The sequence below is a fragment of the Streptomyces chryseus genome (assembly GCF_014650755.1).
Classification (GTDB): domain Bacteria; phylum Actinomycetota; class Actinomycetes; order Streptomycetales; family Streptomycetaceae; genus Streptomyces; species Streptomyces chryseus.
In genome coordinates, this window is sequence record NZ_BMVO01000003.1 from 1 (window position 1) to 57671 (window position 57671).

Annotated in this window: 39 protein-coding genes (1 of these 39 running past the window's edge); 19 read left to right on the top strand and 20 right to left on the bottom strand. The window is 71.9% G+C overall.

Annotated elements, in window-relative coordinates; genetic code table 11:
- Nucleotides 1-1541 precede the first annotated feature (1541 nt).
- From IE185_RS06750 to IE185_RS06760, 3 genes are all read right to left on the bottom strand, one after another.
- Nucleotides 1542-2369, bottom strand: coding sequence for a PhzF family phenazine biosynthesis protein (locus IE185_RS06750; RefSeq protein ID WP_138899632.1), 828 nt, complete (start codon nucleotides 2367-2369; stop codon nucleotides 1542-1544).
- Nucleotides 2370-2643: 274 nt separating this feature from the next.
- Nucleotides 2644-3207: a sugar O-acetyltransferase gene (locus IE185_RS06755; RefSeq protein WP_189714807.1), complete on the bottom strand. Its 564-nt coding sequence runs from the start codon at nucleotides 3205-3207 to the stop codon at nucleotides 2644-2646.
- 103 nt (nucleotides 3208-3310) lie between these two features.
- Nucleotides 3311-3976, bottom strand: coding sequence for a TetR/AcrR family transcriptional regulator (locus tag IE185_RS06760; RefSeq protein WP_138895692.1), 666 nt, complete (start codon nucleotides 3974-3976; stop codon nucleotides 3311-3313).
- A 553-nt stretch (nucleotides 3977-4529) separates the two neighbouring features.
- Here IE185_RS06760 and IE185_RS06765 point away from each other — a divergent pair.
- From IE185_RS06765 to IE185_RS06780, 4 genes are all read left to right on the top strand, one after another.
- On the top strand, nucleotides 4530-5501 hold the full coding sequence (locus IE185_RS06765) for a tetratricopeptide repeat protein (protein WP_138895691.1): 972 nt from the start codon (nucleotides 4530-4532) through the stop codon (nucleotides 5499-5501).
- A 747-nt stretch (nucleotides 5502-6248) separates the two neighbouring features.
- Nucleotides 6249-6881, top strand: a complete 633-nt coding sequence (locus tag IE185_RS06770) for a DUF6230 family protein (protein ID WP_069926869.1) — start codon at nucleotides 6249-6251, stop codon at nucleotides 6879-6881.
- 103 nt (nucleotides 6882-6984) lie between these two features.
- Entirely contained in the window at nucleotides 6985-7524 is a 540-nt protein-coding gene (locus tag IE185_RS06775; RefSeq protein ID WP_138895690.1) for a DUF6114 domain-containing protein, read from the top strand.
- Nucleotides 7514-8920, top strand: a complete 1407-nt coding sequence (locus IE185_RS06780) for an MSCRAMM family adhesin (RefSeq protein ID WP_138895695.1) — start codon at nucleotides 7514-7516, stop codon at nucleotides 8918-8920. The genes IE185_RS06775 and IE185_RS06780 overlap by 11 nt, the downstream gene beginning before the upstream one ends.
- Before the next feature lie 108 nt (nucleotides 8921-9028).
- Here the strand turns inward: IE185_RS06780 and pyk are convergent, their stop codons facing one another.
- From pyk to pta, 3 genes are all read right to left on the bottom strand, one after another.
- A complete protein-coding gene (pyk, locus tag IE185_RS06785) occupies nucleotides 9029-10465 on the bottom strand; it encodes a pyruvate kinase (RefSeq protein ID WP_138895689.1) in 1437 nt (478 codons plus the stop codon).
- Between the two features lie 74 nt (nucleotides 10466-10539).
- Nucleotides 10540-11784, bottom strand: a complete 1245-nt coding sequence (locus tag IE185_RS06790) for an acetate kinase (protein ID WP_138895688.1) — start codon at nucleotides 11782-11784, stop codon at nucleotides 10540-10542.
- Nucleotides 11781-13856: a phosphate acetyltransferase gene (pta, locus tag IE185_RS06795; protein WP_138895687.1), complete on the bottom strand. Its 2076-nt coding sequence runs from the start codon at nucleotides 13854-13856 to the stop codon at nucleotides 11781-11783. The genes IE185_RS06790 and pta overlap by 4 nt, the downstream gene beginning before the upstream one ends.
- A gap of 260 nt (nucleotides 13857-14116) precedes the next feature.
- Between pta and IE185_RS06800 the strand changes: the two genes are divergently transcribed.
- Complete coding sequence (locus tag IE185_RS06800) at nucleotides 14117-15142, top strand: ATP-dependent 6-phosphofructokinase (protein ID WP_138895686.1); 1026 nt, start codon at nucleotides 14117-14119, stop codon at nucleotides 15140-15142.
- Between the two features lie 114 nt (nucleotides 15143-15256).
- Here IE185_RS06800 and IE185_RS06805 read toward each other — a convergent pair whose 3' ends face one another.
- The 3 genes from IE185_RS06805 to IE185_RS06815 form a co-directional block, all read right to left on the bottom strand.
- The gene (locus IE185_RS06805; protein WP_229843382.1) at nucleotides 15257-15934 is read right to left on the bottom strand and encodes a helix-turn-helix domain-containing protein; all 678 of its coding nucleotides are present in this window, start codon (nucleotides 15932-15934) and stop codon (nucleotides 15257-15259) included.
- Nucleotides 15935-16141: 207 nt separating this feature from the next.
- The gene (locus tag IE185_RS06810) at nucleotides 16142-16831 is read right to left on the bottom strand and encodes a response regulator (RefSeq protein WP_138907340.1); all 690 of its coding nucleotides are present in this window, start codon (nucleotides 16829-16831) and stop codon (nucleotides 16142-16144) included.
- Between the two features lie 127 nt (nucleotides 16832-16958).
- Nucleotides 16959-18584 carry a sensor histidine kinase gene (locus IE185_RS06815; RefSeq protein WP_138896075.1) on the bottom strand — a complete coding sequence of 542 codons (1626 nt, stop codon included), beginning with the start codon at nucleotides 18582-18584 and terminating at the stop codon, nucleotides 16959-16961.
- Nucleotides 18585-18714: 130 nt separating this feature from the next.
- Between IE185_RS06815 and IE185_RS06820 the strand changes: the two genes are divergently transcribed.
- Nucleotides 18715-20079, top strand: coding sequence for a cation:dicarboxylate symporter family transporter (locus tag IE185_RS06820; RefSeq protein ID WP_138896074.1), 1365 nt, complete (start codon nucleotides 18715-18717; stop codon nucleotides 20077-20079).
- A gap of 115 nt (nucleotides 20080-20194) precedes the next feature.
- On the opposite strand, the gene IE185_RS06825 is transcribed toward IE185_RS06820, so the two are convergent.
- Nucleotides 20195-20803 carry a TetR/AcrR family transcriptional regulator gene (locus IE185_RS06825; RefSeq protein WP_138896073.1) on the bottom strand — a complete coding sequence of 203 codons (609 nt, stop codon included), beginning with the start codon at nucleotides 20801-20803 and terminating at the stop codon, nucleotides 20195-20197.
- A gap of 87 nt (nucleotides 20804-20890) precedes the next feature.
- Between IE185_RS06825 and IE185_RS06830 the strand changes: the two genes are divergently transcribed.
- The 5 genes from IE185_RS06830 (at nucleotide 20891) to IE185_RS06850 (ending at nucleotide 26858) form a co-directional block, all read left to right on the top strand.
- Entirely contained in the window at nucleotides 20891-22564 is a 1674-nt protein-coding gene (locus IE185_RS06830) for an MFS transporter (RefSeq protein WP_138896072.1), read from the top strand.
- 110 nt (nucleotides 22565-22674) lie between these two features.
- On the top strand, nucleotides 22675-23559 hold the full coding sequence (locus tag IE185_RS06835) for an NAD(P)-dependent oxidoreductase (protein ID WP_282960770.1): 885 nt from the start codon (nucleotides 22675-22677) through the stop codon (nucleotides 23557-23559).
- Nucleotides 23560-23622: 63 nt separating this feature from the next.
- Complete coding sequence (locus IE185_RS06840; protein WP_138896070.1) at nucleotides 23623-24057, top strand: MerR family transcriptional regulator; 435 nt, start codon at nucleotides 23623-23625, stop codon at nucleotides 24055-24057.
- Nucleotides 24058-24083: 26 nt separating this feature from the next.
- Nucleotides 24084-24413: a thioredoxin gene (gene trxA, locus IE185_RS06845; RefSeq protein ID WP_138896069.1), complete on the top strand. Its 330-nt coding sequence runs from the start codon at nucleotides 24084-24086 to the stop codon at nucleotides 24411-24413.
- A 150-nt stretch (nucleotides 24414-24563) separates the two neighbouring features.
- Nucleotides 24564-26858 carry a HelD family protein gene (locus IE185_RS06850; protein WP_138896068.1) on the top strand — a complete coding sequence of 765 codons (2295 nt, stop codon included), beginning with the start codon at nucleotides 24564-24566 and terminating at the stop codon, nucleotides 26856-26858.
- Here IE185_RS06850 and glgB read toward each other — a convergent pair.
- From glgB to IE185_RS06880, 6 genes are all read right to left on the bottom strand, one after another.
- Nucleotides 26845-29496 carry a 1,4-alpha-glucan branching enzyme gene (glgB, locus tag IE185_RS06855; RefSeq protein WP_373303697.1) on the bottom strand — a complete coding sequence of 884 codons (2652 nt, stop codon included), beginning with the start codon at nucleotides 29494-29496 and terminating at the stop codon, nucleotides 26845-26847. The genes IE185_RS06850 and glgB overlap by 14 nt on opposite strands.
- A gap of 139 nt (nucleotides 29497-29635) precedes the next feature.
- Nucleotides 29636-31267 (bottom strand): maltokinase N-terminal cap-like domain-containing protein, encoded by a 1632-nt coding sequence (locus IE185_RS06860; RefSeq protein ID WP_189714809.1) that lies wholly within the window; start codon nucleotides 31265-31267, stop codon nucleotides 29636-29638.
- Nucleotides 31268-31470: 203 nt separating this feature from the next.
- Complete coding sequence (gene treS, locus IE185_RS06865; RefSeq protein ID WP_138894518.1) at nucleotides 31471-33192, bottom strand: maltose alpha-D-glucosyltransferase; 1722 nt, start codon at nucleotides 33190-33192, stop codon at nucleotides 31471-31473.
- Complete coding sequence (locus tag IE185_RS06870) at nucleotides 33189-35177, bottom strand: alpha-1,4-glucan--maltose-1-phosphate maltosyltransferase (protein WP_170198270.1); 1989 nt, start codon at nucleotides 35175-35177, stop codon at nucleotides 33189-33191. The genes treS and IE185_RS06870 overlap by 4 nt, the downstream gene beginning before the upstream one ends.
- Before the next feature lie 321 nt (nucleotides 35178-35498).
- Nucleotides 35499-36707, bottom strand: coding sequence for a S8 family peptidase (locus IE185_RS06875; RefSeq protein ID WP_138894516.1), 1209 nt, complete (start codon nucleotides 36705-36707; stop codon nucleotides 35499-35501).
- 211 nt (nucleotides 36708-36918) lie between these two features.
- Nucleotides 36919-37857: an SDR family oxidoreductase gene (locus IE185_RS06880; protein ID WP_189714811.1), complete on the bottom strand. Its 939-nt coding sequence runs from the start codon at nucleotides 37855-37857 to the stop codon at nucleotides 36919-36921.
- Between the two features lie 127 nt (nucleotides 37858-37984).
- On the opposite strand from IE185_RS06880, the gene IE185_RS06885 reads away from it, so the two are divergent.
- The 6 genes from IE185_RS06885 (at nucleotide 37985) to glgP (ending at nucleotide 47568) form a co-directional block, all read left to right on the top strand.
- Nucleotides 37985-38935 carry an AraC family transcriptional regulator gene (locus IE185_RS06885; protein ID WP_373303698.1) on the top strand — a complete coding sequence of 317 codons (951 nt, stop codon included), beginning with the start codon at nucleotides 37985-37987 and terminating at the stop codon, nucleotides 38933-38935.
- 214 nt (nucleotides 38936-39149) lie between these two features.
- A complete protein-coding gene (locus IE185_RS06890) occupies nucleotides 39150-40619 on the top strand; it encodes a 4-hydroxyphenylacetate 3-hydroxylase family protein (RefSeq protein WP_229843383.1) in 1470 nt (489 codons plus the stop codon).
- A complete protein-coding gene (locus IE185_RS06895) occupies nucleotides 40616-42034 on the top strand; it encodes an MFS transporter (protein ID WP_138894514.1) in 1419 nt (472 codons plus the stop codon). Before IE185_RS06890 ends, IE185_RS06895 begins: the two co-directional genes overlap by 4 nt.
- 304 nt (nucleotides 42035-42338) lie before the next feature.
- On the top strand, nucleotides 42339-43493 hold the full coding sequence (locus IE185_RS06900) for a monodechloroaminopyrrolnitrin synthase PrnB family protein (protein ID WP_138894513.1): 1155 nt from the start codon (nucleotides 42339-42341) through the stop codon (nucleotides 43491-43493).
- Nucleotides 43494-43504: 11 nt separating this feature from the next.
- Nucleotides 43505-44791 (top strand): flavin-dependent oxidoreductase, encoded by a 1287-nt coding sequence (locus tag IE185_RS06905; RefSeq protein ID WP_138894512.1) that lies wholly within the window; start codon nucleotides 43505-43507, stop codon nucleotides 44789-44791.
- 125 nt (nucleotides 44792-44916) lie between these two features.
- Complete coding sequence (gene glgP / locus IE185_RS06910; protein WP_138894511.1) at nucleotides 44917-47568, top strand: alpha-glucan family phosphorylase; 2652 nt, start codon at nucleotides 44917-44919, stop codon at nucleotides 47566-47568.
- A gap of 78 nt (nucleotides 47569-47646) precedes the next feature.
- Here glgP and IE185_RS06915 read toward each other — a convergent pair whose 3' ends face one another.
- From IE185_RS06915 to glgX, 4 genes are all read right to left on the bottom strand, one after another.
- Nucleotides 47647-49674 (bottom strand): M4 family metallopeptidase, encoded by a 2028-nt coding sequence (locus IE185_RS06915; protein WP_138894510.1) that lies wholly within the window; start codon nucleotides 49672-49674, stop codon nucleotides 47647-47649.
- Between the two features lie 329 nt (nucleotides 49675-50003).
- Entirely contained in the window at nucleotides 50004-51908 is a 1905-nt protein-coding gene (locus IE185_RS06920; RefSeq protein WP_138894509.1) for an ABC transporter ATP-binding protein, read from the bottom strand.
- On the bottom strand, nucleotides 51905-53728 hold the full coding sequence (locus IE185_RS06925) for an ABC transporter ATP-binding protein (RefSeq protein WP_138894508.1): 1824 nt from the start codon (nucleotides 53726-53728) through the stop codon (nucleotides 51905-51907). The genes IE185_RS06920 and IE185_RS06925 overlap by 4 nt, the downstream gene beginning before the upstream one ends.
- A 34-nt stretch (nucleotides 53729-53762) precedes the next feature.
- Nucleotides 53763-56069, bottom strand: coding sequence for a glycogen debranching protein GlgX (glgX, locus tag IE185_RS06930; RefSeq protein ID WP_167518903.1), 2307 nt, complete (start codon nucleotides 56067-56069; stop codon nucleotides 53763-53765).
- Nucleotides 56070-56234: 165 nt separating this feature from the next.
- Here glgX and IE185_RS06935 point away from each other — a divergent pair, with 165 nt between their 5' ends.
- Both IE185_RS06935 and IE185_RS06940 read left to right on the top strand, forming a co-directional pair.
- A complete protein-coding gene (locus tag IE185_RS06935) occupies nucleotides 56235-57434 on the top strand; it encodes a L,D-transpeptidase (protein ID WP_229843384.1) in 1200 nt (399 codons plus the stop codon).
- 178 nt (nucleotides 57435-57612) lie between these two features.
- Nucleotides 57613-57671 carry the beginning of a L,D-transpeptidase gene (locus IE185_RS06940; protein WP_189714813.1) on the top strand. Its footprint extends 1195 nt past the window's final position, so only the first 59 of its 1254 coding nucleotides appear in the window; it begins with the start codon at nucleotides 57613-57615; the stop codon falls past the right edge of the window.

Genomic DNA, 57671 nt, shown 5'->3' on the forward strand with positions numbered 1-57671 from the left:
GCCCCCGGAAGGAAGCCCACGGGGGAGGTTCGGGGAGTGGTCGCGCGCCGTTGCCGGGTGGCGGGTGTGGGGTGGGGGCGCGGTCGGTCTAGGGGTGGTGCGGCCCCAGTCTCAGCGACTTGCGGCGACGGTTGTTGGTGCGACACCACCGTTCCGACGCACACGTGCACCCAGGCCGGTGGGTGGCCGGGCTGTCGGGGCGACCTGCGGATCGTGCTGTCTGCGGGTGGGGCGCGAGAGTGGAATGGGGTGACTCGGGCTGGTTCGGCGTCCACCCCCACCGGAAACCGCCCGGACTGCAGGCTGGTTGCTGGGGTGCGTGGGTGGTAAGCCACCGCCACCCACACCGGCGGCATCGGAGTAGTGGGCAGCGCTTGGGGGCGGCGGGCGGTGATGGGGCGTGGTCGCACGGCGGCGCGGAGGGTCATCAAACCGCCGCCCCGTGGAGCCGTCGAGCCGTTGTGTCGTGATGAACCAAAACTCACAGATGGCGAACGGAAGCCGTACGGGTGTGACTGACGAGGTGGGAGAGGCGTCGGCTTTCATCAACTGTCGGGTTGAGTCCATTTCGGCTCTCTGCGACAACCGTTGAAGCAACCACGACCACCTGCCCTGCCGTCGCGCGGCGCGACGGCAGGACGGACAACGGTCATCAACGACACCCGGGCGTCCGGTGGGACGGGTGTGGTTGATGTGGCGGCCGGAATGCCCGCCCGTCCTGTCGGGCGGGGCGGCTCACGCCCTGTCGCGGAGTGTCGAGCCGTGTTGAGGGGCTCGTGTGGAGCTAACCCGACAGTCGCCGCACACCCACCCATCCATGATGGGGGTAAGTCGGGCATAGTGGGCGTCGGGGTTCGTCTTCTGTTGGTTTCGGTTCATCACACCCGAGCAGGGGGCAGCTAACCGCCCCGCTGGCGCTGCTCGACAGGCGGCCCTCGGCCGGCTCGCCCCTCCAAGCCGTCGTCGGCAGGCCCCTCCCAACTTCTACCCCCCGGGTGCCCTTCCGCCCACTCACCCCAGCACCGTGCCTGCGCTCCGGGCGGTCTCCGGTGGGGGGTGGACGCCACACCACCCGAGTCACCCCATTCCACTACCGCGCCCCACCCGCAGGCAGCACGATCCGCAGGTCGCCCCGACAGCGCGGCCGCCCACCGGCCTGGGTGCACGTGTACGTCGGAATGGTGGTGCCGCACCAACAACCGTCGCCGCACCCGCCGAGACTGGGGCCGCACCACCCCCGGAAGCTACCGCGCCCCACCCACACACCCGACAGCCACCAAACCCACCCGCACCGACAGACCTGCTGCCGTGCTGGGCGTTTTTCTTGGGCCGTCCCTTGTTGAGCGTCAGCGGTGGGCCGGGGTGGTGGGTCAAGGGTGAAGCGAAGCGCAATCGCCGAAGGCGACGCGACGCAGGAGCGCCCTTGACGCACCACCCCGGCCCACCGACCCTGAAGCGCCAGGGACGGCCCGAGAACCACCCCGCCGAACAACCAGTGGTACACCCCAGGAACCACACCCCCAGAAGCAACACCCTGCCGGCTAGGCGTACAGGGTGCCGTCCAAGACGGTGACGGCGTTACCGGTGAGGTGGACACGGTCGCCGTGCAGCGTCGTACGGACCAGGCCGGTGCGTGGGGACGCCTGGAGGCCGGTGAGCGTGTCGCGGCCGAGTCGCGCTCCCCAGTAGGGGGCGAGCACGGTGTGGGCGCTGCCTGTGACCGGGTCTTCCGGGATGCCGTTGGCTGGTGCGAAGAAGCGCGAGACGAAGTCGTACCCCCGGGCGGGCTCGGCCGCCGGGGCCGTGACGATGACACCGCGCAGCCCCTCGCGCCGCGTCAAGGCGGCTACCGCGTTCAGGTCGGGATCCACCGCCCGGACCGTGGCCTCGTCGGGCAGCACCGTCAGCAGGTCGCCGAGCGACCCAGCGTGCAAAGTGGCCTCAGGCTCGGTCCCGAGCGCCTCGGACAGCCCCGGCGGCACGGCGACCTCAGCCCCGGGTGCGGCCGGGAAGTCCAGCGTGATGTCGCCTTCTTCGGCGGTGTCCGCCACGAGGATGCCGTGCCGCCGGCTGCTGAACCGCACCCTGCCGACGAGTCCCCGCTCGGTGCGCAGCACGTGAGCCGTGGCCAATGTGGCGTGGCCGCACAGTTCGGCCTCGACGAGTGGCGTGAACCAGCGGATGGCCCAGTCGGCCTCGGCCGAGTCCGGCAACGGGAGAGCGAACGCGGTCTCGGGGTGGTTCATCTCCGCCGCGACTTTCCCCATCCAGGTCTCGTCCGGCCATTCCCCGGCCGGCAGTAGACACACGCCTGCCGGGTTCCCGGCGAATGGAGTGTCAGTGAAGGCGTCCACCACGTGAATTCGCATGGCAGTACCGTATCGATGCCAATCAGTGGCTCGCCAAGTCCAATCCTGGATAACTGGACTGACTTCACCTCGCCGGCCCGACGCGACCGACCAGATCGAGAGGCGACCGACCGGATCGACGTGACCGACGGATTGAGACGTGACCGACCGGATCGACGTGACCGACGGATTGAGACGTGACCGACCGGACCGACGTGACCGTCCGGACCGACCGGACCACCCGCGCCCTTCCGTCCGCCCCGCCCTTCCGTCCGCCCCCACCCCCCGTTGCCCATCACCCCCCACCAAGAACCCGCACCACCCGCGCCGGGTTTCCCACCGCCAGTACGTCGGGTGGCAGGTCCCTGGTGACCACTGCGCCCGCGCCGACCACCGTGTTCGCGCCGATTGTCACGCCGGGGCAGACGATGACGCCGCCGCCCAGCCAGACGTTGTCCCCGATCGTCACGGGGTTGGCCTTCTCCCAGCCGGCCCGGCGGCGTTCGGCGTGCAGCTCGTGGGAGGGGGTGAGGAGCTGGACGTTCGGGCCGATCTGTACGTCCGTTCCGACAGTGATCGGCGCGGCGTCGAGGAAGACCGCGCCGAAGTTGACGAACGTACCCGCGCCGATGGCGATGTGGTGGCCGTAGTCGCAGTGGAACGGCGGGCGGATGCGCACGGTCTCGTCCACCCTGCCGAGCAACTGGCGGAGGATCGCGGCACGTTCCTCCGGGGTCGCGGTCGTCGCCGCGTTGTACGCCGCGCAGAGTTCGGCGCGGCGGTGGGTGTCGGCGGAGAGTTCGGGGTCGTCCGGGAGGTACCAGTCACCGGCCAGCATGCGCCGTTTGTTCTCACCCACTGGGGCCGTCCTCTCGTCGCGGAGGCGTCACGTGCCACGCCTGCCCCGAGTGCCTACCCGGTGGCTGTGCCGCTCGCGCCTGTCGTGGCGGGCGGGTTCCCCCTCATCGACGGGGAGGAGCCTCGGGCGGTGAGGACGCCTCCGCGCCCGCCGTCAGGCCGCCCACCACCAGCAGTGCGAAGTTGCGTGCCCACTCCGTGTCCACCGGTTCCGCGCTGACCAGCGCCCGGTGGACGACGGCGCCGGCGATGACGTCGAAGATCAGGTCCGCGTTACGGGCCGCCTGCGCGGGGTCGTCCTCGTACGGCAGCTCGCCGCGTGCCTGCGCGCGTTCCCGGCCGAGCAGCACCAGGCGCTTCTGGCGGTCGACGATTGCCGAGCGGATGCGCTCGCGCAGGGCCTCGTCGCGCGTGGACTCGGCGACCACCGCCATCAGGGCGGTCTTGGCCTCCGGCCGGTCGAGCAGTGCGGCGAACTGGAGCACCACTCCCTCGACGTCGGCCATCAGGCTGCCCCGGTCCGGTAGCCGCAGTTCGTCGAAGAGGACGGCCACGGCGTCCACGACGAGTTCGCTCCTGTTCGCCCAGCGTCGGTAGAGCGTCGTTTTCGCCACGCCCGCCCGGCTCGCCACATCGCCCATCGTCAGCTTGGACCAGCCCAGTTCGACCAGCGCCGCCCGGGTCGCCCGCAGGATCGCGGCATGGGCCTCGACGCTGCGGGGGCGCCCGGTGCGGGCGGGAGGAGGGAGTGGGGGGTCGCTGGGCGGCATGCCCGCGACCATACCGGCCGGTAGGTGACTCGGCGTCGTGAGCCAGATCACCGTATACAGCGGGCAGGCCGGCCGGCTTTCAAGTTACGCTACGACCAGTAGCGAAAGAGTGGAACCAGAACGGCGGCGACAGCGAAAGCTGGAGCGACAACCACAGCAATACAGCACTGGCGCGAGGGTGGGGACCCCGCGCCGACCCAGGTCCTCCTCGGGACCCTGAACCGTGTTCGTTCGTACGCCTCGCAACCGGCGGGGGGCTGCGGGCGGGCGCGGTTCGTGTATCAGGTGCGGTTCGGCGGCCGTCACGGAGCTGATCGGGCACGCTCGCGTACGCCTCAGGGGCACGTCGCGTACGTCCCAGGCGCACGTCTCGGGCACGCCCACGTACGTCCCACGCGCACGTCTCGGGCACGCCCACGTGCGTCCCACGCGCACGTCTCGGGCGCGGTCGTACACGCTTCGCGCACGTCGTGAGCACGTGCCCGGCACCGGGCAGCCACCGCACACGCACAGGTTTTTTCTTTACCGCGCGCGAAAGGGGGAGGATGTACGCATGCAGCCTAGGAACATGTCCATGAGCGGCGTCGTCGACCTCGCCGCGGTGAAGGCGGCCGGCGAAGCCCGGCAGAAGGCGGAGCAGGCGCGTGCCGAGGCCGCCCGGAACGGTGGCGGAGGCGGAACAGCCCCGTCGAGCCTGGTGATCGATGTCGACGAGGCCGGTTTTGAGCGCGATGTCCTCCAGCGCTCCGCCGAGGTCCCGGTCGTCATCGACTTCTGGGCCGAGTGGTGCGAGCCGTGCAAGCAGCTCGGCCCGCTTCTCGAGCGCCTCGCCCTCCAGTACAACGGTCGCTTCCTCCTGGCCAAGGTGGATGTCGACGCCAACCAGATGCTGATGCAGCAGTTCGGGATCCAGGGGATCCCGGCGGTCTTCGCGGTGGTCGCCGGACAGGCGCTGCCGCTCTTCCAGGGCGCGGCCCCCGAGGCGCAGATCCGCGAGACGCTGGACCAGCTGATCCAGGTCGCGGAGGAGCGCTTCGGTCTGACCGGCATCGCCGTCGACGCGGAGGCGGGCACCGGGCCGGCCGAAGCGGCCGAGGCTCCCGCCGGTCCGTACGACGCGCTGCTCGAAGCGGCGGCGCGGGCGCTGGACGCGAACGACTTCGGCGGCGCGGTCCAGGCGTACAAGAACGTGCTCGTCGACGACCCGGGCAACACCGAGGCCAAGCTGGGCCTCGCCCAGGCCGAACTCCTGGCGCGCGTCCAGGGTCTCGACCCGCAGCAGGTCCGCAAGGACGCCGCCGAGAACCCGGCCGACGTGGCCGCGCAGATCGCGGCGGCCGACCTGGACCTGGTCGGCGGCCATGTGGAGGACGCCTTCGGGCGCCTGGTCGAGACGGTGCGGCGTACGGCGGGCGACGACCGTGACGCGGCGCGGGTGCGGCTGCTGGAGCTCTTCGAGGTCATCGGCGGCGACGACCCGCGCGTGGCGCCGGCGCGAGCGGCACTGGCGAGGGTGCTGTTCTGACCGGCCGGTTCTGACCGGTCGCTCTGCCCCGGTCGCTCTGACCGGCCGCTACCGACCGGCCGCTGACAACCGGCCGCTGACAACCGGCCACCCCGACCCGTCACTCCAGACCGTGACCCCGACCCGCAACCCCAATCCGTCACCCCGACCGGTGTTTGCACCGGTGGCGCCCCTGGGCAGCCGTCGTTGATTTGGCGACACAGTGACAATGAGCGGCCGCGCTTTACCGAAACTTGGTAATCGCGGCCGCTGTTACTTGCAGTAAGTTGATCAAGGTGTTCTGCCCGTTTCTGGGCGACAATCTCTGCGTTTTTCCCGTCACTTGACGGCACCGTCCGTGGCTCGTCGATGCCGGGCGGTCGCGCTTCGGTTATCCGGCCGTTACTAGCGAGTAACGAACCCCCTTGTGCCCCGGCCGCGAATGGACCACGATCGGCCACGCTCGGTCCAATACCGCACCAGCCCGACAGCCAATCGGTGCCGCGGTCCCGTGGGTCCCCACCGAGTCGGTCGGCGGCAGTGCTCGCCGGCCGTGGACAGGGGGGTCTCTGCCGAACGGCGGGGCCTGTCCAGCAGGTTGCGCGAATGCGTGGCCAGTGGTTGTCGCTCGGGGGTGATCGCCGGTGATTCGGAAGTCGTTCGCGCCTCCGATACGGGCGCTCTCCTTCCCGAGGACGTAGCACTTCTCCCATCCCCCTGCGGGCCCTTGCCCGTACCGGAGATGTACGTCCGAGAAGGAGGAAAGTCATGGAGTCTGCAGTTCGTGGCGGGACCAGATGGAAGCGGTTCGCCGTCGTCATGGTGCCGAGTGTGGCCGCGACGGCCGCGATAGGCGTCGCCCTCGCACAGGGCGCCCTCGCGGCGTCGTTCAGCGTTTCTGGCCAGAGCTTCAAGGTCAGCGCGGAGAAGCTCGAAGGTAAGGGCTTCTTCCAGTACGGAGGAATGGCCGAAGGCACCGACCTCGAGGGCAACAAGGCTGCCCACCCGGTCGCCGTGTCGGCGTTCAAGACCGCCGAGATCACCAAGATGTGTCAGTCGGTCGTGACGCCCAACGTCCCGATCTTCGGCAACATCTCCCTCCAGCTCACCGCTGGAGGAAACGGTACGCCTGTCAAGGCGGAGAACCTGTACCTGGACGTCGAGGAGCTCGGCGCCAACGCCGAGTTCAAGAACATCGACATCGGCGTGGCGGCGGGCAAGGCCACGAAGGGACCGGGTATCCAGCCGGGCACCCGGGCCAACCCGTACGGCTTCTCGCAGCAGGCCGACTCGGCCGTGCTGACCGACGTGAAGCAGAAGGCCTGGGCCACCACGGCCGGCACCTTCAAGCTCAGTGGTCTGAGCATGAAGCTGCACAAGGGCGTCAAGGAGTGCTACTAAGCACTCCCTCCGCGGGCGGGACGCGTGACGCGTCGCGTCGTCCCGCCCGCTACCCCCTCCCTCATCTCTGCACAGCAACACCGGTTCCAGGGAGCTGTTTTCCATGAGCGCCGAGTCCTCGGGTCCGAGCCGCGATTTCCACTACTGGCGGCTGCGCTTCCGTGCCTGGCGGGGCGGCAGGCCGTTCTGGGCGGGCCTGCTCACCGTTGTGGGCGGTGTGCCGATCGCCTGGCTTCCGTACGCCGAAATCAAGATCGGCCACCTCACGATGGCCATGGCCACCACGGCGGGAGCGGGCTCGCTGATCATCGGCGTACTGCTCGTCACTCTCGGGCTGACCATGTGGTACCACCACATCGTCCGGGTCTTCGCGGGCGTCGCCTCGATTCTGCTGGCGCTCGTCTCGATCCCCGTGTCCAATCTGGGCGGCTTCGGGGTCGGCTTCCTGCTGGCGCTGACCGGCGGAGCCCTGTCCATCTCCTGGGCGCCGGCCAAGCCGGACGCACCCGCCGAGTACCCGGAGCGGACCGGTGAGGTCCCGCCCGCGGGCGACGTGCCGGCCGGTGTCCCGGACGGCACGGACCACACGTACGCAACCGACACATCTGTTGACGCCAATGGCGGGAGGAACAGTGCGGGGTGACGAGGCGGAGCTGACCGCGGCCGGAGGCGACCGGACCCGTGAAAGAAGCGGGCCGCGTCACGCGGCCCCCAGGAAGTCGCTCCTGACGAAGCTGCAGATACCCGCGGGCAAGGCGATGGCCCTGGCCGCGATGCCGACGGCGGTGTTCGTCGGCATGGGGCTCACCCCCAAGCTGGCGCTCGCCGACGACCAGGTGACGAACCCCTTCGCCCCCGGCCCGTGCGTAACCCGCTCGGACACTCCTGACCCGGACGCCTCCGAGTCCACGTCCCCCTCGGCCACGCCGACACCTTCGGCCACCCCGAGTCCGGACACCACACCGGACAAGCCGTCCGAGACGCCCGGCACCGACGGGACGCCGAAGCCCGGCGAGACCCCGGACCCGGGTGCCGACACCACCGCGCCGGCCACCGAGCCCACCAAGGAGCCGGAGGCGGGCGGGGCCGCGCCGGACGCTCCCGCGCCGGAGCCGACGGAGAGCGAGACCAAGAACCCGCTCGACCCGCTGGGCGTGGGCGACGCGATCAAGGACATCCTCGACGGGCCGGACGACAAGGAGACCGCAGCTCCGGAGCCGTCCGAGACGGACGCCGCCGACGGTGCCACCGAGCCGGACGCCACCGCCCCTGACACCGACAAGCCGGACGCCGGCGTACCGGACGCCGAGCAGCCCGCGGCCGGCAAGCCCGGCAGCGACAAGCCGGGGACGGACGAGTCCAAGAGCCCGGCCGGCGGCGTGGCCGACAAGAGCGACGCGGCCGACAAGGCCGCTGCCGCCATCAGGGACGCCGCGGACAAGGCCGGCGCCAAGGTCGAGGAGCTCGACGACGCGGCGAAGGGCACCGCGGACGACGCCGGCAAGGCGGACGGCGAGGCCGACGACCGGGCCGCCGACGCCGACGGCAAGGAGCCCTTCCCCTGCCCGACGGCGGACCCCGAGGCGCTCGCGAACGCCGAGCTCGAACAGGGCATCCCGGACCTGCCGGACGACCCGTGGATCCTGGAGAGCTCGATGCTCACTCTGCGCGGGCTCGACTACAAGGGGATCGTCGAGGTCAGGACCGGCAGCGGAAAGATCAAGAAGGTCCTGAAGTTCACCGCCGAGGAAACCGACATCAAGGACCTCCACCAGAAGGTCGTCGGCCCCAACAGCACCACGGCGCACGTACAGGCCGCGCAGGGTTCCACGTCCACCCTCCGCGACGGCACGGTGACCATGTACACGGAGGAACTGAAGGGCAATCTCTTCGGCCTCATCCCGATCACCTTCAGCCCGGAGACACCGCCCCCGCTGAACGTCCCGATCGCCATGTTCACGAAGGTCAAGGTGACCCAGGCCGGCCAGTTCGGCGGCACGCTCAAGGTCCCCGGGCTGCACAACTTCTACACCGGCTGAACCGGCTGACGGCTGACCGGCTGACAGCACGGCGGTACGGCGACGGCGGCGGCCCGCCCCCCATCCAGGGGGCGGGCCGCCGCCGTTCGAGCGTCCGCGCGGTGGGCGTCAGGCCGCGTCGTGCCCGCCGCCGCCCAGGTGGTGCACCCGGACCATGTTGGTCGTGCCGGGTACGCCGGGGGGCGAGCCGGCGGTGATGACCATGGTGTCGCCGTTGTTGTAGCGCTGGAGCTTGAGCAGCTCGGCGTCGACCAGGTCGACCATCGCGTCGGTGTTGTCGACGTGCGGGACGACGAAGGACTCGACGCCCCAGCTCAGCGCGAGCTGGTTGCGGGTGCCGACATCGGTCGTGAAGGCCAGGATCGGCTGGGCCGCGCGGTAGCGGGACAGCCGGCGGGCCGTGTCGCCGGACTTGGTGAAGGCGACCAGGGCCTTGCCGTTCAGGAAGTCGGCGATCTCGGCGGCCGCGCGGGCGACCGAACCGCCCTGCGTACGGGGCTTCTTGCCCGGCACGAGCGGCTGGAGGCCCTTGGAGAGCAGCTCCTCCTCGGCCGCGACGACGATCTTCGACATCGTCTTGACGGTCTCGATCGGGTACGCGCCGACGCTCGACTCGGCGGACAGCATGACCGCGTCCGCGCCGTCCAGGATCGCGTTGGCGACGTCGGACGCCTCGGCGCGCGTCGGGCGCGAGTTGGTGATCATCGACTCCATCATCTGGGTCGCGACGATCACCGGCTTGGCGTTGCGGCGACACAGCTCGATGAGCCGCTTCTGCACCATCGGGACCTTTTCGAGCGGGTACTCGACGGCCAGGTCGCCGCGGGCGACCATCACACCGTCGAACGCCATGACGACGCCCTCCATGTGCTCGACGGCCTGCGGCTTCTCCACCTTGGCGATGACGGGGACCCGGCGGCCCTCCTCGTCCATCACCTTGTGGACGTCCTTGACGTCGTCGGCGTCGCGCACGAAGGACAGCGCGACCATGTCGCAGCCCATACGGAGGGCGAAGCGCAGGTCGTCGACGTCCTTCTCGGACAGCGCGGGGACGTTGACCGCCGCGCCGGGCAGGTTGATGCCCTTGTGGTCGGAGACCACACCGCCCTCGATCACGATGGTGTGGACCTGCGGGCCCTCGACCGAGACGACTTTGAGCTCGACGTTGCCGTCGTTGATCAGGATCGGGTCGCCCTTGGAGACGTCGCCGGGCAGACCCTTGTAGGTCGTACCGCAGATCGACTTGTCGCCGGGGACGTCCTCGGCGGTGATGACGAACTCGTCCCCGCGGACCAGCTCGACCGGCCCCTCGGCGAACTTCGCCAGCCGGATCTTCGGGCCCTGGAGGTCGGCGAGCACGCCCACCGCGCGGCCCGTCTCCTCGGCGGCCTTGCGGACGCGGTCGTACCGGCCCTGGTGCTCGGCGTGGGTGCCGTGGCTGAAGTTGAATCGGGCCACGCTCATGCCGGCTTCGATCAAAGCCACGAGCTGGTCATGGGAGTCGACGGCGGGACCCAGTGTGCAGACGATTTTGGAACGGCGCATGAGGCGGATCCTATCGGTTTGTTTCGCTGCGGAATATTCCGTCTGGTGGAATGTACAAATGGGCGGGATGCCGCTCAGGCGTTGACCAACGCATACGTCTGCCGGGCGATTTCCAGCTCTTCGTCGGTCGGCACCACGGCGACCGCGACCCGGGCGTACCCGGGCGAGATCAGCCGCGCCGCGTCCGACCGTACGGCGTTCAGATCCGCGTCCACCACCAGGCCGAGCTCCTCCAGGCCCTCGACCGCGGCCGCGCGCACGGGCGCCGCGTTCTCGCCGACTCCCGCAGTGAACACCACGGCGTCGACCCGGCCGAGAACGGCGTAGTAAGCGCCGATGTATTTCTTCAGCCGGTGGATGTAGATCTCGAAAGCCAGCAATGCGCGCTGATCACCCTCGTCGATACGACGGCGTATCTCCCGCATGTCGTTGTCACCGCAAAGGCCGACAAGCCCGCTCTTCTTGTTCAGCAATACGTCGATCTCGTCCGAACTCATCCCGGCGACCCGCTCCAGGTGGAACGTCACCGCGGGATCGATGTCACCGGAGCGCGTACCCATGACCAGCCCCTCCAAGGGGGTCAGTCCCATGGAGGTGTCGACGCAGGCCCCGCCCCGCACGGCGGTCGCCGAAGCGCCGTTGCCCAGGTGCAGCACGATGACGTTGACCTCGGACGGGTCCTTGCCGAGCAGCTTCGCCGTCTCGCGCGAGACGAACGCGTGCGAGGTGCCGTGGAAGCCGTACCGGCGGATGCGGTGGGCGTCCGCCGTCTCGACGTCGATGGCGTAGCGGGCCGCCGACTCCGGCATCGTCGTGTGGAAGGCGGTGTCGAAGACGGCGACCTGCGGCAGGTCGGGGCGCAGCGCCTGCGCCGTGCGGATACCGGTGATGTTCGCCGGGTTGTGCAGCGGGGCGACCGGGACGAGCCGCTCGATCTCCGCCATCACCTCGTCGGTGATCACGGTCGGCGCGCTGAACTTCAGGCCGCCGTGCACGACGCGGTGGCCGATGGCGGCCAGCTCGGGGGAGTCCAGGCCCAGCCCGTCGCGCGCGAGTTCCTCGGCGACGGCCTTCAGCGCGGCCTCGTGGTCCGCGATCGGCCCGGTGTGCTCGCGCTTCTCGCCGCCGTCGGTGAGCGGGCTGTGCACCAGGCGCGAGGTCTGCTCGCCGATCCGCTCGACCAGCCCGACGGCCAGGCGCGAGCTGTCGCGCATGTCGAGGAGCTGGTACTTCACCGACGAGGAGCCGGAGTTGAGGACGAGGATGCGCTGGGCTGACGTCACGGGTGCGGTGCCTTCTCGGTTCGGGATGGAGGTCATGCGCTCGCGTCCTGGGCCTGGATCGCGGTGATGGCGACCGTCTGGACGATGTCCTGGACCAGCGCGCCGCGCGACAGGTCGTTGACCGGCTTGTTCAGGCCCTGGAGGACCGGGCCGACGGCGACGGCGCCGGCCGAGCGCTGGACGGCCTTGTAGGTGTTGTTGCCGGTGTTCAGGTCGGGGAAGATCAGCACCGTGGCCTGGCCGGCGACCTCCGAGCCGGGCAGCTTGGTGGCGGCCACCGACGGCTCGACCGCCGCGTCGTACTGGATCGGCCCCTCGACGAGCAGATCCGGCCGGCTGACGCGCAGCAGTTCGGTGGCGTCGCGCACCTTGTCGACGTCCGCGCCGCTGCCGGAGCTGCCCGTCGAGTACGACAGCATCGCGATCCGGGCGTCCACGCCGAACTTCTCGGCCGTGACCGCCGACTGGACGGCGATGTCCGCGAGCTGGACGGCGTTCGGGTCCGGGTTGACCGCGCAGTCGCCGTAGACGAGCACCTTGTCGGCGAGGAGCATGAAGAAGACGGACGAGACGATCTTGGCGTCCGGCTTGGTCTTGATGATCTCGAAGGCGGGGCGGATGGTCGCGGCGGTGGAGTGCACCGAGCCCGAGACCATGCCGTCGGCCAGGCCCTCGTGGACCATCAGCGTGCCGAAGTAGTTGACGTCGGCCACCACGTCGTACGCCAGCTCCACGCTGACGCCCCTGTGCGCGCGCAGCTTGGCGTACGTCTCGGCGAAGCGGCTGCGCAGCTCGGAGGTCTGCGGGTCGATGAGCTGGGTCTTGGTGAGGTCGATGCCCAGGTCGGCGGCCTTCTTGCGCAGGACGTCGACGTCGCCGAGCAGCGTCAGGTCGCACACGTCGCGGCGCAGCAGCACGTCGGCGGCGCGCAGCACCCGCTCCTCGGTGCCCTCGGGCAGCACCACGCGGCGGCGGTTGGCGCGGGCCCGCTCCAGCAGGTCGTGCTCGAACATCATCGGCGTGACGTGGCCGCTGCGGGCCACCGACATCCGGGTCAGCAGGTCGGCGGTGTCGACGTACCGCTCGAACAGGCCGAGCGCGGTTTCCGCCTTGCGGGGCGTCGCGGCGTTGAGCTTGCCCTCCAGGGCGAAGAGCTCGGCGGCGGTGGGGAAGGAGCCGCCCGCCACCGAGACCACAGGGGTGCCGGGCGCGAGGCGCGAGGCCAGGGTGAGGACCTCGTCGCCGGGCCGCTCGTCGAGGGTCAGGAGTACGCCCGCTATGGGCGGGGTCCCGGCGCTGTGCGCGGCGAGCGCACCCACGACCAGGTCGGCGCGGTCGCCAGGGGTCACGACGAGGCAGCCGGGGGTCAGCGCGTTGAGGAAGTTCGGCAGCATCGCGCCGCCGAAGACGAAGTCCAGGGCGTCGCGCGCCAGCCCCGCGGGGTCGCCGAGCACCACCTTGCCGCCGAGGGCGTGGGTGATCTGGGCGACCGTGGGGGCGGCCAGCGCGGGCTCGTCGGGCAGCACGTAGCAGGGCACCGGCAGCCGGGCCCCCAGGCGCTCGGCGACCTCCGCGCGGTCCGCCGGGGCGACCCGGTTGGCGACCATGGCGAGGACCTGGCAGCCGAGGGCCTCGTACGCGCGGTACGCGTTGCGGGTCTCGGCGCGCACCGCGTCGGCGGGCTGGTTCTTGCCGCCGACCACCGGGATGACCGAGGCGCCGAACTCGTTGGCCAGGCGCGCGTTGAGGGCCAGTTCCTCCGGCAGCTGGGTGTCGGCGAAGTCCGTGCCGAGGACGAGGACGACCTCGTAGTCGCGCGCCACCGTGTGGAAGCGGTCGACGACCCGGGCGACCAGTTCGTCGGTGCCCTTCTCGGCCTGGAGCGCCGCCGCCTCCTGGTAGTACATGCCGTACCCGGTCTCCGGGTCCTGCGACAGCCTGTAGCGGGCGCGCAGCAGGTCGAAGAGCCGGTCCGGCCCGTCGTGCACCAGGGGGCGGAACACGCCCACCCGGTCCACCTGGCGCGTCAGGAGCTCCATGACTCCCAGCTCGATGACCTGCCGGCCGTCTCCCCGGTCGATCCCGGTCACGTACACGCTGCGCGTCACGCGTGCTCTCCGTCCAGATAGGGTGGTCTTGCCCTCTTGACAATACCTGTGTGGGTGGATAGGGCGCCCGCCGGGCAGAGGGCCTGTGAGGCCGCGACCGAAGGTCTCGTACGGGCGAATCCGACGGTGCGCGCGACCCCTCCGTACAGTCCGGCGCGGGCCCTTATGGAGGAGTAGCCGTAAGCGCCGAGCCCATGCGAGCCGTGAAACAATCAAATTCTGGCTCACATGTACCACTAGCGAGCAGGAGACACAGCACGATGCGTATCGGAGTCCTCACCGCAGGCGGAGACTGCCCCGGGCTGAACGCAGTGATCCGGTCGGTCGTGCACCGGGCCGTCGCTGGGCACGGCGACGAAGTCATCGGCTTCGAGGACGGTTTCAAGGGCCTGCTCGACGGCCACTTCCGCCCTCTCGACCTGGACGCCGTCAGCGGCATCCTGGCCCGCGGCGGTACGATCCTCGGCTCCGCCCGCCTGGAGCGCGACCGGCTGCGCGAAGCGGCCGAGAACTGGCACGAGTTGGCCGAGCGCTCCGGCATCGACGCGCTCATCCCCATCGGCGGCGAGGGCACGCTCACCGCGTCCCGGATGCTGGCGGACGCGGGAATGCCGGTCGTCGGCGTACCGAAGACCATCGACAACGACATCAACGGCACCGACCGCACCTTCGGCTTCGACACGGCCGTGGGCGTCGCGACCGAGGCCATAGACCGTCTGAAGACCACCGCCGAGTCGCACCAGCGCGTGATGGTCGTCGAGGTCATGGGCCGGCACGCCGGGTGGATCGCGCTGGAGTCCGGCATGGCGGGCGGCGCGCACGGCATCTGCCTGCCGGAGCGGCCCTTCGAGGTCGACGACCTGGTGAAGATGGTCGAGGAACGCTTCTCGCGCGGCAAGAAGTTCGCGGTCGTCTGCATCGCGGAGGGCGCGCGTCCGGCCGAGGGGTCCATGCCGTACGAGAAGGGCGCCATCGACCAGTTCGGACACGAGCGGTTCACCGGCATCGGCAACCGGCTCGCCAGCGAGCTGGAGAAGCGCCTCGGCAAGGAGGCGCGGCCGGTCATCCTCGGCCACGTCCAGCGCGGCGGCACCCCGACGGCGTACGACCGTGTCCTCGCCACCCGCTTCGGCTGGCACGCGGTGGAGGCGGTGCACCGCGGCGACTTCGGCAACATGACGGCGCTGACCGGCACCGAGATCACGATGGTGCCGCTGGCGGCGGGCGTCGAGGAGCTGAAGACGGTTCCGCGCGAGCGGATGTACGAGGCCGAGTCCGTCTTCTGACCCGCGCCGGCGCCCGCGCCGTGTCACGCACCGAGCGGCCCGCCGCTCCCGACGGGGTGGCCGGGCCGCTCGGGCGCGTCCGGGCTCGCTCGGTGAGGGGGTCGAGGCCGCGGGTCAGGAGGGGGCCAGCCGCCAGAAGTGGCCGACGATCTCGTCCAGATACTCCCGGCCCTTCGCCCCGTCGCCCGAGTCGCTCCCGCCCCAGCTCAGCGTCGCCACCATCCGGGACTGGTAGTCGGCGTGCAGGCGCTGCAGGACGTCCTCCAGCTGGCGCCGGGGCACCGGAACCAGCTTGGCCGTCGGCCGTACGTACGCCTGCCAGCGCGTCGTCACCGCGCTGCACAGCACCTCGGCCAGGTCCTCGTCGCGGCCCGTCGCCGTGACGAACTCCCGGGGCGACAGACCGAGCACCTCGGAGAGCGCCGCGGACTGCCGCTCGTTGCCGCGCCACCGCCCGGAGTCCTCCATCCGCTGGTACGAGGCCGGGTCCACGCCCACCATCCGCGCCAGGTCGGGCGCGCCCAGACCCCGCGCCATCCGGTGCTCGCGCAGCGTCCCGGGGGCCGCGATCAGGTCGCCCACCGCGCACCACAGGACACCGGCGAGCGCCGTGATCTCCTGCATGTCGGGCGCGCGCTGGCCGCGCTCCCACGCGACGACGAGGTCGGGGCCGATGTTCAGGCCGTACTGCGCACGGAGCCCGTAGGCGACGTGGCCGGGGGCCATGCCCAGGCCCTCGCGCAGACGGCGTGCGGCGAGGGCGTTGAAAGGCGGAGAGGGGTGCACGGGCACACCGTACGGAGGGAAGGGCTCCGATGACTACGGTGCGTTCACCCAAGATCACAACTCGTAGGAACGTCCTACCTTCGCACCATCACTCCCGCACTGCTCACGTTACCCTCCGGTCACCCCTGCACCGCCCCGGCCGGCGCGAAACGGCCGCCCTGGCGGCCTGGGACCGGTGGCGTCGGGAAGGCCGTGCCGCTGGTCAACTCCCGCTCAGCGTACGGCGATCCACCGGTAGTGCAGCTCCGGGCGGCCGACCTGTCCGTACTGCGGGGCGCGCTCGGCGCGGCCCGCCGTGACCAGGTGCTCCAGGTACCGGCGGGCGGTGATCCGCGAGATCCCGAGCGCGGCGGCGGCCGCGGCCGCGGTGGTGCCGTCCGGTGCTCCGCGCAGGGCCCGGGTCACCGCTTCCAGCGTCGGCGCGCTGAGCCCCTTGGGGAGGGCGGCGGGCTGGGGCGAGCGCAGGGCGGCCAGCGCCCGGTCCACCTCGTCCTGCCCGCTGGCCTCGCCGGCGGTGGCGCGGAACTCGGCGTAACGGGTGAGACGGTCGCGCAGGGTGGCGAAGGTGAAGGGCTTCAGCACGTACTGGACGACGCCGAGGGACACCCCTTCGCGTACGACGGCGAGATCGCGGGCCGAGGTGACGGCGATGACGTCGGCGGTGTGCCCCGCCCCGCGGAGCGAGCGTACGAGCTGCAGGCCGTGGCCGTCGGGCAGGTACAGGTCGAGGAGCAGCAGGTCGACGGGCCCCCGGTCGAGCGCCCGCACCGCCGCCGCGCGCGAGTGCGCCACCCCGGCGACGGCGAAGCCGCGCACGCGGCCGACGTACAGGGCGTGGGCGTCGGCTGCGACGGGGTCGTCCTCGACGACGAGCACGCGGATCGGGGGCGGGGCGGCGCTCACGCGGCGGCCTCCGGGCGCGGCGGACGGGCCGCCGACGCGGCTTTCGCGGCGTTCGGGGAGCCGGGTCTGCGGCGACGCGGCCCCGGTGCGCGAGGGGGCCGGTGGGAGAGAGGTGACGCCTGCCGGGTCATGCCCGCACCTCCGTCGTCTCCGGCGCCGCTCGGGCGAGCAGCGGCAGCCGCACGGTGAACTGCGCACCGCCGCCCGGCGCATCGCTCAGCGCTATCGCGCCGCCTCCCCGGTGCACCGTCTGGCGGACCAGCGCGAGTCCGAGCCCGCGCCCCGCGCTCTTCGTCGACCAGCCGCGGGCGAAGACCGCGTCCGCCGCGCCCGGGTCGATGCCCGGCCCGGTGTCCGCGACGCGCAGCAGCAGCTCGCGGCCCCGGTCGGTGCGGGCCGTCACCGTGACCCGGGCGCCGTCACTGCCCTGCGCCGCGTCCACCGCGTTGTCGATCAGGTTGCCGAGGATCGTCACCAGGTCACGGGCGGGCAGCGTGCCCGGCAGGAGGCCGTCGTCGATCCGGCTGTCCTCGTCGAGCACGAGCGCCACGCCCCTCTCGTTCGCCTGCGCCGCCTTGCCGAGCAGCAGCGCCGCCAGGACCGGCTCGCCCACCGCGCTGACGACCTGGTCGGTCAGCGCCTGGGCCAGCTCCAGTTCGGCCGTGGCGAACTCCACCGCCTCGTCCGCGCGGCCGAGTTCGATGAGGGAGACGACGGTGTGCAGGCGGTTCGCCGCCTCGTGGGCCTGCGAGCGCAGCGCCTGCGTGAAGCCGCGCTCCGAATCCAGTTCGCCGGAGAGCGCCTGGAGTTCGGTGTGGTCCCGCAGGGTCACGACCGTACCGCGCTTCTCCCCGCCGCTCACCGGGCGGCTGTTGACGACGACCACCCGGTCCGCCGTCAGGTGCACCTCGTCCACCCGCGGCTCGGGGGCGAGCAGCGCCGCCGTCAGCGGGCCCGGCAGGTCCATTTCGGCCACCGGGCGGCCGACCGCGTCCGGCCCGAGTCCGAGCAGCTCGCGCCCGCCGTCGTTGATCAGCGCGATGCGCTGCCGCCCGTCCAGCATCAGCAGTCCCTCGCGCACCGCGTGCAGCGCCGCCTCGTGGTAGTCGTGCATGCGGCTCAGCTCCCGGGCGTTCATGCCGTGGGTGTGCCGCCGCAGCCGGGCGTTGATGACGTACGTACCGAGACCGCCCAGGGCCAGCGCGCCCGACGCCACGCCGAGCAGCGCCGCGACCTGCTGCCGTACCTGTGCGCTGATGGCCTCGATGGTGATGCCCGCGCTGACGAGGCCGATGATCCGCCCGCCCCGGGCTTCGGTGTCCCGTACCGGCGCCACCACGCGCACCGACCGCCCCAGCACGCCCACGTACGTCTCGTCGAAGGTGCGGCCCGCCAGGGCGGGACCCGTGTGCCCCAGGTACGTCCGGCCGATCTCCTGCGCCTCCGGATGCGTCCAGCGGGTGCCGTCCGGCGCCATGATCGTGACGAAGGTGACCCCGGCCTCCTTGCGCAGCGCCTCGGTGTACGGCTGGAGGCGCCCGGTGGGGTGGCCGGACCGGGCGGCCTCGATCACCGCGGGGGACTTGGCGACGGCGATGGCGGTCGCGTAGGCCTGCCGGCGGGCGGTCTCCTCGGCTTGGGACCTGTCCGAGACGTACGCGAACACCGAGCATCCCGCGACGATGGCCGCCACCAGGACGACCTGCATCGCGAAGAGCTGGCCGGCCAGGCTGCGGGGGCGGGGTAGGCGCATGCGGCCAGTGTGCCTGGCCGAAATCCCGTGAACGAAATGCACGTAACGGTGACGGGGGTCACAGCGTGATGGATAGTCGCCGGGACCCAACGGGACGTGGGTATCGCAGGACAATTCCGAGGAGGCCTCCGTGGCAGGCACAGCAGCCGCAAGGCGGGACCGCACGCACTACTTGTACATCGCCGTCATAGTCGCCGTGGTCTTGGGCGTCGCGGTGGGCTTCGCCGCCCCCGGTGTGGCCGTCGAGCTCAAGCCGCTCGGCACCGGCTTCGTCAACCTGATCAAGATGATGATCTCGCCGATCATCTTCTGCACGATCGTGCTGGGCATCGGCTCCGTCCGCAAGGCCGCCAAGGTCGGCGCGGTCGGCGGCATCGCGCTCGGCTACTTCACCGCCATGTCGCTGGTCGCCCTCACCATCGGCCTCGTCGTCGGCAACGTGCTGCACCCCGGCGACAGCCTGGCGGTGACCGACGCGATCAAGGAGGCGGGCCAGGGCCAGGTCGCGCCGGAGGCCAAGGACACCGTCGAGTTCCTGCTCGGGATCATCCCGACCACGTTCGTGTCGGCCTTCACCACGGGTGAGGTCCTCCAGACCCTCCTGGTGGCCCTGCTCGCCGGATTCGCCCTGCAGGCCATGGGCGCTGCGGGCCGGCCCGTCCTGCGCGGGGTCGAGCACATCCAGCGGCTCGTGTTCCGCATCCTGGCCATGGTGATGTGGGCGGCGCCGATCGGTGCCTTCGGCGCGATCGCGGCCGTCACGGGATCGGCCGGCCTGGACGCGCTCAAGAGCCTCGCCGTGCTGATGCTGGGCTTCTACGTCACGTGCTTCCTCTTCGTCTTCATCGTGCTCGCCGCGCTGCTGCGCCTCGTCGCGGGCCTCAACATCCTCACGTTCTTCAAGTACCTGGGCCGTGAGTTCCTGCTGATCCTGTCCACGTCGTCGTCCGAGTCCGCCCTGCCGCGGCTCATCGCGAAGATGGAGCACCTGGGCATCAGCAAGCCGGTGGTCGGCATCACGGTTCCGACCGGCTACTCCTTCAACCTCGACGGCACCATGATCTACATGACCATGGCCTCGCTGTTCATCTCCGACGCCATGGGCTCCCCGATGTCGATCGGGGAGCAGATCCCGCTGCTGCTCTTCCTCCTCGTGGCATCGAAGGGCGCGGCGGGCGTCAGCGGGGCGGGCCTGGCCACCCTGGCCGGCGGCCTCCAGTCGCACCGCCCGGATCTGGTCGACGGCGTCGGCCTGATCGTCGGCATCGACCGCTTCATGAGCGAGGCGCGCGCCCTGACGAACTTCGCGGGCAACGCGGTGGCGACCGTGCTGGTCGGCACGTGGACGAAGGAGATCGACAAGGAGCGGGTCGACCAGGTGCTGGCGGGGCTGGCCCCCTTCGACGAGAAGACCCTGCTCGACGACGCGCCCGCCGAAGCGGACGACGCGAGGCCGCAGGCGCGGGAGGACGACAAGGCCGTGGCCAAGGTGTAGGCACGGCGCGTGCGGGACCCCGCACGGGGGAAGGGGCGCGACCGGTGACGGCCGCGCCCCTTCCGCGTGTCCCGAACCACCGCTGCGTCTCCGGGCCCCACGTGTTCCGGGCCCGCTACTCGATCGACGCCAGCAGCGCCGCCACCCGCTCCGCCGGCACGCCCGCCGTGAGCAGGACCGTCGAGGCCGCCGCGCGGCCGCCGTCAGCCGCGTCCAGCGCACCGTCGTTGACCGCTTCCATCAGACCGAAGAGCGTCTGCTCGTGTACGTAGCCGAGCGCGGCCGGCGGCAGCGTGGAGGTGAACACCCCGGCGTCCGCGCCGCGCCGCAGCAGGTCGACGCACTCCTTGCGGACCGGGGCCAGCCGCTGCTTGATGCCCTCCATCGTGACGCTGCGCTGGGCGAGCGCGACGAGCAGCCGGTAGCGGTCGGCGATCCGCCAGACCGCCAGCGTCGCCCGGGCGAGCGCCTCGGCGGGGTCGGCGACACCGTCACGGCCCGCCGCGTGCGCCTCCCAGACGGCGGCCACCGCGCTGTCGACCAGTGCCGCCACGAGGGCCTCCCGGCTCGGGAAGTGCCCGTACACCGTCCTGCGGACGACGCCGGCCGCCCGCGCGATCTGGTCCATGGGGGCGTCCGGGTCGCGCAGCAGTTCGGCGAGCGCGACGTCCAGGATGCGGCGGCGGTTGGCGTCGGCCCTGATACCGGAGGTCATGCTCCCCATTTTGCACATCGCTGTGCAGCCCGCTAAATTGCACAGTGTTGTGCAGTTGCACAGTTATGTGCAAAATCGTGGGAAGGGTGTGGAGCCATGCGCCTGGTCGTGAACCAGCCGGTGGAGGAGATGGAGCAGCCGTACCGGCGGCGCTGGTGGGCGCTGCTCGTCCTGTGCCTGAGCCTGCTGATCATCGTGATGGCGAACACCGCCCTGACGGTGGCCGCCCCCGACATGACCCAGGACCTCGGGCTCAGCAGCGCGGACCTCCAGTGGGTCATCGACGGCTACACCGTCCCGTACGCGGCGCTGATGCTGCTGCTCGGCGCGATCGGCGACAAGTACAGCCGGCGCGGGGCGCTCGTGCTCGGGCTCGTCGTCTTCGGCGGGGGAGCGGTCGTCGGCTCGCTGGTGGACAGCTCCGAGGGCGTGATCGCCGCCCGCGCGGTGATGGGCGCCGGCGCGGCGATGATCATGCCCGCCACGCTCTCGCTCCTCGCCGCGACGTTCCCGCGCGCCGAGCGGGCCAAGGCCATCGTGCTGTGGACGGCCACCGCCGGACTCGCGATCGCGGCCGGCCCGCTGGTCGCCGGCGCGCTGCTGGAGAGCCACGGCTGGGCGTCGACGTTCCTGATCAACGTGCCGGTCGCGGCTCTGGCGATCGTCGGTGCGTTCGTGCTGATCCCGCCGTCGAAGGCCGCCCGCCACGGGCGCATCGACTACGTCGGAGGGCTGCTGTCCGTCGTCTGGGTCGCCGCCCTCGTCTACATGATCATCCAGGGCCCGCACTTCGGCTGGGGCACCCAGGCGATCACAGCCGCCGTCGTCGCGGGGGCCGGACTCGTGCTCTTCGTCGTCTGGGAGCTGCGCCACCCCCGGCCCGTCCTGGACGTACGCCGCTTCCTCGACCGGGGCTTCGCCGGCTCGAACCTCGCCGTCGCCCTGTTCTTCCTCGCGGTCTTCGGCGCGTTCTACTTCCTCACCCAGCACCTCCAGTTCGTGCTCGGCTACAACGCCTTCGAGACGGGCGTACGGATGCTGCCGCTGGCCGGCGCCGTCTTCGTCGGCTCCGCGCTGACCGGCTTCCTCACCCCGCGCCTCGGCATGAAGATCACGGTCACGGCGGGCATGGCCGGAGGCACGGCCGCCCTGGCCCTGCTCACCCGCGTCGACGCGGCCTCCGCGTACGGCGACTTCGTACTGCCGCTGGTCGTCCTGGGCCTGGCCATCGGGCTGTCCCTCTCCCCGTGCACCGACGCGATCATGGGCGCCTTCCCCGAGTCCGAACTGGGCGTCGGCGGCGCCGTCAACGACACCTCGCTCGAACTCGGAGGCTCACTGGGCATCGCCATCCTCGGTTCGGTGCTGGCCGGTTCGTACTCCTCGCACCTCGCCGACGCCACCGCCGGCACGAAGCTTCCGGCGGACGCGCTGACCACCGCCCAGGACTCGGTCGGCGCCGGTTACGCCGTCGCCCAGGGCATCGGCGACCAGTCCAAGCAGCTCGCGGGCCAGGCCGCGAAGGCCGGTACGCCGGAGCAGGCGGACCAGCTCAAGGGCCAGTCCGGGCAACTCGCCGAAGGAGCACGGCAGATGGCCGACGCGGTCGGCGCGGCCTTCTCCGACGCGGTCGCGCACACCAGCCTGGTCGGCGCGGCGGTCCTCGGCGCCGGCACGGTCCTCGTCGCCGTACTCCTGCCGCGCCGGACCCGGGCAACCGTGGACGACGCGCCGCAGCCCGCCCGCGAGCCGGCACGCACCGGCGCCTGACGCCGCGCGCGGGCCACGTGTTCGCGTCCGTCACCGACCTGGATGTGTACGGGTACTGACAAAAAAGTGGGTACTTGTCCGACCGGCGGCGGCACCGAAGCATGGTGGTCATGACTTCTTCCGACCACCTTGCTCCTGTCACCGTTCTCGGCCTCGGCGCCATGGGCCGCGCACTCGCCGGCGCCTTCCTGGACGCCGGGCACCCCACCACCGTCTGGAACCGCTCCGGGGGAAAGGGCGAGGACCTCGTCGCGCGCGGCGCGGTCCTCGCCCGGACTGCCGAAGAGGCCGTCCGTTCCGCCGAGCTGACCGTCGTCTGCGTGGTGGACTACGACGCCTCGCAGGCGATCGTCGAACCGCTGGCCGACGCTCTGGCCGGCCGTGTGCTGGTCAATCTGACGTCCGACTCCCCGGAGCGCGCCCGTACGGCGGCGGCCTGGGCGGACGCGCGCGGCATCGCATATCTGGACGGCGCGGTGATGGTGCCGACCCCGCTCGTCGGCGGGCCGGAGGCGCTGATCCTGTTCGCCGGCGCGCGGCCGGTCTTCGAGAAGTACGAGAGCACCCTCAAGGCCCTGGCCGGGCAGGCCGCCCACCTGGGCGAGGACCACGGGCTCGCCGCCGTCTACGACCTGTCGATGCTGGACCTGTTCTACGCGAGCATGTCCGGCCTGGTGCACGCCTTCGCCGTGGCCCGGGAGGACAAGGTCGCCGCCACGGCTCTCGCCCCGTACCTGAACTCCATCGTCGCGATCCTGCCGGACATCGCGACCGGCATGGCGACCGCGATCGACACGGGCCAGTACGACGGTCAGCAGGCCAACCTGGCCATGATGACCGCGAGCGTCGACCACCTTCTGCACATGTCGCGGGACCGGGGCCTGGACACGGGCCACCTGGAGGCGATCAAGGCCGTGGCCGATCGTGCGATCGCCCGGGGGCACGGCGCCGACGACTGGGCGAGCACGATCGAGGCGCTCAAGCCGAAGGGCTGAGCACCGCCCGGCCTCGAACTCCTTCCTTGCCTTGACGCCGACGTCAAGGACTACCGTCGGGGCATGCGAATCGGCGAGCTGGCGGAGCGCGCGGGGACGACCACCCGGGCGCTGCGTTACTACGAGTCCCGCGGTCTTCTCCCCGCCCGGCGCGCGGTCAACGGGTACCGCACGTACGACGAGGACGACCTGCGGCTCCTCCAGCAGATCCGGACCCTTCAGGACTTCGGATTCGAGCTGGAGGAGACCCGCCCCTTCGTGGACTGCCTGCGGGCAGGCCACCCGGCGGGGGACTCCTGTCCGGCCTCGCTGGACGTGTACCGGCGCAAGCTCGCCGAACTCGACGCTCTGATCGGGCAGTTGGACGCCGTACGCACACAGGTGGGCGCCCAGCTGGCCCGCGCCGAGCTGGAAGCCGGAGCGGCGCTGCCGGGCGGCCCCGAGCCGCGCTGCGAACTGACGCAGGGCGCGCTGACGCACGACGGACTGACGGACTGACGGACTGACGGACTGAGGAGACAGAAATGGTGCGAGCAGTGGGAGTGGACGCGGTCACGGACGCGACCTTCGAGGCCGAGGTCCTCAGGTCCGGCAGGCCCGTTCTGGTGGAGTTCACGGCCGACTGGTGCGGCCCCTGCCGTCAGCTCGCGCCCGTACTGAGTGAGGTGGCTCGCGAGGAGGCCGACCGCCTCAAGGTCGTCCAGCTCGACGTGGACGCCAATCCCGGGACCACGCTCACCTACGGCGTGCTGTCGATGCCGACGCTCATCGTCTTCCGTGACGGCGAGCCCGTGCGGCAGATGGTCGGCGCGCGCCCGAAGCGCAAGCTCCTGGCGGAGCTGGCGGACGTGTAACCGGCCGGAGCGCCGACGCGGGCAAAAGAAATACCCCGGGGAATTGACACCCGGGGTATTTCTCTGCGTATATTGAGCGTTTCTGCGACCTGATTTAGATTGGGTTGCAGAGGTGCCGTATGAACACAGCGTAGCTTGTGGGGAGCTGAATTGTCAACCGAGGAATTTCAGAAAGAGCAGGAATTCATCACCGGTCTCTACGCGCGCCTCGACGACCTGCGTGCGGAGGCCGAGGTCACCGTGCAGTCGGCGTTGACGCAGGTGGCGTCCGGCCAACAGGCGAAGCTGGAACGCGATGTGCTGGTGGCCGAGCAGTCCGGGCTGCTCGCCGCATTCAACGCGGGGGAGAGCGGGCTGTGCTTCGGGCGGCTCGACTTCCAGGACGGACGCCAGTACCACATGGGCCGTATCGGAATCCGGCAGAACGACGCCGACCGGACCCCTCTTGTCGTCGACTGGCGGGCCGACATCGCCCGCCCCTTCTATCTCGCGACCGGTTATTCCCCGATGGGCCTGCGCCGCCGCCGGCACATCACCACCGAGGGCCGCACCGTCACCGCGCTGCACGACGAGATCCTGGATCTCACCGACACCACCCGCACCGGCCACGAGGGCTCCGCCGCCGACACCGTGCTGCTCGCCGCGCTCGACGCGGCGCGCTCCGGCCGCATGCACGACATCGTGCAGACCATCCAGGCCGAGCAGGACCGCATCATCCGCGCCTCGCACCAGGGCGTCCTGGTCGTCGAGGGCGGCCCCGGCACCGGCAAGACCGTCGTCGCGCTGCACCGGGCGGCGTACCTGCTGTACGCGTACCGGGACCTGCTCGCCCGCCGCGGCGTGCTGATCGTCGGACCCAACCCGGCCTTCCTCGCCTACATCGGCGAAGTGCTTCCCTCGCTCGGCGAGACCGGCGTGCTGCTGGCGACCGTCGGCGAGCTCTTCCCGGGCGTCACCGCCACCGGCACCGACACCGCGGCCGCCGCCGAGGTCAAGGGCCGCTCCGCCATGGCGGACGCGCTCGCCCGGTACGTACGGGACCGCCAGACCGTGCCCGACCCGGGCATCGAGATCGAGCACGACGACGGCACGCTCGTGCTGGACCGGGCGATGGCCGAGGACGCCCGGGCCGCCGCCCGCCAGACCGGGCTGCCGCACAACCTCGCCCGCCCCCACTTCGCCTTCCGGATCATCGACGCGCTCACCGAACAGCTCGCCGACCGCATCGGCGCCGACCCGTACGGCGGCCCGAACTTCCTCGGCCCCGACGACATCGCCCAGCTCGGCAAGGCCGTCGCGCTCAGCGGTGACGTGCACGCGGTGATCGACACGCTGTGGCCGATGCTCACCCCGCAGCAGCTCGTCACCGAGTTCCTCGCCGAACCGGCCCACCTCGCGCACATCGACGCCGAGCTGATCCGACGCACCGGCGGCCCGTGGACCCCCGCCGACGTGCCGCTGCTCGACGAGGCCGCCGAGCTGCTCGGCGAGGACGACTCGGCCGCCCGGGCCGCCGAGGAGGCCGAGCGCCAGCAGCGCATCGCCTACGCGCAGGGCGTGCTGGACGTGGCGTACGCCTCCCGTACCTACGAGTTCGAGGACAAGGAGGAGCTCGACAAGGACGCGTCCGAGGTCCTGGGCGCGCACGACATCGTCGACGCCGAGCGGATGGCCGAGCGCCACGAGGAGGCCGACCACCGCAGCGCCGCCGAACGCGCCGCCGCCGACCGCACCTGGGCCTTCGGCCACATCATCGTCGACGAGGCGCAGGAGCTGTCCGCCATGACCTGGCGGCTGCTGATGCGCCGCTGCCCCACCCGCTCCATGACGCTGGTCGGCGACCCGGCGCAGACCGGTGACCCGGCGGGCTGCGACTCCTGGCGGCAGATCCTCGACCCGTACGTCGGCGACCGCTGGGAGCACACCCGCCTCGGCGTCAACTACCGCACCCCCGCCGAGATCATGCGGGTGGCCGCCGGGGTACGCCGGGCCGAGGACCCCGCGTTCGAACCGCCGGGCTCCGTCCGCTCCACCGGAGTACGGCCCCGGGCGCGCGCGGCGCGTGCGGACGACCTCGCCCGTACCGTCGCCGGCACGGTCGCGGACGAGGCACCCCAGGAGGGCCGGCTGGCCGTCGTCGCACCCGCCGCCCTGCACCCGGAACTCGCCGCCGCACTGCCCGGCGCGTCGTACGGCCCCACGCCCGACCTCACCCGTGACGTCGTGCTCCTCGACCCGCGCCAGGCGAAGGGACTGGAGTTCGACACCGTGGTCGTCGTCGAGCCCGGACAGATCCTGGCCGGGTCGCCGCGCGGAGCCAACGACCTGTACGTGGCGCTGACCCGCGCCACGCAGCGGCTCGCCGTCGTCCACACGGGAGCCCTTCCCGAATGCCTCCGGGAAGGGCTCGCGCGGGAGAGCGCCCAGACGGTCAGGCCGGCTTGAACCACACCGTCGCCAGCGGCGGCAGCGTCAGTTCCAGATGCGGCCGGCCGCCGTTCGCCCCGGCCGGCTCCGGCTTGAGCGGCTCGGCGTTGCGTACGTCGCTGCCGCCGTACCGGGCCGCGTCCGTGTTCAGGACTTCGGTCCAGGCCGGGATCAGGTCCGGTACGCACAGCCGGTAGCCCTGGCGCACCACCGGCGAGAAGTTGGAGACGGCCAGCAGCGGGCCGCTCTTCGCGTCGAAGCGCAGGAACGCGAAGACGTTGTCCTCGGCGGCGTCGCCCAGCACCCAGGCGAAACCGTCGGGGACGGTGTCCAGCTCCCACAGCGCGGGCGTGCCGGCGTACACCTGGTTGAGGTCGCGGACCAGGTCACGTACGCCCCGGTGGTCCGGCTCCGCCGAGTACGACGGGTCGAGCAGCCACCAGTCGGGTCCGTGCCCCTCCGACCACTCCGCTCCCTGGGCGAACTCCTGCCCCATGAAAAGGAGCTGCTTGCCGGGGTGCGCCCACATGTAGCCGAGGTACGCGCGGTGGTTGGCACGCTGCTGCCACCAGTCGCCCGGCATCTTGCTGACCAGGGCCTGCTTGCCGTGCACCACCTCGTCGTGGGAGATCGGCAGGACGTAGTTCTCGCTGTACGCGTACACCATCGAGAACGTCATCTCGTTGTGGTGGTACTTGCGGTGCACCGGCTCCTTGCTGACGTACACCAGCGAGTCGTGCATCCACCCCATGTTCCACTTGAGGCCGAAGCCGAGGCCGCCGCTGTCCGTGGGGCGGGTGACGCCGTCCCATGCGGTGGACTCCTCGGCGATCGTCACGACGCCCGGGTTGCGGCGGTAGACGGTCGCGTTCATCTCCTGGAGGAAGGCGACGGCGTCCGGGTTGTCACGGCCGCCGAACTCGTTGGGCGCCCACTGGCCCTCCTCGCGCGAGTAGTCGAGGTAGAGCATCGAGGCGACCGCGTCGACGCGCAGGCCGTCGATGTGGAACTCCTCGCACCAGTACGTGGCGTTGGCGACCAGGAAGTTGCGCACCTCGGGACGCCCGTAGTCGAATTCGAGCGTGCCCCAGTCGGGGTGTTCCGAGCGCCGCCAGTCCTCGTGCTCATAGAGGTTCGGGCCGTCGAACCGGGCCAGCGCCCAGTCGTCCTTCGGGAAGTGCGCCGGCACCCAGTCCATGATGACGCCGATGCCCGCCCGGTGCAGCGACTCGACCAGGTACCGGAAGTCGTCCGGCGTACCCATGCGGGCCGTCGGCGCGTACAGGCCGGTGACCTGGTAGCCCCACGAGCCGCCGAAGGGGTGCTCGGCGACCGGCATCAGCTCCACGTGGGTGAAGCCGAGGTCGGCGACGTACGCCGGAAGCTGCTCCGCCAGCTCGCGGTACGACAGCCCCGGCCGCCAGGACGCGAGGTGCACCTCGTAGACCGAGAACGGCGCCTGGTGCACGGGCCGGTCGGCGCGGTGCTCCATCCACTCCTGGTCGCGCCACTCGTGGTGCGAGGCCGTCACGATCGACGCGTTGGCGGGCGGGCACTCGGTGCGCCGGGCCATCGGGTCGGCGCGCATCGTGTGGCTGCCGTCGGGGCGCATGATCTCGAACTTGTACAGCGTTCCCTCGCCGACGCCGGGAACGAACAGCTCCCAGACACCGGACGAGCCGAGGGAACGCATCGGGAACCCCGTCCCGTTCCAGTAGTTGAAGTCGCCCGCGACGCGTACGCCGCGCGCGTTCGGCGCCCAGACGGTGAAGCGGGTGCCGCTCACGCCCTGGTGCGTCATCGGCTGCGCGCCGAGCGCCCGCCACAGTTCCTCGTGGCGGCCCTCGCCGATCAGGTACAGGTCGAGTTCGCCGAGGGCGGGCAGGAAGCGGTACGGGTCCTGCACCTCCAGCTCGTTGTCGGCGTAGCTGACGAGCAGGCTGTACTCCGGCGGCACCGCGTCCAGCGGCAGTACGCCGGAGAACAGCCCGTCGCCGTCGTCGTGCAGAGCGGTGCGGTGGCCGCCGGTCAGCACGGTGACGCCCCGGGCGAAGGGCCGCAGGGCGCGGAGGACGACCCCGGCCCCGTCGTCGGCCGGGTGGGCGCCGAGGAGCCCGTGCGGGTCGTGGTGGCCGCCGGCCAGCAGCCGGTCCCGGTCGCTGCCGCGCAGGGCCGGGCCGTGCGGCTCCGGCTCCGGTTCCCCGCCGGGGAGTGCGGGGGCGGCGGGCCCGGTGTCCTGGCCGGCCTTCGGCGCGGAGCCGGGAGGCCGGTCCGCGGGAGTGGTGGTCCGTCGCGACTTGGTGGCCTTGGCCGGCCTGGACGCCTTGGAGACGGCGGCCAGGGGTCCGCCGGACTCCGCGTCCTGCGCGGCCCCGGCGGCGGAGTCGGGAGCGGCGGCGGGCTGCGCGGCCTTGGCGGTCCTGGCCGCCCCGGCCTGCTTCGCGGCCCGGGCGGGCTTGCGCGGCGGCGGGGTCTCTGCGGCGGCCAGGGGCTGCGGAGCGTCCTGCGCCGCCTGCGCCGGCTCGACGGCCTCGGCCTGCTTCGGCGCCCGGGCGGACTTGGCCCGCTTGCGCGGCGGTACGGGCGGCGCGGACTCGGGCGGCGTGGGCACGTTCGGGGATTCGGCGGACTTGCGGGACGGTGGACGGGGGGTCACGGGTGCGGCCTCCTCGGGAGGATCCGGTCGGGTGGGGTGGACGGGGGGAGATGGGCTGGGCGTGGCGCGGGGGCGTGCGGGCCCGGTGGTCCGGCCCCGCGCCGCGGCCGCGGACGACGGCGCGCCGGCCCGTGCGCGGTCATGGCGTCGGCCCCGGGGTGTGGCCGGTGTCCGGGGGCGGGTCGGGGGCGCGGTGGCCGGTGGTGTCCGAGGACGGAGCGGGATGGCTGTGCGGGGGCGTCCCCGGGGGCCGGGTGGGGGCGCTGTGCCGCGCCGGGCCCGGGTGCGGTCCGGGGGAGCGGTGGGCCGGGATTCCGCCGCCGGGCCGCGCCGAGGCCAGGCGGTGGATGGCCGCCAGGGGGACCGGCAGCCAGTCCGGGCGGTGGCGGGCCTCGTAGAGGACCTCGTACACCGCCTTGTCCGTCTCGTACGCCCGCAGCAGCTCCGGTTCGTCCCGGGGATCGGTCCCCGACGCCTTCGCGTACCCGTCGCAGAACGCCTCCCGGCACCGCGTCGCCCACTCCGGTTCCCAGGGCTGGTGCGAGCGGGCCGCGTAGTCGAAGGACCGCAGCATGCCCGCCACATCGCGTACGACCGGCTGCGGGCGCCGTCGTTCGGCGAGCGGGCGCGACGGCTCGCCCTCGAAGTCGATGACCGACCACTCGCCGCCCGGCGCGCGGAGCGCCTGACCGAGGTGCAGGTCGCCGTGGACCCGCTGGGCGGGCCAGGCCCGTCCGGCCCGCCCCCGCGCCGCGAAGGCGTCGAACGCGGTGCGCAGCGCCGGGACGTACGGAACCAGCGCCGGCACCGCCTGCGCCGCCGCGTCGAGGCGTTCGGTCATCGCCGCGGCCAGCGCCTCCGTCTGCTGCCTGCGCAGCGTCACCGTCGGCAGGGCGACGGCGAGGGCGGTGTGCACCTCGGCGGTGGCCCGCCCCAGCGCCCGCGCGTCGGCGGTGAAGTCGTGGCCGGCGGCCAGGGCCCGCAGCGCGCGTTGCCAGCCGTCCTCGGAGCCGCGCAGGAAGGGCTGGAGCACCCCGAGGGTGTACGGCTCGTCAGGATCGTCGCCGTTGTCGGCCTCGTACCAGGCGACCGGCGCCGGCACCCGCTCACAGCCCTTGCGGGCGAGGGCTAGCGGCAGCTCCAGGTCGGGGTTGGAGCCGGGGCTGACCCGGCGGAAGACCTTGAGGATGAACGAATCTCCATAGACGAGGGACGAGTTGGACTGCTCGGCCCCGAGCGGCCTCGGTGTGAGGCCGGGCGGGATCACGGCCGACGGGTCGCGCTCGAAGCGCAGCGCGCCCGGCGAGCCGGTGGTGCGCAGCCGTTCCAGGAGCAGGGCGGCCAGCCGCGGGTCCAGCAGCGCTTCGTACACGGTGAGACCGGCCAGCGGTCCCTCCTGGACGTGCCCGATCAGGGCCTGCGCGAGCCGTGGCGGCAGCGCGGACCGTACACCGAGCAGCAGTTGGTAGCAGTCGGCGACCGGCGGCGCCGACGGGCCGTGGGCGGGCCCGGCGGGCTGCTGGACGCCGACCAGCAGGTGCAGCAGACCGGGCGCGCCCGTATCGCCAGGGGAGCCGCCCCGGGCCGGCAGCAACTCGGTGGCGGCGACGAGAGAGAACCCGGTGACCGGGCGTCCCTTGCCGGCGAACCACCGCTGCCTGGGCAGCCATTCGTGGAGCAGGGGCGCCAGTGAGGGGAGCAGCGCCGGGTGTGGAGCCGGCCCAGTGGCGCGGCGGGCGGCCGTACTCCGGGTGGATGCAGCCTCCGACATGGCATCGCGTCCTTTCCCCGGGCACACCACAGGATGCGCAGAGTGTCCCGGATTGCGACCGTAGCTGTCCGGGCGGTGCGTGGGGTTCTCCCCGCAGTCGAAACGCGGGGAGTGTCGGGTCGGGGATCGTCCGTACGGACCCGATATGACGGGATGAGTGCCCACGGCGGGGCGGGGGAAACCGCCCTGCCGCAGAAGGCACTTCAGGCGCGCTTGACCGGAGGCGGCGTGGCGTCCTTGCGCAGCCGGAACCAGTAGAAGCCGTGACCTGCGAGGGTCAGCAGATACGGCCATTCGCCGATGGCGGGGAAACGCACCCCGCCGATGAGTTCGACCGGGTGGCGGCCGTTGAAGGTCTGGAGATCCAGTTCCGTCGGCTGCGGGAAGCGCGAGAAGTTGTGGACGCACAGCACCAGGTCGTCCTTGTACTCGCGCAGGAACGCGATCACCGCGGGGTTGGTCGACGGCAGCTCGGTGTACGAGCCGAGTCCGAAGGCCGGGTTCTGCTTGCGGATCTCGATCATCCGCCGGGTCCAGTGCAGCAGCGAGGAGGGCGAGGTCATCGCCGCTTCGACGTTGGTGACCTGGTACCCGTAGACCGGGTCCATGATCGTGGGGAGGTAGAGGCGTCCCGGGTCGCAGGACGAGAAGCCGGCGTTGCGGTCCGGCGTCCACTGCATGGGGGTGCGCACGGCGTCCCGGTCGCCGAGCCAGATGTTGTCGCCCATCCCGATCTCGTCGCCGTAGTACAGGATCGGTGATCCCGGCAGCGACAGCAGCAGAGCCGTGAACAGCTCGATCTGGTTGCGGTCGTTGTCGAGGAGCGGGGCGAGCCGCCGCCGGATGCCGATGTTGGCGCGCATCCGCGGGTCCTTGGCGTACTCCGCGTACATGTAGTCGCGCTCTTCGTCCGTGACCATTTCGAGGGTCAGCTCGTCGTGGTTGCGCAGGAAGATGCCCCACTGGCAGTTGGACGGGATGGCCGGGGTCTTGGCCAGGACTTCCGACACCGGGTAGCGGGATTCACGGCGTACGGCCATGAAGATGCGCGGCATGACCGGGAAGTGGAAGGCCATGTGGCACTCGTCGCCGCCCTTCTTGAAGTCGCCGAAGTAGTCGACGACGTCTTCCGGCCACTGGTTGGCCTCGGCGAGGATCACGGTGTCCGGGTAGGACGCGTCGATCTCCTTGCGCACCCGCTTGAGGAAGTCGTGGGTGCGCGGGAGGTTCTCGCAGTTCGTTCCCTCCTCCTGGTAGAGGTAGGGAACGGCGTCGAGGCGGAAGCCGTCGATGCCCAGGTCCAGCCAGAAGCGCAGGGCGGAGATCATCTCCTCCTGCACGGCCGGGTTCTCGTAGTTGAGGTCCGGCTGGTGGGAGAAGAAGCGGTGCCAGAAGTACTGCTTGCGGATCGGGTCGAAGGTCCAGTTGGACGTCTCGGTGTCCACGAAGATGATCCGGGCGTCCTGGAACTGTTTGTCGTCGTCGGCCCAGACGTAGTAGTCGCCGTACGGCCCCTCGGGATCGGAGCGCGACTCCTGGAACCACGGATGCTGGTCGCTGGTGTGGTTCATGACAAAGTCGATGATGACGCGCATGCCGCGTTGGTGTGCGGCGTCCACGAACTCCACGAAGTCGGCGAGGTCACCGAACTCGGGGAGGACGGACGTGTAGTCGGAGACGTCGTAACCACCGTCGCGCAGCGGTGATTTGAAGAACGGCGGCAGCCAGAGGCAGTCGACGCCGAGCCACTGGAGGTAGTCCAGTTTGGCGGTGATGCCCTTGAGGTCGCCTACACCGTCTCCGTTGCTGTCCTGGAAGGAGCGGACGAGCACCTCGTAGAACACCGCTCGCTTGAACCACTCGGGGTCGCGGTCCTTGGCGGGCGTGTCCTCGAAGGTGTCGTGGACGGGCTCATTGACGATCATGATGTGGGTGACCCTCCGATCGGCGGGGACGGTCGCAGGACGACGATGTGCGCGGGCGTACGGCCCGGCTCGAGGCGCACATAGTTGGTCCTGCCCCAGTGGTAGGTCTCACCGGTGAGCTCGTCGCGCACCGGGACGGAATCGGACCATTCGAGGCCGAGTTCCGGCATGTCCAACGAGACCGTGGCCTCCTGGGTGTGGTGCGGGTCGAGGTTGACGACCACCACTACGATGTTCGAACCGGAGCGCTTCGAGTACGCGATGACCGCGTCGTTGTCGGCGTGGTGGAAGTGCAGGTCGCGCAGCTGCTGGAGCGCCGGGTGCCGGCGGCGCACCCGGTTGAGCGTGGTGATCAGCGGGGCGATGGTGCGGCCCTCGCGCTCCGCCGACTCCCAGTCGCGCGGGCGCAGTTGGTACTTCTCCGAGTCGAGGTACTCCTCGCTGCCCGGCTTGGCGGGGGCGTTCTCGCACAGCTCGTAGCCCGCGTACACGCCCCACGAGGGCGCCAGGGTCGCGGCGAGCACCGCCCGCACCTCGAAGGCGGGACGGCCGCCCTGCTGGAGGTAGGCGTGCAGGATGTCCGGGGTGTTCACGAAGAAATTGGGACGCATGTACGAGGCGGCGTCGCCGGTGAGCTCCGTGAGGTACTCGGTCAGCTCCTGCTTGGTGTTGCGCCAGGTGAAGTACGTGTACGACTGCTGGAAGCCGATCGCGCCGAGCGTGTGCATCATCGCCGGGCGGGTGAACGCCTCGGCGAGGAAGATCACGTCGGGGTCGGTGCTGTTGATCTCCGCGATGACCTTCTCCCAGAAGACCACCGGCTTGGTGTGCGGATTGTCGACGCGGAAGATCCGTACGCCGTGGCTCATCCACAGCCGCAGCACCCGCAGCGTCTCGCTGACCAGCCCCGGCATGTCGGCGTCGAACGCGACCGGGTAGATGTCCTGGTACTTCTTCGGCGGGTTCTCGGCGTACGCGATCGAGCCGTCGGCGCGGTGGTGGAACCACTCCGGGTGCTCCTTGACCCAGGGGTGGTCCGGCGAGCACTGCAGCGCGAAGTCCAGCGCGATCTCCATGCGCAGGTCCCTTGCGCGCGCGACGAAGGCGTCGAAGTCCGCGAAGGTGCCGAGGTCGGGATGGATCGCGTCGTGGCCGCCGGCCGGCGAGCCGATCGCCCACGGCACGCCGACGTCCTTGGCGGTCGCCGACAGGGTGTTGTTGGGGCCCTTGCGGTGCGTGGTGCCGATCGGGTGGATCGGCGGCAGGTAGACCACGTCGAAGCCCATCGCGGCCACGGCGGGCAGCCGCTCGGCGGCCGTCTTGAACGTCCCGCTCTTCACCCGCCCCCGCTTGTCGGTACGGGCGCCCTCCGAGCGCGGGAAGAACTCGTACCAGGACCCGAACAGCGCGCGCTCGCGCTCGACGCGCAGCGGCATCTCGGGCGAGGACGTCACCAGCTCGCGCAGCGGGTGGCGGCCGAGCGCGGCGTCCGCCTCCGCCTCCAGCGCGGCGGCGAGCCGCTCGGCCGGCGGCCTCGCGGTGTCGCGCAGGGCGTCGACGGCGGCCAGCACGGCTTCCCGGCCGTCCTTCTTCGGCACCCCGGACGCGGCCCGCTCGTACAGCTCCGCGCCCTCCGCGAGCACGAGCTCGGTGTCCTGGTCCGCCGCGATCTTGATGCGCGCGGTGTGGCGCCAGGTCGCCACGGGGTCGGACCAGGCCTCGACGGCGTACGTCCACTGCCCCTCGGCGGTGGGCGTCACACGCGCACCCCACCGGTCGGTGCCCGGCGCGAGTTCGCGCATCGGGGTCCAGGGGCCTTCCCGGCCCGCCGGGTCACGCAGGACGACATTGGCGGCGACGGCGTCGTGGCCCTCGCGGAAGACGGTGGCGGTGACTTCGAACGTCTCACCGGCCACCGCCTTCGCCGGCCTTCTGCCGCAGTCGACGGAAGGACGTACGTCCAGGACAGGAATGCGACCGATCATGGGCTCACCTGGGGGCTGTGCGGCCGCGGACGAGCGCGGCTCGCGTTCGGGGGCTTTCTTGGGGTCTGTCCTTTTTATCTGCTCCGTTGGCGACTGGCGGGGTGCGGGCATCACCGCTCCTGTCCACGTTCACTCGGGTGGACCGACTTGGGCCGACTTGGGGCACACGGGCATGCGTACCGGAGGAGCCTTCCCTCGTACTCCGGGTGCGCAATCCGGCGCTTTGTTAACTACCGCCGCGTAAACGGTCCGAAAAGAAACGGCCCCGCCTTTCGGGCGGGGCCGTTCCGTCTCGCGGTGTCCGTCAGATGTGCTTCGCGGTCAGTTGTTCACCTGGAGCAGGAGGTTCGGCGAGCCGATGCCCCCGCCCTTGACCTTGCCCTTGACCGCCTTGGCGGTCAGGGCGGCGCTGACCTGCGCCGGGGTGGCCGACGTGTGGCCGGCCAGGTAGAGCGCCGCCGCGCCGGCCGTGTGCGGGGCCGCCATCGACGTACCGGAGATCGTCTGCGTCGCCGTGTCACCCGTGTTCCAGGCGGACGTGATGGACGCGCCGGGGGCGAAGACGTCCAAGCCCGGGCCCCAGTTGGAGAAGCTCGCGCGCGCGTCCTCGACATCGGTCGCGCCGACCGTGACCGCTTCCGCGACACGGGCCGGCGAGTACAGCTTCGCCGGCAGCCCGTCGTTGCCCGCCGCGACCGTGTAGGTGACGCCGGACGCGATCGAGTTGCGTACGGCGGCGTCCAGCTGGGCGTTGGCCCAGCCGCCGAGGCTCATGTTCGCCACGGCCGGCTTCATGGCGTGCTTGGTCACCCAGTCGATGCCCGCGATCACCTGGGACGTCGTACCGCCGCCCTCGCTGTCGAGCACCCGTACGCCGACGACCTTGGCCTTCTTCGCGACGCCGTACTTGGCGCCGGCCACGGTTGCGGCCACGTGCGTGCCGTGGCCGTTGCCGTCCTGGGCGTTCGCGTCGTTCTGGACGAAGTCCCAGCCGCTGCTCGCCCGGCCGCCGAAGTCCTGGTGGGACGTGCGGATGCCGGTGTCGATGACGTACACCCGCACGCCCGTGCCGCCGCTGTCCGGGGACGAGTACGACTTGTCCAGGGGCAGGGCGGGCTGGTCGATCCGGTCCAGGCCCCAGACCGGGTTCGTCTGGGTCTGGTCCAGCCACACCTTGGTGTCCTGGACCACGGCCGCGACGTTCGGGTCGGCCGCGAGGCGCTTGGCCTCCGCCTCGTCCGCCTTCACCGCGTAACCGTTGAGCGCGGTGCTGTACGTGTGCTTGATCGTCGCTCCGTACTGGCGCGCCAGCTTGCTGCCGGCCGCCGAGGGAGCCTTGATTCCCCCCGATCCCGTTTTGAGCGTGACGATGTAACTGCCGCCGACCGAGCCGGGTGAACCGGCTCCCAGTATTCGCCCCTCGGCCGGGGCGGCCTGCGCGGGAAGCGTGACGGCCGAAAGCACCGCTGCCGTGGTGACAGCGGTGACGGCCCCCGCGAGGCGCAGGCGTGAAATGCGTGTTGGTGCCATGTGCTGGGTCCCCTCCTCAACTGGGCGCACTGTATGCGGAGCCGGTCCGGCCCTGGCCGCCGGTCCCCCGTAGCGCTGCCGCAGACGCCTGCGGGCAGCCTCTCGTGCGCTGTGAGGCACTACAAGACCCCACGGGCGACGGGAATGGGCCGCCCGCCCGGTGAGGGCATTGAGGAGGTGATTACCCAGGTCGTTCGCAGATCGTCCAGATCTAGGAGGCCGCGGCCGTGTCGTCCGACCAGATCTGCCACGGCTGCCTGGCCACCCACTCGTCCACCGGCGCCGGCCGCACGGACAGCGCCTCGGTGGATCCGCCGTCGTCGGCCGCCATCAGGTCGGGGCCCGCGCCGCTCGCCATGTAGTGGTAGATCCCCGCCACCCCGGCCGCCGCCTCCGGGCCGACGGCCCGCGCGAGACCCTCCTCGAAGACGTGCGGCGCCAGCGGCACGTAGCGCACGTCCCGGCCCAGGCCCCGCGCGAACGCCTCCGCCAGCTCGTCGCCGGCCAGGCTCCGCGCGCCGCCGATGTCCAGGGTGCGCCCGGCGACGCCGTCCACGGTCAGCGCCGCGTACACGGCCTCGGCGAGGTCCCGGTGGGAGATCCAGGCCACCGGGGTGTCGGCGGGCAGCGGGTAGGCCAGTACGCCGTCCTTCGCCAGTGCCGGGCCGTTCCACGGGCTGAAGAGGTTGTCGAGGTAGACCGGCGGCCGCAGCACGACCAACTCCACCCCGCTTCCGCGCAGGCTCTCCCGCAGCACCGTCTCCGCGAGCCGGCGGGTCTCGAAGGCCGCCACATGAGTGGAGGACTCCGGGACGCGGGTGTTGGAGTTGTACACGAGTCTGCGCACGCCGGTCTCACGGGCGGCGTGCGCGATGTTGCGCGCGTACGTGCCGACCGTCTCGGCGTCGTACACCAGCGGCATCACGACCGAGGCGTGCGTGGCGCGCTCGAAGAGGTGGCGTACGTCGTCGGCGTTCGCGAGGTCGCCGGAGACGAAGGCGGTTCCCGCGACCTGGGGGCGCTCGCTGTCGGGCTTGCGGGTCAGGGTGCGGATGCGGTGGTTGCGCTCGGCCAGCAGACGGGCCGTGGCGCCCCCCTGGAAGCCGGTCGCCCCCACGACCGCCACGCGCATCGGAATCTGATCGGACATGGGTGTGTAGAGCCCTTCGATAGGGTGAGGCTGTCGCCGGGAACGGCCTCTCCAGGCTGGCGGCGGGGGCTTCGGCCGATCAATTAACAAACCGGGGCGAGGGTTGAGGGATCGTCCAATGGACGCGATGGAACGAGAAGCCGACGAGGGCGACGACCTGCTCAGCGAACTGCTGAAGCCCCTGCGTCTGACCGGCGTCTTCGACAGCCGCTGGCACGTGAACGCCCCCTGGGCCATCGAGGGCGACGCCGAGCAGAGCTGCGCCGTACTCCACTACATCGTCGAGGGCGGATGCTGGATCAGCGGTGAGGGCCAGACCCCGCTCGAACTGAACGCGGGCGACCTCGCCGTCTTCCCGACCGGGATCGCGCACCGGCTCTCCGACCGGCCGGACCGGCAGGGGGTGCCGCTGCGCGCCGTGCTGCCCGAGCGCCAGCCGGGCACGTCGGGCGAGATCAGGATCGAGGGGAAGGGGCCGGAGAGCCGGTTGCTGTGCGCCGGGCTGCACTACGACGCGAGCGCCGCCACGGGCCTCTACAAGGCGCTGCCGTGGGCCCTGGTCCTCGACGGGCCGCAGGTCGCCGCCGAGCCGCTGCTGCGCGACACGCTGCGGCTGCTCGCGGCGCCGGACCGGCCGGTGGGGCCCGGCGACCGGCTCATCACGCTGCGCGCGTTCGAGATGGCGCTGGTGCTCGCGCTGCGGCCGCTGCTGCGGGAACTGGCCCACAACCCGGCGGCGCTGCCGGTGCTGCGGCACCCCGGGATCAGCCGCGCCATGGTGATCATCGCGACCCGGTTCGCGGAGCCGTGGACCATCGAGTCGCTCGCCCGCGAGGTCGGGATGTCCCGGTCGGCGTTCACCGCCGCCTTCCGCAGCCTCGTCGGGGACGCGCCGGCGCGCCATCTGACGGGGCGGCGGATGCAGGAGGCGGCGCGGCTGCTGGGGGAGACGACGGTGGCGCAGTCGGCGGTGCCCCAGCGGGTCGGCTACCAGAGCTCGGTGGGCTTCCATCTCGCGTTCCGCAAGTGGTTCGGCACGACGCCGGGCGAGTACCGGACGGCGGCCGGCGTGGCGTAGGGCCGGGCGGGTGCGCGGACCGGCGGGGCTGGAGCGGTTCTCCGGCCCCGCCGGCGTGTGGGGCGACGGCCCGGCAGACAGCCGTGGGGCCCGCCGGGGGCGGATTTCGGTCCCGACTGGCCGGTTCATAAGGACCGGTGGACGGGTGTTCATTGCCCGGACAGGCGCGGACAGACAGGCTCGGCAGCGGCAGTGCCGTTCCGTATGAGGAGAAATGGTGACGAGGTCCGGTCAGGATTATCTGGAATCGCTGCGAGACGGCCGAGAGGTGTGGCTGGACGGCGAGCGCGTCAAGGACGTCACCCGGCACCCCGCCTTCCGCAACACCGCGGGCTCCGTCGCCCGCCTCTTCGACCTCGCGCACGACTCCGCGCACACACCCGTCCTCACCTCGGACGGCGTCCACCGCGCGTACACGATCCCGCGGTCCTACGAGGACCTGGTCGCCCGCCGCCGGGCCTACAAGGTGTGGGCGGAGGCGAGCTTCGGCTTCCTCGGCCGTACGCCCGACTACATGGCCGGCGGCGCCGCCGGGTTCGCCGCGCTCCCGCAGGTCTTCACCACGGAGTCGTTCGACGGAGCCCCCAACGCCCTTGCCTACCACCGGCGGCTCGCCGAGGGCGACCTCTACCCGACGTTCACCATCACCAACCCGCAGATCGACCGGACCCGCTCCGCCTCCGAGCAGGAGGAGGACGACCTGGTGGTCCGCGTCGTCGCCGAGCGGGACGGCGGGATCGTCGTACGCGGCGCCAAGATGATCGGCACCGGCGCCGTCTTCGGCAACGAGGTCATCGTCGGGACGATCGAGCCGCTCGCCCCCAAGGACGTCGAGCACGCGGTGTGCTTCTCCGTGCCGATCGACACCCCGGGCCTGAAGTTCCTGTCCCGCACGTCGTACGAGGCGCAGGCGCGCAGCGTCTTCGACAACCCGCTCTCCTCCCGCTTCGACGAGAACGACGCGCTCCTGGTCTGCGAGGACGTCTTCGTACCGTGGGAGAACGTCCTGGCCTACCGCAACGTCGACGCGAGCTTCTCGATGTGGTGGCGGACCCCGGCGTACGTGAACTTCGTGCACCAGGCCGCCACGCGCTTCTGGACCAAACTGGAGTTCCTCACCGGCCTCGCCATCCTCATCACGAAGGCCAACAACACCTACGAGCTGCCCCCCGTCACCCAGGCCATCGGCCGGCTGATGGGCAAGGTGGCCCAGGCGAAGGCGTTCGTGCTGGCCGCCGAGGCGTCGTACGAGAACGTCGAGGGCGGGCAGGGCGTGCGGCCCGGCAAGGAGATCTCGTACGCGCAGCGCATCATGGCCGGTGAGCTCTACCCGCAGGCCGTGCAGGAGATCAAGATGCTCGCGGGCGGCGGCGTCATCCAGCTGCCGGCGTCCGGCGAGGACCTGCTGCACCCGGAACTCGGGCCGCTGGTGAAGAAGTACATCCGCTCGCCCGGGCACCCCGCCGAGGACCGGATCAAGCTGCTCAAGCTGGCCTGGGACGCGCTCGGTTCGGAGTTCGCCGGACGGCACGAGCAGTACGAGCGCTTCTACCACGGCGCCCCGCACATCTATCTCGTGCAGCAGGTCTGGGAGGGCGACACCGGCGCGTGCGAATCGCTCGCGCAGGCCTGCCTCGACGGGTACACCCTGAAGGCGGGCGGCGGGGAGCGCCCGGCGCTGTGAAGGGCTCTGCCAAGGCGGCCCTCGCGCTGCTCGCCTCCACCCAGCTGCTGCTCATCATGGACACCGCGATCGTCAACGTCGCTCTGCCCTCGATCGGCGAGGACCTCGGCTCGGGCTCGGCGGGTCTGTCGTGGGTGGCCAACGCCTACCTCATCACCTTCGGCGGGCTGCTGCTGCTCGGCGGGCGCGCCGCCGACCTCCTGGGCCACCGGCGGCTGTTCGTCGCCGGACTCGTCCTGCTGGCGGCCGCCTCCGCCGCCGGCGGGCTCGCGCACACCTCCGGCGCGCTCGTGGCCGCCCGCGCCGTCCAGGGCGTGGGGGCCGCGCTGGCCGCGGCGGCGGCGTTCGCCCTGCTGCTGATCCTGTTCCCGCACGGGCCCGCCCGGCACAAGGCGCTCGGCGCGTTCGCGGCGATGGGCGGGCTCGGCGGTGTCCTGGGGACCGTCCTCGGCGGGGTCCTCACCGACCTGCTCGGCTGGCGCTCGACCTTCTGGCTCAACGTGCTGGTCGGGCTGGTCCTCGGCGTACTCGCGCTGCGCCTCCTCGACGGCGGTACGCGCTCCGCCGAGCGCGGCTTCGACGTCGGCGGCGCGCTCGCCGTCACCGGGGGGCTCGGCCTGATCGCGTACGCCCTCGTCGGCGCGGGCGAGGCTGGCCGGCCCGGCGGGCGGACGCTGGCCGCCGGCGGCGCCGGGGTGCTGCTGCTCGTCGTCTTCGCCGTACTGGAGGCAAGGGTCGCGCGCCCGCTGGTACCGCCGGCCGTGCTGCGGCGGCCCGCCCTGCGGCTCGCCAACGCACTGAGCGCGCTCGGCCAGACGGCGCTCTTCCCGATGTTCTTCCTCGTCAGCCTCTACCTCCAGAGCGTGCTCGGTCACTCGCCGCTCTTCGGCGGCCTCGGGCTGCTCCCGCTGTCGGTCGTCGTCGTGCTCACCGCGCCGCAGAGCGGGCGCCTCATCGCCCGCCTCGGACTGCGCTCCACCATGACGCTCGGCTTCGGACTGCTCTTCGTCGGTACGGCCTGGCTGGGCCTCGCGCTCGCCGCCGAAGGCACCTTCTTCTCCACCGTCCTCGCCCCGAGCCTGGTGCTCGGCGTCGCGCTGCCGCTGGTCATGGTCACCACCAATGTGGCCGCGACGGCCGAGGCGTCGCCCGAGGAGACGGGACTCGCCTCCGGACTGGTCAACACCAGCCAGCAGTTCGGCTCGGTGCTCGGTCTCGCGGTCCTCGTCACCGTCGCCACCACCGTCACGGACGCGTCCGCCGGCGCCGCGGCCGAGACGGCGGGCTTCCGGGCCGCGCTGCTCGTCGGCGCCGCCCTCGCCGGCCTCGCCGCGCTGCTCTCCACCCGGTTGCGCCTCCCCGCACCGGCCGAACTCCCGGCACCTCGGGAGCGGGCGGGGGACGCCTTGAAGTAGAGGCCGCGGCGGGCGGTGTCGAGGGGCGCCGCCCGCCCGTGCGCGGGACTCGCCCGCGCTCCGGCGCGCGTCAGGGCGCACTGTACGGCACGGGCCGAACCGCCCGGCGTACGGCGCTCGCGACGGCCGGACACCACGCGAACGGCCGGCCACGAGCCGCCCGCCGCGACTGATACGGGGCCGCCACCACGGACCGCACCACCGCACTGCGCAAGCCTCCGCCGCGCCCACGCCGCGTCGGACCCACGCCGTCGGCCGCACCGCATGGCATCCACCGCATCCCACCGCCCGAGGGGGCCCTTCCATGATCACGCACGTCACGTACCTGCGGGACGCCGCCGACTTCGTCGCGCCCGGTCTCGACGCGCGCAACGAGCCGCGCTACCGGATATCCGAGATACGCCGGGCCGACCCGCTGGCCGCCGACCCGCTGCTCGCCGTACTGCCCGCGATGAACCGCGACGCCGACGTGCCGGCGCTCACCGTCGCCCTGCGCACCCTGCTGCCGCTGCCCGCCGTCGTGGCCCGGTGGAACGTCGTCGAGGCGCTCGCCGCCATGCGCGACCTCGGCATGTTCCTCGGTTCGCTCAAACGGCACGGCACCGAGCCGCTGACCGTCGTCCCCGAGGCCGGGCCGGTCCTGGAGGCGCTGGGGCGGCGTACCGACATGGTGCCGCGCGACACCGTGCACCACTACACGACGTGGAACCCGATCGGCGCGCGCCAGCGCATGTTCACGGGGGAGGAGATGGAGGGCAACCTCCAGGACGCCGTCCGTATGGTCTTCCCCAGCCTCGCCGCCTCGCTCGACACCTGCGCCGCGCTGGCCCGCCTCGAACCGCACGATCCGGGCTTCGCCGTCGCACTCGACCGCACGGCGCAGCACGTCCAGTCGATGGTCGACTCCATCGACTTCACCGTCGCCAACGTCTCCCCGGTCTTCTTCGCCCAGGTCCTGCGCCCGTACTTCGAGGAGGTGGACGTGGCGGGCCACGCCTTCCTCGGACCCGCCGCGGCCCAGGTCCCGCTGTGGCTGGTCGACCTGACGCTGTGGCAGTGCGACCACAACAGCCCGGAGTACGACGCTTTCCTCGCCGAGTCGGTGCGGTACTCGCTGCCCTCCTGGCGCGACTTCCACGCCGCGCACCGCGTCGGCACCTCCGCCGTCTCCCGGCTGGCCGCCGCGACCGACTGGGCGGCCGCCGACCGGCTGTCCCCGCAGCTCGCCGCCTCCGCCGTCTCCCTGGCCCGTGTCCTGCGCATCCTCAAGACCTTCCGGGCGCGCCACATCGGCATCGCCCGCAAGGCGTACAGCGAGGATGTGCGGCTGTACGAGGTGGGCTCCGGCGGCGCGCCGATCGAGCTGCTGCGCTCGGTGCTCGACCTGACCCGGGACAACGAGACCCTCGTGCGCCGCGCCACCGCCCGCCCGCGCACCCCGGTCGCCTCCCACGCCTGAAGGGCCCCATCATGACCCACATCCTGATCGCGGGCGGCGGCATCGCCGGACTCACCGCCGCCCTGAGCCTGCACGCGGCCGGTTTCCGCCGGATCACCGTGGCCGAGGCCGCGCGCGAGATCCAGCCGGTCGGCGCCGGGCTGAACATCATGCCCAACGCCGTGCGCGAACTCGACGCGCTCGGGCTCCTCGGCGTGCTCGACCAGCAGGCCGTGCGCACCCGCGAGCTGCGCTACTACCACTGCTCCGGCGGCCTGATCTCCCGCGAGCCGCGCGGCCTCGGCGCCGGCTACCGCTGGCCGCAGCTCTCGGTCCACCGGGGCCACCTGCAGCTCGCCCTGGCCGCCGCGGTACGGGAGCGGCTGGGCCCGGACGCCGTCGTCGGCGGTGTGCGGGTGTCCCGGGTGACACCGCTGCCGAGCGGCCGGGCGCGCGTGAAGCTGGAGCACCGCGACGACACGACGCGCGGGTACGCCGCGCTGGAGCCCGACGTGCTGATCGGCGCCGACGGCATCCGCTCCACCGTCCGCACCGCCTTCCACCCGGGCAGCGGCGAGCCGCTGTGGAACGGCATGCTCGTGTGGCGCGGCACCTCGCGGATGCCCGCCGAACGGGCCGGCACGTTCATGTGCGTCGCGGGCTCCGACCGGCAGAAGGCCGTGATCTACCCGATGACCGAGCCGGACCCCCGGACCGGGGAGGTCCTGGTCAACTGGGCGCTCGCGATGCCCGCCGAGTCCGTCGACGACGCCGCGCGCGGCGACTGGAACCGGCCGGTCCCGGTCGGCAAGTTCCTGCGGCACTACGAGGGCTGGGAGTTCGACGGCGTCAGCGTCCCGGACGTACTGCGGGCCACCGAGCGCGCGTTCGAGTACCCGATGGTGGACATCGACCCGCTGGAGCGCTGGAGCCACGGCCGTACGACACTGATCGGCGACGCGGCCCACGCCATGTACCCGATCGGGTCGAACGGCGCGACCCAGTCGATCGTCGACGCCCGCGCCCTGGCCCACGCCATGGCCCGGCACGCCGACCCGGCCGAGGCCCTCGCGGCGTACGAGGCCGACCGCAGGCCCGCGATGACCGAACTCCAGCGGGCCAACCGGCGGCTGGGGCCCGAGGTCGTCATCAATCTGGCGCACGAGCGGGCGTCCGGCGGATTCACCGACATCGACGAGGTGATCCCGGCCGAGGAACGGGCGGCCGTCTTCGCCCGGTACGCGGCGACCGGCGCGTTCGACCCGGCCACCGTCAACCTCGGATCGCCGTACGACGTGGGGACGCACGCCCTGCGATGATCCCCAGCGCCCCCGTGCGCCGTGGTGGCGGAGAGCGGGGTGCCACTACCTTCGTGGGGGAAAGGCCGGACACACACCGCCGTGCGTCCGACCCGGTTCGTATGTCCCCTGCGAAGGTGGAACACGTGAAGGCCATTCGTCGATTCACCGTGCGCCCCGTTCTCCCCGATCCCCTACGACCGCTCAGCGACCTCGCCCGCAATCTGCGATGGTCCTGGCACACCGAGACCCGCGACCTGTTCGAGGCCGTGGACCCCGAAGGCTGGGCAGCCTCCGGGGGTGATCCCGTACGGCTGCTCGGCTCCGTACCCGCCGGGCGGCTCACCGAGCTCGCCCAGGACCGGCGGTTCCTGCGCCGGCTGACCGCCGCGGCGGACGACCTGGACGACTACCTGCGCGGCCGGCGGTGGTACCAGTCGCAGTCACCGAACCCGGAACTGCCCGCGGCCATCGCCTACTTCTCCCCCGAGTTCGGGGTCACAGCGGCTCTCCCGCAGTACTCGGGCGGCCTCGGCATCCTCGCCGGGGACCACCTGAAGGCCGCCAGTGACCTCGGCGTACCCCTCATCGGGGTAGGGCTCCTCTACCGGCACGGCTACTTCCGGCAGAGCCTGTCCAGGGAAGGCTGGCAGCAGGAGCACTATCCCCTCCTCGACCCCAACGAACTGCCCGTCTCCCTTCTCCGGGAGGCCGACGGCACCCCCAGCCAGGTCGCGCTGAGCCTGCCCGGCGGGCGGTCTCTGCGGGCCCACATCTGGCAGGCGCGCGTCGGACGCGTACCGCTGCTGATGCTCGACTCGGACGTCGAGGAGAACGCGGCGGGCGAGCGCGACGTCACCGACCGGCTGTACGGCGGGGGCAGCGAGCACCGGCTGCTCCAGGAGATGCTGCTCGGCATCGGCGGGGTGCGGGCCGTCCGCTCGTACTGCCGCCTCACCGGCCACCCCGCGCCCGAGGTGTTCCACACCAACGAGGGCCACGCCGGCTTCCTCGGCCTGGAGCGGATCCGGGAACTGGCCGGCGAAGGGGTGGAATTCGAACCCGCCCTCGAAGCGGTGCGCGCCGGCACCGTCTTCACCACGCACACGCCCGTACCGGCCGGCATCGACCGCTTCGACCGCGAGCTGGTCGCGCGCCACTTCGGCGAGTCCGGCGAGCTGCCGGGCGTCGACGTCGGGCGCATCCTCCAGCTCGGTATGGAGACGTACCCGGGCGGCGAGCCCAACCTGTTCAACATGGCCGTGATGGGCCTGCGCCTCGCCCAGCGGGCCAACGGCGTCTCCACGCTCCACGGCGCGGTCAGCCGCCGGATGTTCTCCGGCCTGTGGCCCGGATTCGACCCCATGGAGGTGCCGATCACCTCCGTCACCAACGGGGTGCACGCGCCGACCTGGGTCGCCCCCGAGGTCATGCGCCTGGGGGCGCGGCAGATCGGTGAGGGCCGCGCCGAGGACGCCCTGTCGGTCGGGTCCGGCGGCTCCGCCGACGGCGGACAGCGCTGGGACGCCGTCGCCGGCATCGCGGACACCGACATCTGGGACCTGCGGCGCACCCTGCGCGAACAGCTGGTCCAGGAGGTACGGGAGCGCCTGCGCGCCTCCTGGCGCCAGCGCGGGGCCGGGGACGCGGAACTCGGGTGGATCGACGGCGTGCTCGACCCGGACGTCCTGACGATCGGCTTCGCGCGGCGCGTCCCGTCGTACAAGCGCCTCACCCTGATGCTGCGCGACCGCGACCGGCTGATGGAGATGCTGCTCCACCCGGACAGGCCGGTGCAGATCGTCGTGGCGGGCAAGGCCCACCCGGCGGACGACGGCGGGAAGCGGCTGGTGCAGGAGCTGGTGCGGTTCGCGGACGACCCGCGGGTGCGCCACCGGATCGTCTTCCTGCCCGACTACGGCATGGGCATGGCGAAGAAGCTCTATCCGGGCTGCGACGTCTGGCTCAATAACCCGCTGCGCCCGCTGGAGGCGTGCGGAACGAGCGGCATGAAGGCCGCGCTCAACGGCTGCCTCAACCTGTCGGTTCTCGACGGCTGGTGGGACGAGTGGTTCGAGCCGGACTTCGGCTGGGCCATCCCGACCGCCGACGGTGCGGCGACCAGTGAGGACCGGCGCGACGAGCTGGAGGCCAACGCGCTGTACGAGCTCATCGAGCAGCGCGTCGCGCCCCGCTTCTACGACCGGGGCCGCGGCGGGCTGCCCGACCGGTGGATCGAGATGGTCCGTCAGACCCTGGTCAGGCTCGGCCCGAAGGTGCTCGCGGGACGCATGGTGCGGGAGTACGTCGAGAGGCTGTACGCCCCGGCCGCCGAGGCGCACCGCGCGATGGTCCCCGAGGCTGCCCGGGAACTGGCCCGGTGGAAGGCGCGAGTGCGCGCCGCCTGGCCGAAGGTCGCGGTGGACCACGTCGAGGCGCTGGCGGCGACCCCGGTCAACGGCACGGCGGAGCTGGGCTCGACGCTGAGCCTGCGGGTCCGGGTGGCGCTCGGCCCGCTGGGCCCCGACGACGTGGAGGTGCAGGCGGTCGCCGGCCGGGTCGACCCGGACGACGCGATCGGCGAGGCGCGGACCTTCCCGCTGAAACCGGCGGGTGGCCCGGACCTGGAGGGCCGCTGGATGTACGAGGGCCCGCTGGCCCTCGACCGCACGGGACCCTTCGGCTACACCGTCCGGATACTGCCGTCCCACCGCCTGCTGCCGCACAACGCGGACCTGGGCCTGGTGGCACTGCCGACGGAGGCGACGGGTGAGGGCGCGGGCGTGCTGATGCGCTGACGGCCCGTACCGGTCCATGGAACAGCCCTGCGGGAACGGTGGTCCGCTCCCGCAGGGCTGGTCTGCGTTCGAGGCGCCTTATGGGAAGGTCACCTTGAAGCTGTTGATGTAGCCGGTGTCCTGCGCGGCCACGTCCTGGACCTTGAGCTTCCAGACGCCGTTGGCCGTCTCGGACGACGCGTTGACCGTGTAGGACGCGACGACGTTGTCGGCCGAGTCCGAGCCGCTGGAGTTCTTCAGCCGGTACGCCGTACCGTCAGGGGCCAGCAGATCGACGACCAGGTCACCGCGCCAGGTGTGGACGATGTTCACGTCGACCTTGAGGTTGCTGGGCGCCGCACCCGTCTTGGTCGAGGTGACCGACGAGGTCACCGCCGCGCCGTTGTCCGGGATGGCGACATCGGTGGTGTTCTCGAACGACGTGCCGGTGCCCGGGTCGCCGCCGCCGGGACGCGTCCCGACGTTGACGCCGGCCCACGCGTCGGCGACGGCCTTGTACTCGGCGCTGGTGGTGCCGTACAGCTCACCGGCGACCGCGAGCGTGCCGGTGCGCGCACCCGCGTAGTTGGTCGAGGAGCTGAACTTGGTGGTGAGCGCCTTGAACCAGATCTGCGCGGCCTTCTCCCGGCCGATGCCGGTCACCGGCAGGCCGTCGGAGGTCGGCGAGTCGTAGCTGACGCCGTTGACGGTCTTGGCGCCGCTGCCCTCGGAGAGCAGGTAGAACCAGTGGTTCGCCGGGCCGGACGAGTAGTGGACGTCGATGCCGCCGATGCCCGAGTACCAGGCGTCCTTCGAGGAACCGTCCCTGCTCGGCTTGTCCATGTAGCGCAGCGGCGTGCCGTTGCCCCGGATGTCGATCTTCTCGCCGACCAGGTAGTCGCCGAGGTCCTTCGGGTTGTTGGCGGCGAACTCGACGGCGGCGGCGAAGATGTCGGAGGTGGCTTCGTTGAGGCCGCCCGACTCGCCGCTGTAGACGAGGCCGGCGGTGTTGGAGGTGATGCCGTGCGTCATCTCGTGCGCGGCGACGTCGATCGAGGTGAGCGGCTTGGTGTTGCCGGCCCCGTCGCCGTACGTCATGCAGAAGCAGGAGTCCGACCAGAAGGCGTTGACGTACGCGTTGCCGTAGTGGACCCGGGAGTACGCGCCGACGCCGTCACCGCGGATGCCGCTGCGGCCGTGCACGTTCTTGAAGTAGTCCCAGGTCAGTCCCGCCCCGTACGCCGCGTCCGCACCCGCGGTCTCCAGGTTCTGCGGGGTGCCGTCGCCCCAGACGTCGTCCGGCCCCGAGAAGAGGGTGCCGGTGCCGGACGTACCCCGGTTGAGGTTGTACGTCTTGTGGTTGCCGCGCCCGGTGTCGGTCAGCGTGTACGAGGGGGCGGAGCCCACCGTCACCTGGCCGCTGTACTGGGTGTTGCCGGTGCCGTTGTGGATGGCCTGCCACTCGAAGATCTTCTTGCCGGTGGAGGCGTCCGTGACGACGTGCAGCTCGTTCGGGGTGCCGTCGTGCTGCAGGCCGCCGACGACCGTCTCGTACGCCAGCGTGGGCTTGCCCTGCCCCATCCACACCACCTTGCGCGGGGCGCGGTCGGCCTCGGTCTTCTTCGAGCCCTCGGCCTTCGCCGCGGCCAGCGCCTGCTTCTCCGCGGTGGCGGGTGCCACCTCGGCGCTCAGGTCGACGGACGTGAGCCGCTCCCTGGACGCCTTGGTCACGCCCTCGGTCTTCCCCGCCTTCGTCTCCGCGACGATCAGGTCGCCACCGAGGACCGGGAGTCCGTCGTACGTGCGCTCGTACCGCGTGTGGGTGGTCCCGTCGCGGTCCTGGACGACGTCGCGTACGGCGAGCTTCTCCTTCGCTCCCAGGCCGAGTTCCCTGGCGGTGGCCGCCTTCATGGCGTTGGCCTCGCGTATGAGCTCGGCGCGCTGGGCGGGGGAGAGTTTCGCGGGCAGTGCGCCCGGGTCCGCCTTCCCCGCGGCGGCGGTCTTCTGGGCGGCGGTCCTGGCGTCGTCGGCCGTCGCGGTGCCGGCCTGTACGCCGACCGTCAGCAGCGCTGCGGCGGTCAGCAGCGCACCGGCCGCGGTGGCACGTCGTCTGGGCGTGGATCTCACGCGAACTCCTTCTGCAAGGGGGGTGGCGGGCGGCTTGGGTGGGCTGCCCGGGCAGAGCCGTGCGGAGCAAGGTGAAGCGCGGAACGGGGGAAGAGTGGCAGGAGTGCGGACCTCCTGTCAGGAGCGCGTCAAGAAGTTGGCCGGAAATCGTCCGTTGCCCGAATAGTCATGTTCGCTAAGCGGACGTTTCACGGGCTGTCACCGAGCCCCGGTAGTGGCGTCCGGGGCCCCGCCCGTAGCCGCGGGGCACGATGTCGCCCGCTGACCGGTTCGGTGCGTTCCGCAGGACGGTGACGCGGGGAGAGGCGGCCGGGCTGCTGCGCGCGCCGTCAGGCCAGACTGTCCCGCCAGGCCCGGTGCAGGTGGGCGAAGCGCCCCGCACCGGAGATGAGGGCGGCGGGGGAACCGTCCTCGACGATGCGGCCCTGCTCCATGACCAGCACCCGGTCGGCGATCTCCACCGTCGACAGCCGATGCGCGATCACCACCGCCGTACGTCCCCGCAGCACGGTGTCCATCGCGCGCTGCACCGCCCGCTCGCCGGGGACGTCCAGGGACGAGGTGGCCTCGTCGAGGATCAGCACCGCCGGGTCGGCGAGCAGCGCGCGGGCGAACGCGACCAGTTGACGCTGCCCGGCCGAGATCCGGCCGCCCCGCTTGCGTACGTCCGTGTCGTACCCCTCGGGCAGGCCGGCGACGAAGTCGTGCGCGCCGATCGCCTTCGCGGCCTGCTCGATGTCCTCCCGGGCGGCGTCGGGGCGGCCGATGGCGATGTTCTCGGCGACCGTGCCGGAGAACAGGAACGCCTCCTGGGTCACCATGACCACCCCGCGCCGCAGTTCGGGCACGGCCAGGTCGCGCAGGTCGGTGCCGTCGAGCAGGACGCGGCCCTCGGTCGGGTCGTAGAAGCGCGCCAGGAGCTTGGCGAGCGTCGACTTGCCCGCGCCCGTCGAGCCGACGACGGCGACGGTCTGGCCGGCCGGCAGGGTCAGGCTGAAGCGCGGCAGGACCTCGCCGCCCGTGCGGTAGGCGAAGCTGACGCCGTCGAAGACGACCTCCCGCCCCGGCCCGCCGCCGGCCGGGGCGGGCAGCGCGCGTGGCACGGCGGGCTCGCGGACGGTGGGAACCTGGGCGAGCAGGCCGGCGATCTTCTCCAGGGAAGCGGCCGCCGACTGGTAGGAGTTGAGGAACATCCCGAGCCGGTCGATCGGGTCGTAGAGCCGCCGCAGATAGAGCACGGACGCGGCGAGGACGCCGAGCGCCAGGGCGCCCTCGGCGACCTGGTGGGCGCCCCACAGCACGATCCCGGCGACCGTCGTGTTGGCGACCAGCCGCGACCCGACGACGTACCGCGCCATCTCCAGCAGGCCGTCGCCGTTCGTCCGCTCGTGGCGGTGGTTGAGCGCCCGGAACTCCACGTCGTTCGCCCGCTCGCGGCGGAAGGCCCGCACGGGCCGGATCCCGTTCATCGTCTCCGCGAACTTCACGATGACGGCCGCGATCGCCGTCGACCGGTGGGCGAACACGACCGAGACGCGGCGCCGGTAGCGCCGGACCAGGAGGTACAGCGGCGCGAACGACAGCACCGCGAGCCCGCCGATGCCCACGTCGAGCCAGAGCAGCAGGGCGCAGATGTAGACGCAGGAGAGGATGACACCGATCAGCTCCTGCAGGCCCTCGCCGAGCAGTTGCCGCAGGGACTCCACGTCGGTCGTCGACCGCGAGATCAGCCGCCCGGACGTGTACCGCTCGTGGAAGTCGACGCTCAACGCCTGCGCGTGCCGGAAGATCCTGCCGCGCAGATCGAGCAGTACGTCCTGGTTGACGCGGGCGGAGACCCGGATGAAGGCGTAGTGGAGCAGGCCCGCGCCGACCGAGCACACCAGGTACCCGGCCGCGACGACGACCAGTGGCCCGAAGTCGTCGCGGCGCAGCGCCGGTACGCCCCGGTCGATGGCGTACGCGACGAGCAGCGGACCGGCCTGCACGGCGGCCTGCTGGAGCAGCAGGAGGAGCGTGGCGACCGCCACCCTGGCCCGCCGTGGCCGCAGCAGCGAACGCAGCAGCGCCCCCGTCGCCCCCTTCGGCGCGGGCAGAGCGTCCCGGTCGAACGGGTCCCCGCCCCCCTCGGGCCGGGCCTGCGGCCGGGGCTCCGTCCGCGCCTGCGGCTGGCGGGGCGGCCCGGTGTCCGGGGGCCTCTGGTCGTTCGGGCGGTCGTCCGCGGTGGTGGTCATGCCGTGTCCCCCTTCTCGCCGGCGGTCCGGCCGTCGCTCGTCCCGCCGTCGCCCGCCCCGGACATCAGCCAGGCGTACTCGTCGCTGGTGCGCAGCAGCTCCTGATGGGTGCCGACCGCCGTGACCCGGCCGCCGGAGAGCAGCGCCACCCGGTCCGCGAGCAGCACCGTGGACGGGCGGTGCGCGACGACCAGCGCGGTGGTGTCCGCGAGGACGCGCCGCAGTGCGGCCTCCACCAGCGCCTCGGTGTGCACGTCCAGGGCCGACAGCGGATCGTCGAGCACCAGGAAACGCGGCCTGCCGACCACCGCCCTGGCCAGCGCGAGCCGCTGTCGCTGCCCGCCGGACAGACTCAGCCCCTGCTCGCCGACCTGGGTGGCCGCGCCCTCGGGCAGCCGGTGCACGAAGTGGGCCTGGGCGGTGTCCAGCGCCCGCTCCAGATCGGCCTCGCCCGCGCCGCCGCCCGCGCCCATCAGCACGTTCTCGCCGACGCTCGCGGAGAACAGCGTGGGCTCCTCGAAGGCCACGGACACCAGCTCCCGCAGCCGCTCGCGGGGCATCGCGGTGATGTCCTGCCCGTCTAGCGTGATCCGCCCGCCCGTCACCTCGTGCAGCCGGGGGACGAGCGCGGTGAGCGTCGTCTTGCCGCTGCCGGTGGCCCCGACGAGGGCCATGGTCTCGCCGGGCCGTACGTGCAGATCGACCCGGGCCAGTACGGGCGGCGTCCCCTCGGGCGCGTCGGGGTAGCGGAACTCGACGGCGTCGAACACCATCCCGTCCCGGCCGGCGGTCGCCGGGGGCGACGGCGGCGCGCCGCCCCCTGCCGTCTCCTCCGGCGCGTCCATCACCTCGAAATACCGCTCGGTCGCCGTCGCCGCGTCCTGGCTGATCGCGAGCAGGAAGCCGATCGACTCCACTGGCCACCGCAGGGCCAGCGCCGTCGACAGGAACGCCACCAGCGTGCCCGCCGACAGCCCTCCGTCGGCGACCTGGACGGTGCCGAGGACGAGCGCCGCCCCGATCGCCAGTTCCGGCAGGGCGGTGATGGTCGTCCAGATGCCCGCCAGCAGCCGGGCCTTGACCAGCTCGGTGCCCCGGAGGGTCAGCGACAGCTCCCGGAACGCCCGGGCCTGACTGCGGTGGCGGCCGAATCCCTTGATGACGCGGATGCCCAGCACGCTCTCCTCGACGACCGTGGTCAGATCACCGACCTGGTCCTGGGAACGCCGCGCGACCAGCGAGTACTTCGACTCGAAGAGGGAACACAGCACCACCAGCGGCACCGCCGGCGCCAGCAGCACCAGCCCCAGCGACCACTGCTGCTGTAGCAGGATGACGAACCCGACGAGGATCGTCACCCCATTGACCAGCAGGAACGTCAGGGGAAACGCCAGGAACATCCGCAGCAGCATCAGATCCGTGGTCCCGCGTGACAACAACTGCCCCGACGGCCACTGGTCGTGGAAGGCCACCGGCAGCCGCTGGAGATGCCGGTACAGGTCGTCGCGCATCGCCGCCTCCACCCCGGCCAGCGGCCGGGCCACCAGCCACCGCCGGAGCCCGAAGAGCGCCGCCTCCGCGAGCCCGAGCAGCAGCAGGTACAGCGCCCCCAGCCACACCCCGCCCGGGTCCCGCTCCGCGACCGGACCGTCCACGATCCACTTCAGGACGAGCGGGATGACCAGGCTCAGGCAGGAGGCCAGCACCGCCACGAACGCCGCCCAGGCCAGCCGCTCGCGCACCGGGCGCACGTAAGGCCACAGGCGCAGCAGGGAACGTACGGCCGATCGGTTCCTGGTGGGTGCATCCGCTCCGGTCATCAGGATCGAGCGTACGGTTCACCACTGACAGCGCTCATGGGTTTTTGGCCGCACCCGCCTTCAGCAGGAGCACCGACCGGGCCGGCACGGTGATGGCCCCGCCCGCCCGGTGCACCGTCCCCGGTCCGTCCTCCTGGCTCTCCCGCGAGGTGTCGACGACCAGTTCGTACGTCCGCGCCCACGGCGGCCCGGGCAGGGTGAAATCGACCGGAGTGTCCGCCGCGTGGAGTACGGCGAGAAAGCTGTCGTCCGTGATCTTCGCACCGCGCGCGTCGCGCCCCGGGATGTCGCGGCCGGACAGGTAGAGCCCCACGGTCGAGGCCGGCGCGTACCAGTCCTGCTGCGTCATCTCCTCCCCGCGCGGGGTGAACCACGCCAGGTCGCGCAACCCGTCCGCCGCCTGCGGCCGCCCCGAGAAGAAGGCGCGCCGGCGCAGCACCGGATGCGCGTGGCGCAGGGCCAGGAGGCGCGAGGTCAGCCGGAACAGCTCCCGCCAGCCGGGGTCCTCCAGCAGCGACCAGTCGACCCAGCCGACCTCGTTGTCCTGGCAGTACGCGTTGTTGTTGCCGCCCTGCGTACGCCCCATCTCGTCGCCCGCGACCAGCATCGGCACGCCCGTCGACAGCAGCAGTGTCGTCACCAGGTTGCGCAGCTGCCGCCGGCGCAGCGCGTTCACCCCGGCGTCCTCGGTCTCGCCCTCGGCGCCGCAGTTCCACGAACGGTTGTCGTTCGTCCCGTCCCGGTTGCCCTCGCCGTTCGCGGCGTTCTGCTTCTGGTGGTACGAGACGAGGTCCCGCAGCGTGAAGCCGTCGTGCGCGGTGACGAAGTTGACCGACGCGTACGGGCGACGGCCGCCCCACGCGTACAGGTCGCTCGACCCCGAGAGCCGGTAGCCCAGGTCCCGGACGTCCGGCAGCGCTCCGCGCCAGAAGTCCCGTACGGCGTCCCGGTAGTGGTCGTTCCACTCCGTCCACAGCGGCGGGAACGCGCCGACCTGGTAGCCGCCGCTGCCCACGTCCCACGGCTCGGCGATCAGCTTCACCCGCCGCAGCACCGGGTCCTGCGCGATGACCGCGAGGAACGGCGACAGCATGTCGACGTCGTGCATCGAGCGCGCGAGCGCCGCCGCCAGGTCGAAGCGGAAGCCGTCCACGCCCATCTCGGTCACCCAGTACCGGAGCGAGTCCGTGATCAGCCGCAGCACGTTCGGCTGGACGACGTGCAGGGTGTTCCCGCACCCCGTGTAGTCGGCGTACCGTCTGGCGTCGTTCTGGAGGCGGTAGTAGCCGCGGTTGTCGATGCCGCGCAGGGACAGCGTGGGCCCGAGCTCGCCCGCCTCGGCGGTGTGGTTGTAGACGACGTCGAGGATCACCTCGATGCCGGCCGCGTGCAGGGCGCGCACCATCGCCTTGAACTCGCCGACCTGCTGCCCCGCCGTCCCCGACGCCGCGTACCCCGCGTGCGGCGCGAAGTAGCCGATGGAGTTGTAGCCCCAGTAGTTGCGCAGACCGCGCCGCAGCAGATGGTCCTCGTGGGCGAACTGGTGCACCGGCAGCAGCTCCACGGCCGTCACCCCCAGCCGCTGGAGGTGCTCGACCGCCGCCGGGTGCCCGAGTCCGGCGTACGTGCCGCGCAGCTCCTCGGGGATGCCCGGGTGCAGCTTGGTGAAGCCGCGCACGTGCAGTTCGTAGATGACGGTGTCGGCCCACGGCGTCTTGGGCCGCCGGTCGTCGACCCACTCGTCGTCCGGCGCCTCGTCGTGCACCACCACCCCCTTGGGGACGAACGGCGCCGAGTCGCGGTCGTCGCGCACGGTGTCCGCGACGCTCTGCTGCGGCCAGTCCCTGACGTGCCCGTACACCTCGCCGGGCAGGGTGAAGTCGCCGTCGACGGCCCGCGCGTACGGGTCGAGGAGCAGCTTCGCGTGGTTCCAGCGGGCGCCGGTCCAGGGATCCCAGCGGCCGTGCACCCGGAAGCCGTAGCGCTGTCCCGCCCGTACGCCGGGTACGAAGCCGTGCCAGATCTCGTGGGTGAGCTCGGTCAGCGGGCAGCGCCGCTCGGTGCCGTCCGCGTCGAAGAGGCACACCTCGACGGCCTCGGCCCCGCCCGCCCACAGCGCGAAGTTGGTGCCCGCCACGCCGTCGGGTCCGACGCGAAAGCGCGCCCCGAGCGGGGTCGGCGCACCGGGCCACACGGGCGGCCCGCCCCGGTCGTGGCCCGGGCGGTGCCCGTTGACCGCCGCCGGGACGGGCGCGGACGCGGGGCGGTCGTCGCCCACCGCCTCGGGCACCGCTGCCCGCACCGCCTCCTGTACTGCCTCCTGCTCGGGTGCGCTGGACACCTGTAAGCCTCCCGCGGCTCGTTGGGACCGGCGGATCCTGAGACCGTACGGCGTCCCGGCCGTGGCCCCCTCGCGCGTTCCTCCCACCTGTTCTTCCCGGAACAGCGGTCGTACTCACGTTTCCCCTGGAGGGGCGCGGTCGTTGGGCCCGGCGTGAGAGACGCAGTGAGACGCGCACGGGCGGTCCTGGCCGCCGTACTGGCAGGAGCGGGCCTGATCGCCGGACTGGCGGGCTGCACGGCCGACGGCGAAGCGCTGTTCGGCGGGAAGCCGCGTTCGCCCCGGGACGCCATCCGGATCGTTCCCGCCGACGGGGCGAAGGGGATCAGGGCCGACGGCCGCATCGAGGTGAGGGTCCCGGACGGGCGCCTCGAACGGGTGCGGGTCGTCCGGGTCGAGGACGCCGACCAGCACGAGGTGACCGGCAGGATCGCGGACGACGGGCTGAGCTGGCGCCCGGACGCGGGGCCGCTGCGGCTGGCCGCCAAGTACCGGGTCCACGCGGTCGCCGTCGACGGTCACGGCCGCCGCTCGGCCCGGCACTCCTCGTTCACCACGGTCGTCCCCGAGCACCGCTTCATCGGCTACTTCAAGCCGGAGAACCGCTCCACCGTGGGCACCGGCATGATCGTCTCCTTCTCCTTCAACCGTCCCGTCGTCAACCGGGCCGCCGTCGAACGCGCCATCGAGGTCACCTCCCAGCCGCCGGTGGAGGTGTCCGGCCACTGGTTCGGCGCCCAGCGCCTCGACTTCCGGCCGCGCGCGTACTGGAAGCCGGGCACCCGCGTCGGCGTCGACCTGCGGCTGCGCGACGTCGAGGCCGCGCCCGGCGTCTTCGGCATCCAGCACAAGGCCGTCGGCTTCACGGTCGGCCGCTCCCAGGTCTCCACGGTCGACGCGGAGGCGCACACCATGGTGGTACGGCGCGACGGCGAGGAGCCGGTGAAGGTGCCGGTCAGCGCGGGCGCGCCGAAGACCACGACGTACAACGGGAAGATGGTGGTCACCGAGCTGTACGACGTCACGCGGATGGACGGCAGGACCGTCGGCTTCGGCGGCGAGTACGACATTCCGGATGTTCCGCACGCGATGCGGCTGACGGCGTCGGGGACCTTCCTGCACGGCAACTACTGGGCCCCGGCCGACACCTTCGGATCGGTCAACACGAGCCACGGCTGCGTCGGGCTGCGCGATGTGAAGGGCGGCAGCCCGGACACCCCGGCCGGCTGGTTCTTCGACCGCACGCTCGTGGGCGATGTGGTGGAAGTGGTGAACTCGCGCGACCGGAAGGTGGCTCCCGACAACGGCCTCGGCGGCTGGAACATGGAGTGGGACCGTTGGAAGGCCGGTTCCGCGCTCCGATAACCCCTCCCTGACCTGCACGGCCCCCGCGCCCGTTCTCCTCGCACTTGGGACCGAACGGTGACATACACGCGCAGTCGGCGACACGCCCGGTGTGATTACCATTCACCAGACGCGCGGTTGCTGCGCGTGGGGGTGCGGGCCATGGCTGGGGCCAGGCCGTGCGAGGGGAGAACAACACGTGAAAAGGCAGCCGATATCGGGGACGTCGGCCGGGACGCGCCGGGAGCGCGGATCCCG

Bases quoted from the DNA above. Each gene is read 5' to 3' on its own strand.
- IE185_RS06750 (WP_138899632.1), bottom strand. From the start codon at position 2,369: ATGCGAATTCACGTGGTGGACGCCTTCACTGACACTCCATTCGCCGGG.
- IE185_RS06760 (WP_138895692.1), bottom strand. From the start codon at position 3,976: ATGCCGCCCAGCGACCCCCCACTCCCTCCTCCCGCCCGCACCGGGCGC.
- IE185_RS06765 (WP_138895691.1), top strand. From the start codon at position 4,530: ATGCAGCCTAGGAACATGTCCATGAGCGGCGTCGTCGACCTCGCCGCG.
- IE185_RS06770 (WP_069926869.1), top strand. From the start codon at position 6,249: ATGGAGTCTGCAGTTCGTGGCGGGACCAGATGGAAGCGGTTCGCCGTC.
- IE185_RS06775 (WP_138895690.1), top strand. From the start codon at position 6,985: ATGAGCGCCGAGTCCTCGGGTCCGAGCCGCGATTTCCACTACTGGCGG.
- pyk (WP_138895689.1), bottom strand. From the start codon at position 10,465: ATGCGCCGTTCCAAAATCGTCTGCACACTGGGTCCCGCCGTCGACTCC.
- IE185_RS06790 (WP_138895688.1), bottom strand. From the start codon at position 11,784: ATGACCTCCATCCCGAACCGAGAAGGCACCGCACCCGTGACGTCAGCC.
- IE185_RS06800 (WP_138895686.1), top strand. From the start codon at position 14,117: ATGCGTATCGGAGTCCTCACCGCAGGCGGAGACTGCCCCGGGCTGAAC.
- IE185_RS06815 (WP_138896075.1), bottom strand. From the start codon at position 18,584: ATGCGCCTACCCCGCCCCCGCAGCCTGGCCGGCCAGCTCTTCGCGATG.
- IE185_RS06825 (WP_138896073.1), bottom strand. From the start codon at position 20,803: ATGGGGAGCATGACCTCCGGTATCAGGGCCGACGCCAACCGCCGCCGC.
- IE185_RS06830 (WP_138896072.1), top strand. From the start codon at position 20,891: ATGCGCCTGGTCGTGAACCAGCCGGTGGAGGAGATGGAGCAGCCGTAC.
- IE185_RS06835 (WP_282960770.1), top strand. From the start codon at position 22,675: ATGACTTCTTCCGACCACCTTGCTCCTGTCACCGTTCTCGGCCTCGGC.
- IE185_RS06840 (WP_138896070.1), top strand. From the start codon at position 23,623: ATGCGAATCGGCGAGCTGGCGGAGCGCGCGGGGACGACCACCCGGGCG.
- trxA (WP_138896069.1), top strand. From the start codon at position 24,084: ATGGTGCGAGCAGTGGGAGTGGACGCGGTCACGGACGCGACCTTCGAG.
- IE185_RS06860 (WP_189714809.1), bottom strand. From the start codon at position 31,267: ATGTCGGAGGCTGCATCCACCCGGAGTACGGCCGCCCGCCGCGCCACT.
- treS (WP_138894518.1), bottom strand. From the start codon at position 33,192: ATGATCGTCAATGAGCCCGTCCACGACACCTTCGAGGACACGCCCGCC.
- IE185_RS06870 (WP_170198270.1), bottom strand. From the start codon at position 35,177: ATGATCGGTCGCATTCCTGTCCTGGACGTACGTCCTTCCGTCGACTGC.
- IE185_RS06875 (WP_138894516.1), bottom strand. From the start codon at position 36,707: ATGGCACCAACACGCATTTCACGCCTGCGCCTCGCGGGGGCCGTCACC.
- IE185_RS06880 (WP_189714811.1), bottom strand. From the start codon at position 37,857: ATGTCCGATCAGATTCCGATGCGCGTGGCGGTCGTGGGGGCGACCGGC.
- IE185_RS06885 (WP_373303698.1), top strand. From the start codon at position 37,985: ATGGAACGAGAAGCCGACGAGGGCGACGACCTGCTCAGCGAACTGCTG.
- IE185_RS06890 (WP_229843383.1), top strand. From the start codon at position 39,150: ATGGTGACGAGGTCCGGTCAGGATTATCTGGAATCGCTGCGAGACGGC.
- IE185_RS06900 (WP_138894513.1), top strand. From the start codon at position 42,339: ATGATCACGCACGTCACGTACCTGCGGGACGCCGCCGACTTCGTCGCG.
- IE185_RS06905 (WP_138894512.1), top strand. From the start codon at position 43,505: ATGACCCACATCCTGATCGCGGGCGGCGGCATCGCCGGACTCACCGCC.
- IE185_RS06920 (WP_138894509.1), bottom strand. From the start codon at position 51,908: ATGACCACCACCGCGGACGACCGCCCGAACGACCAGAGGCCCCCGGAC.
- IE185_RS06925 (WP_138894508.1), bottom strand. From the start codon at position 53,728: ATGACCGGAGCGGATGCACCCACCAGGAACCGATCGGCCGTACGTTCC.